The organism is Robertmurraya dakarensis, assembly GCF_900156875.1.
Classification (GTDB): Bacteria; Bacillota; Bacilli; order Bacillales; family Cytobacillaceae; genus Robertmurraya; species Robertmurraya dakarensis.
The window spans coordinates 3,422,777-3,480,447 of the sequence record NZ_LT707409.1; the positions used below are offsets into that span (position 1 = coordinate 3,422,777).

Sequence of the window (57,671 nt, forward strand, 5' to 3'; positions counted from 1 at the left end):
ATAAGTGCCTGCTTCGATTCGATCCGGAATGATCGTATGTCTGCAGCCATGGAGCTCGTCCACCCCTTCAATCCGGATGACATCCGTACCTGCTCCTTTAATCTTCGCACCCATATTCGTCAACAAGGTAGCTACGTCAATGATCTCCGGCTCTTTCGCCGCATTTTCAATAACGGTTCTTCCCTTTGCCCTTACGGCAGCAAGCATGATATTAATCGTTGCTCCAACACTGACCACATCAAGATAGATCCTCGCACCGACTAATTCATCTGCCCGCAAGTAGATGGCCCCTTGTTCGTTCGTCACTTTTGCTCCTAATGCTTCAAATCCCTTAATATGCTGATCAATCGGTCTTGGACCTAAGTGGCATCCGCCAGGTAATCCAATGACAGCTTTTTTAAAGCGCCCAAGCATCGCTCCCATTAAATAATAAGATGCACGAAGCTTTTTCACCTTGCCATTAGGCAATGGCATTGAAATCATAGCAGAGGGATCGACAGTCATATCATTATTCGTAAACTGAACAGTTCCGCCGATCTCCTCTAAAAGCCCTTTAAGTATCTCAACATCAGAAATATCTGGTAAACCTTCAATCGTGACAGGTGAATCAGCCAAAATAGTCGCTGGTATTAGTGCAACGGCACTATTTTTAGCACCACTTATCCGGACAGTTCCTTTTAAAGGATAGCCCCCTGCGATTTTGAGCTTTTCCATCTCTGACTCCCTTCTAAGCCTACCCTAGCATATCGACTATTGAACAAGTATGGTTATAGGCATACTCGATAAGTTAGGCTTATCATTTTTCGTTATGCTCAAAAATTCCACCTGTTTTCTAGCTGCTAGGAATCTTTTTCCAGTAAATACAGGCAAATTCCGACATTATTATCCTTATCCATATAGTTTACACGAAAAAACAATTTTCATGTATATTTATGAAAAAAAGTTTAATTTAAGAAATAATACCTATTTACGGAACGAGAAAATGGTTAGCTAAAAGGCAGAAGATAGTTACCCGCGGTTGTTCCAATCAGCTAGAAATGCTTCAATTCCCTTATCTGTAAGCGGGTGGTTAAATAGTTGCTTAATGACCTTGTATGGAATTGTTGCAATATGTGCTCCTCTTAATGCAGCATCCGTAACATGCTGTGGGTGGCGAATAGATGCAGCGATAATTTCTGTTTCAATTCCATGGATGGTGAAAATATCAGCAATTGTCGAAATTAAGTCTAAACCATTATGACCGATGTCATCTAATCTTCCTAAGAAAGGAGAGACATATGTCGCACCTGCACGAGCAGCCAAAAGTGCTTGATTAGCACTGAAAATCAGCGTCACATTCGTTTTAATTCCTTCTTTTGAAAAAGCAGATACTGCCTTTAATCCGTCTGGTGTCATCGGAACTTTAATCGTGATATTTGGAGCGATCGCCGCAAGCTCCTTTCCTTCTCTGATCATTCCTTCTGCATCAAGTGCAATAACTTCAGCACTTACAGATCCAGGCACTAATGCCGTGATTTCGCGCAAACGGTCCTCAAATGATACATTTTTTTCTTTTGCCACAAGAGATGGATTTGTCGTCACACCTGCCACAATTCCTAATGCATACGCTTCTTTAATTTCTTCCATGTTTGCTGTATCAATAAAAAACTTCATCTGTTATTCCCTCGCTTCTTTATGTTTTAATTATTCGCTTTGTTAGTAAGATTATCGCTATCACTCGCGCCGTGCTGAACCTCTCCATGTGCTGTTATTCTTTCAGAATAAAGGCACATTCCAAGGTCCAGCACTCTGCTTTAATTCCATCATCAATTTTAAAATTAGTTGAAATAAATCAAAACCGCCCTATTAAAAGGCGGTTTTTATGAAGATCATTCCGCATTAACAGGATCGATCTATCTACGTGAGCGTTATAGAAAACTTTTATGCTTTACCAGAAGAACCGAATTCGCGCATTTTTCCGATAACCGTTTCTTTAATAGCGTCACGTGCAGGTCCTAAGTATTTACGTGGATCATACATATCAGGATTTCCAGCTAGTACTTCGCGAACTTTTTTCGCTGAAGAAATTTGGTTCTCTGTATTAACATTGATTTTAGCTGTTCCAAAAGAAATCGCTTTTTGGATATCTTTTGTTGGGATCCCCGTTCCTCCATGAAGAACCAATGGCACACCAGTTGCTGCCCCGATCTCTTCCATTTCCTTAAAGCCTAGGTTTGGTTCTCCTTTATAAGGACCATGAACAGAGCCTAGAGCTGGAGCAAGGCAATCAATTCCAGTTCGCTTAACAAGCTCTTGACATTCCGCTGGATCAGCGTAAATTACGCCATCAGCAACAACATCGTCTTCTTGTCCGCCAACTGTTCCTAATTCCGCCTCAACGGAAACTCCTTTTGCATGTGCATATTCTACGACCTTAGTCGTTTTTTCAATATTCTCTTCAAATGGATCATGAGAAGCATCAATCATAACCGAAGTAAATCCAGCATCAATGGCTTCTTTACACTTTTCAAAGCTTGAACCATGGTCTAAATGGATAGCAACAGGCACTGTGATTTTGTAGTCTTCCATCAGTCCCTCAACCATTTTGACAACCGTTTTAAAGCCGCCCATATAACGTCCTGCTCCTTCGGAAACACCAAGAATAACTGGTGATTTTTCCGCTTCAGCAGCTTGAAGAATCGCTTGAGTAAACTCCAGATTATTTAAGTTAAACTGTCCAACTGCATAGCCTTCTTCTTTTGCTTTGATCAGCATTTCTTTCATAGAAACTAAAGGCATCGTTCTTCCTCCTTATAAATGATATCTACCATCATTTTTTAGCATAACGTGTCTTATAAAGTTTTACCGTTTGCTAACTTGAATATGTACTGTGTATCGATTGTCTGATGGATAACTATTCCAAACAATCCATTTGTATCATATCAAAATGGAAAAAGAATTGCTACGATTCATCTTTAATTTACAAACCGTTCACAAACGCATTATATGCTTAGTTTGCTTGTACCTTTATATATTTTTTCACAGCGGTACGAATATCATCAATATCAAAAGGTTTTGCAAAGTGAGTCAACGCTCCTAAATTCTTCGCCTCTTGAATCATGTCCAATTCGCCATAAGCAGTCATAATAATCACTTGAATATCCTGATCAATGACCCTCATTCTTTTTAATATTTCAATTCCATCCATTCCTGGAATCTTCATATCAAGCAAAACTAAATCTGGTGAATGCTTTTGAAGAATATCCAACGCTTGAACTCCATTTGCCGCCTGATAGGTCTCGTACCCTTCTTTTTGGAGAACCTCGTTCAACAAGATCCGAATTCCAAATTGATCATCAACAATCAATACCTTTCCTTGCATAACAAAACACCTCTTTCTCCCTAATATCGTTTCTATGTACGCACTTCACCCTTATTCTCTTCTCCTTTATTCTATTTTGCTCTTACTATTTCCTGCTTAATTTCCTTTTTTTACGAAAGTGATGACATTTTACCTTTTAGCAAACGTTTTTTATAATAAGAACTGTCCAAAGGAGGTCATGTTAAATTGCTTAAAATGTTTTCAACTCAGTTAACTGGGTTATTAAATACCCTTCATGAAAAAGAAAGCTTTGCGTTTGAAGATAGCGCAAGACTTCTCGCCCAAGCCGCCGTTGGCGAAGGGAATGTTTACCTATATGGAGAAAAAGAAATGGATGCTGTCATTTCAGAAGCACTCTGCAGCACCGAACCATTTCAATCCGCAAAAAAATGGGATGGCAAGGATCCCTCCCTTTCCTATCAAGATCGGGTTATTATTTTCACAAGATACACCCATGATGAACAAGCAGTTGCAGCAGCCAAATGGCTTTTAGAAAAAAACATTCCATTTGTGGCGGTTTCAACCGTACTTCCCGTTGATTCTGAGGCAGATAGCTTAGCAGATTTAGCAGATGTTCACATTGATCTGCGTTTAAAAAAAGGCTTGCTTCCTGATGAAGAAGGAAATCGCTTTGGATATCCAGCATCCATCGCCGCTTTATATGTTTATTATGGAATTAAATTAACTTTTGATGAAATTATTGCGGAATATTGAGTAAAGCCAACTAAAAAAGACGTTCAGAACAAATTCTGCACGTCTTTTTCAATTTATTATTGATTGCTTTTTATTGAAGCTTCCACAAAATCTCTGAATAACGGCTGCGGTCTGTTTGGTCTAGACGTAAATTCAGGATGGAATTGAGATGCAACGAACCATGGATGATCCTCGAGCTCGATCACTTCAACTAAACGTCCATCCGGGCTTGTTCCAGAGAAAATGAAACCGGCCTTTTCCATTTCTTGACGGTAATGATTGTTAAACTCATAGCGATGACGGTGACGTTCATAAACTACTTCATCGTTATAAGCAGCATAAGTCTTAGTACCTTCCATCAACTTACATGGATATAGACCAAGGCGAAGTGTTCCGCCTAAATCCTCAACATCCTTTTGTTCTGGAAGCAAGTCGATAATCGCATGCTGTGTATTTGGATCAATTTCAGATGAATGAGCATTTTTATAGCCCAATACATTGCGTGCAAATTCAATTGATGCTAGCTGCATTCCTAGACAGATACCAAGGAAAGGTACTTTTTGCTCGCGGGCAAACTGAATAGCATGTATCTTTCCATCAATTCCGCGATCACCAAACCCGCCCGGTACAAGAATACCATCCACATCACCTAATAATTCAGCGACATTTTCAGTTGTAACTTCCTCAGAATTGATCCACTTAATATCAATATCAGCGTCAAAAGCATAACCTGCGTGCTTTAATGACTCTACTACAGAAATATAAGCATCCTGCAGTTCAACATATTTCCCAACAAGCGCAATTCTTGTTGTTTTTGAAAGGTTTCTTACGCGCTCAACAAGAGCTTTCCAATCAGTCATATCTGCTTCCACACATTGCAGCTTTAGATGGTCGCAGACAATTTGGTCCATGTTTTGCTTTTGCAGAACGAGCGGAATAGAATATAAAACGTCTGCATCAGGACATTCAATAACCGCATGTTTATCAATGTCACAGAATAAAGCAATCTTGTCTTTCATATCTTCCGGCATATCCATTTCAGTACGCACGACAATAATGTTTGGCTGAATTCCCAAGCTTCTTAATTCTTTAACACTATGCTGTGTCGGCTTCGTCTTCATTTCTCCAGCAGCTTTAATGTAAGGAACAAGTGTACAGTGAATGTACATCACATTTTGCGGACCAATATCACTCTTGATCTGACGGATCGCTTCTAAGAATGGTAAAGATTCGATGTCCCCAACTGTTCCACCGATTTCTGTGATGACGACATCGGCATTTGTTTCACGGCCGGCACGGAAAACTCTTTCCTTAATTTCATTGGTGATATGTGGAATAACCTGTACTGTTCCTCCTAAATAATCACCGCGGCGTTCTTTTTGCAGCACTGTTGAATAGATTTTCCCAGTTGTCACATTGCTGAACTTCGTTACATTAATATCAATAAAACGTTCATAGTGACCTAAGTCCAAGTCTGTTTCCGCACCGTCATCTGTTACGAACACTTCACCATGCTGGTAAGGACTCATTGTTCCTGGGTCAACGTTTATATAAGGGTCAAATTTTTGAATCGTAACGCTTAAACCGCGATTTTTTAATAGTCGGCCAAGCGATGCTGCTGTTATCCCTTTTCCTAAAGACGAAACCACTCCGCCTGTTACAAAAATATACTTTGTCATTTGTTTTTCCCCCTCTTAATCAGTTTGTACATTATGGTGTTAGTTTAATGAATAAAATAGTGAAATAATTTGTGCTAGGGGAATACGATGTTTCTTTTGTTTATATTTAATATATCCTGACAAAATAAAAAAACGCCCCACTTACACTGCAGTAAGGGAGGCGTTAGTTGCTATAAATAAAATCGTTCCTTTTAAAAGGAGCCCAAAAATGATTCTACAAGCACATTCTTAAAAAGTCAACTATTAAAAATCATCCTCTTCATCTGAATCAGGGTCTTCGTCTTCTTCGTCCAGTTCTTCGAATTCCTCGTCTTCATCCAAGAGATCATCTTCATCTTCAAAATCATCTGCATCCTCGATATCGTCATCATCATCATCGTCATCGTCGTCTTCATCGATGTCATCAAAGTCATCTTCTGTTTCATCTATGTCGTCGAAGTCGACATCTTCTTCATCTAGTTCATCATAATCTTCTAAATCAAGATCGTCGTCTTCATCAACAACCTTCTTCTTCGCTTTCTTCTTCTTTGGTTTCGCTTGTGTTACCGTATCCTCCTCTGTCTGATCAACAGGATACCAAACACGTAAGCCCCAGCGGTTTTCGCCTAAAGCCATGAACCGGCCATCTATGTTTAAATCTGTATAAAATTGGGCAATTCTCTTTTTTACTTCCTCATCACTCAAATCAAGCGCTTTCGCAATTTCGTCTACTATTTCTTTAAAAGCAGCAGGTTGTTTATTACTATTGAGGACTTCAAAAGCGATTTCAATCCAAGACATCTCTTTTAATTGCTCTTGTGTATATTGATTTAGACTCAAAGTTATTGCACATCCTTTCACCATCTAGACACTTCAAAGGCATACTCGCTCTGATAGCATATTTTCCATTATAAACAAATTATTGGTCTTTATGCTACTTCTAGCATGTGATTATTATACTTTTTTAAGAGGAAGTATAATTATGCCTTTCCCTCTGCATCACCATAGGTTTCAAAACCCTTCATTTCCTCCTATGAGCTTGACCTCTACCTCGATGGTTTTTTAAATTTTTTAGTTGATTTGCTGGAAAACTCTTTTTTTGCTAAGGAAAAGAAAATAATCGATAGAATGAAAAACGAAATCGCACCAAGCTGATATTTATACAAATAGTACATCGCTGTTAAAAGCAACACCATACCGATAAATAAAGTAATTTTTTTCACTGCACTCACTTCCTGCGAAAAAGTAGCTTTCCTTTCCATATTGATTATATAGAAAAACAATTTAGTTTTGCTCTATATTTTTCTATAAATAACATTTTTTACATTATCGCAAAGAAAAAGGGCCTATAGCGTGAACTATAAGCCTTTCACCAACCATTACATATTGCGGCGGTATTGACCTCCTACTTCGTATAAAGCATGGGTGATTTGACCAAGGCTAGCCACCTTAACCGTCTCCATTAACTCAGCGAAAATATTTCCTCCGCTGACAGCTGTTGCTTTAAGGCGATTTAGCGCTTGTTCAGTTTGATCCCCATTCCTTTCCTGAAATTCTCTTAAGTTGTGAATTTGCAGCTCTTTTTCCTCTTTCGATGCACGAGCTAATTCCATTTTATCAATTTCCTCTTCTGACGGAGGATTCGGATTTAAATAGGTATTAACGCCGATAATCGGAAGCTCGCCTGTATGCTTCTTCATTTCATAATACATCGATTCATCCTGAATTTTTCCGCGTTGATACTGTGTCTCCATCGCTCCGAGCACACCGCCGCGGTCATCGATTCGTTCAAATTCCTGCAGAACCGCTTCCTCGACTAAATCCGTTAATTCTTCAACAATAAAGGAACCTTGAAGCGGATTTTCATTTTTCGTTAAGCCATGTTCCTTTGTAATGATCATCTGAATAGCCATCGCACGGCGCACCGATTCTTCTGTCGGTGTTGTAATTGCTTCGTCATACGCATTTGTATGAAGAGAGTTACAGTTATCATGCAGTGCCATCAATGCCTGAAGGGTGGTGCGAATATCATTAAAGTCTATTTCCTGAGCATGCAATGAACGGCCGGATGTTTGGACATGATACTTAAGCTTTTGGCTTCGCTCATTAGCACCATACTTTTCTCTCATAACGGTTGCCCAAATGCGGCGCGCAACACGGCCAATCACCGTATATTCCGGATCAAGTCCATTTGAGAAGAAGAATGAAAGATTCGGTGCAAAATCATCTATATGCATGCCTCTGCTTAAATAGTACTCCACATAAGTTAGGCCATTTGCCAATGTAAAAGCAAGCTGCGAAATTGGATTCGCCCCAGCTTCAGCTATATGATAACCAGAAATCGAGACAGAATAATAATTGCGGACTTTTTGATCAATAAAGTATTGCTGGATATCCCCCATCATTCTAAGCGCAAATTCGGTTGAGAAAATGCAGGTATTCTGGCCCTGATCTTCTTTTAAAATATCCGCTTGCACCGTTCCTCTAACCGTCTGCAATGTGCGCGCTTTAACTTCCTCAAGCTCTGCATCATTTAATGAACGCCCCAGCTCTTTTTCTTTCGCTTCAATCTGCTGCTGGATCGCCGTATTCATAAACATCGCTAATATGATCGGTGCCGGTCCATTTATCGTCATTGAGACCGAAGTAGATGGATGACATAAGTCAAAGCCCGCATAAAGCTTTTTCATATCATCAAGCGTACAAACGCTGACACCGCTTTCTCCTACTTTTCCATAAATATCTGGGCGGTAATCCGGATCTTCTCCGTAAAGGGTAACCGAATCAAATGCCGTACTTAACCGTTTTGCATCATCATCCTTTGATAAATAATGGAAGCGGCGGTTCGTTCTTTCCGGCGTTCCTTCCCCGGCAAACTGGCGCTTCGGATCTTCCCCTTCACGTTTGAATGGAAATACGCCCGCAGTATAAGGGAATTCACCCGGAACATTTTCTTTGTATACCCATTTGATAATCTCGCCATAATCGCGGTATTTCGGCAGGGCCACTTTTGGAATAGAAAGTCCTGATAAGCTCTTTGTCTTTAAAATGGTGACGATTTCTTTATCACGAATTCTTGTAACAAATTGATCACCAGCATACTTTTCTTTTTTCTCTTCCCAGCCTGCCAAGATATTCTTCGATTGCGGTGAAAGTTTTCCTTCCACATCCTCTTTTAAAACCTCTAATGCTTTTAGGACCTCGCTATTTCCATCTCCAGCCTTTACTGCTTCAATCGTTCCTTCAATTTGGAACAGCTTCCGGGCGAGTTCAGCCTGCTCTTCTGCTTTTTTATGATAAGTCCGTACCGTATCAGATATTTCCCGTAAATAATAGCGGCGGTCATTTGGTATAATGACACTTTGCTTTTCAACAACAGCATTCTTGCTAAAAGTTGTCGTCAACTTACTTCCTGTTTTTTCGTTTAGGACTTCAACTAGTGCAGCAAACAAGGCATTTGTTCCAGCATCATTAAACTGGCTGGCAATTGTCCCGTACACAGGCATTTCATCCAAGTCTTTTTCAAAAAGCATGCGGCTGCGCTGATACTGCTTTTGAACCTGACGCAGTGCATCTTCAGAGCCTTTTTTTTCAAATTTATTGATGACAATTAAGTCAGCGTAGTCAATCATATCGATTTTTTCCAGCTGTGAAGGTGCCCCAAACTCACTTGTCATCACATACATCGATACATCACAGATTTCTGTAATCTCGGCATCTCCTTGGCCAATTCCGCTTGTTTCCACCACAACCAAGTCATAGCCGGCTGCCTTTACGACCGAAATCGCATCCTGGATAGCTAAGGAAAGCTCCGATTTTGATTTACGTGTTGCCAAACTTCTCATGTAGACTCGTGGAGAGAATATTGCATTCATGCGGATTCTATCACCTAAAAGCGCGCCGCCTGTTTTTTGCTTCGTTGGGTCAACGGAAAGGATCGCGATCTTCTTTTCCGGAATTTCGTTAATAAAACGGCGGATTAACTCATCTGTCAGCGAGCTTTTTCCTGCCCCACCTGTCCCGGTAATTCCCAATACAGGAACTGTCTTTCCAATCGCCTTCACCTTTTCCATGACAGAATCGATTGCAGCAGCGCTTTCTTTCTCTACTCCATTTTGGTGCTCAGCCAGAGTGATCAATTTGGCCGTGGCAATGGTATCTCCTGTGGCCAGCTTCTCAATGAATTGAGTCATTTCAGGAGTAACAGTTGGAAAATCACATTCTTCAAGCATGATATTAATCATTCCCTGAAGGCCGTATTTGCGCCCATCTTCAGGTGAAAAAATCCACGCAATCCCGTAATCATGCAGTTCTTTAATTTCTCTTGGGATAATAACACCGCCGCCCCCGCCATAAATGCGGATGTGGTCAGCACCTCTTTCCTTTAATAGATCATACATGTATTTAAAATACTCAACATGGCCCCCTTGATAAGAAGATACTGCAATCCCTTGGACATCTTCCTGTATCGCAGCATTGACCACTTCTTCCACTGATCTGTTATGACCAAGATGAATAACCTCTGCACCGCTTGCCTGAATGATCCTGCGCATAATATTAATCGATGCATCATGACCATCAAAAAGACTCGAAGCCGTTACAAAACGCACATGATTTTTCGGCTTGTAAATTTCCTGTGTACTCATATCTCTCCCAACTCCTCCTAACTCATGATTTAGAACTTTGGCTAATCCCATCAAAAATCAAGCTAACTTGAATATCAATATAATCTTCAAGTGAACACATTTTTTGAATGGCCCATCTTCTAAAACCCCACATTTGCCCTTCAACGACAATATTGTGAGACAGTATTTTCATTTGCGCTTCTGTCAAAGAAAGCTCTCCATTTTCAACACAATGCTTGATAATTTCCTCCAAAAAAGCTGCCATTTCCGTTTCTTTTTTCAATACATATGGAAGGGCATCCTTTGAGAGAGACTTTGATTCTTGATACATAACGAGAAACTCATCCTGCATCTCATCAACGATTCGGAAATAAGTTGAAATCGCGAGCTTCAAACTGTCCAAAGTGCCCCTTTTCGAATCAATTTCCTTTCGAAGACGGGCATGCACTTCATCGTAGATGCTGTCGCAAACTAAATAGAGAACATCTTCCTTTGATCGAATATACTCATATAAGGTGCCGATACTAAAGCCGGCCTCTCTTGCAATTTCTCTCGTCGTGGTTCGATGAAACCCTTTTTCTTTAAAAAGCGCGACTGCCCCTTTAATCATTTGATTTCTTCTTTTTAACACAAGACGTTCATCTTTAACGGAAGCCTGTACTTCTACTTTTTTCATCTGTTCTCTCTCACCACCCTTTACCAGAACATACTATCTTAAGTTATCATCCAGCCTCTTAGACACTAACCTATTATTTTGTAATCATTCTTGAAATAACTAAGCGCTGAATCTCTTGCGTTCCCTCGTAAATTTGTGTAATCTTCGCATCGCGCATAAAGCGTTCAACTGGATATTCCTTTGTATAGCCGTAGCCGCCGAACACTTGAACCGCTTCTGTTGTAACCTTCATCGCTGTGTCGCCTGCAAAAAGCTTCGACATTGCGGATTCCTTTCCATATGGAAGACCTTCTGATTCAAGCCATGCAGCTTGATAAGTTAATAGTCTTGCTGCCTCTATATTCGTTGCCATATCCGCAAGCTTAAAGCCCACTCCTTGCTGTTCAGCGATTGGCTTCCCGAATTGCTCGCGCCCTTTTGCATATTCCACTGCGGCATCAAGTGCCCCTTGAGCAATTCCAACAGCCTGTGCAGCGATCCCGTTACGTCCGCCGTCTAACGTCATCATCGCAATCTTAAAGCCTTCGCCCACTTTTCCAAGTACATTCCCCACTGGAACTTTGCAGTCTTCAAAAATAAGTTCTGTCGTCGGTGATGAACGAATGCCGAGCTTATCTTCTTTCTTTCCAATTGAGAAACCAGGGAAATCTTTTTCAATTATGAAAGCTGTTGTCCCTCTCGTTTTCTGCGAAGGATCTGTTAAAGCAAAGACGACATAAATATCCGCTTCGCCGCCGTTTGTGATAAAGATTTTCGATCCATTTATAACGTAATGGTCTCCATCAAGCTTTGCTGTTGTTCTCATGCCGCCTGCATCAGAACCGCTTCCTGGTTCAGTTAATCCGTAGGCACCAATTTTTTCACCTTGCGCCATAGGACGTAAATACTTTTGCTTTTGCTCCTCTGTGCCAAATTTGTAAACCGGCCAGCCTGCAAGTGAAGTATGAGCAGATAGTGTAACACCGATTGACGCATCGACTCTTGATAATTCCTCGACCGCGATACAATAAGCTAAATAATCACTGCCAATGCCGCCATACTGTTCTGGCCATGGAATTCCTGTTAAGCCCAGCTCCGCCATTTTTGAAAAAATTCCCCGGTCAAAGCGCTGGCTTTCGTCTCTTTCTGCTGCTGTCGGCTCCACTTCGTTTTTTGCAAATTCTCGTACCATTTTTCTAATCATTTCATGTTCTTCTGTTAATTGAAATCTCATTTCTATTCCCCCGCTTTGGTTAAAATGAAATAATTTTATTGAAAACTGACTTAATAGTGAAACTCCGGTTTTTATTCGCGTTTATCGTTGTTTATTCTCGTTCAGGTGCGTGATATTCGCGAAAATGATCATTTATTCGCGAAAACCAGCATGATATTCTCGAAACGCGGTCTTACCGCTAAAAGCACCTAAAGCTGCTTACTGATGACAATTCTCTGAATCTCGCTCGTTCCTTCATAGATTTCCGTTACCTTCGCATCGCGAAAATATCGTTCCACAGGATATTCCTTTGTGTATCCGTAACCTCCGAATACTTGAATTGCATCTGTTGCGACTTCTACGGCAGTTTTAGAAGCGAACAGCTTTGCCATTGAGGCTTCTTTTCCACAAGGTAAGCCTTTTGCACGTAATTCAGCCGCTCTATACACTAAGAGCTTTGCGGCTTCAACATTTGTCGCCATGTCCGCCAGCTTGAAGCCAACACCTTGCTGCTCAGCAATTGGTTTCCCAAACTGAACGCGCTGCGCAGCGTATTTCGCAGCCGCTTCAAAAGCTGCCTCCGCGATACCTAAGGCTTGTGCGGCGATGCCGATCCTCCCGACATCGAGGTTGCCGAGGGCAATTTTAAAGCCTTCTCCTTCATTTCCAAGGAGGTTTTCTTTCGGTATTCTCATATCTTCGAAGATTAATTGCAGTGTTCTTGACCCATTAAGCCCCATTTTATGTTCATCCTTGCCGAACACTAAGCCTGGAGTTCCCTTCTCGACAATGAAAGCGGAAATGCCTCTGCTTTTTGCAGAAGGATCTGTGGAAGTAAAGACAATATAGACATCTGCTTCCCCGCCGTTTGTGATAAAAACCTTGGAGCCATTAATGACATAATGATCGCCATCTAAGACAGCTCTTGTCTTTAAGCTCGCTGCATCAGAACCCGCGCTTGGCTCGGTTAAGCAGAAAGCTCCTAAATACTCACCAGCTGCAAGCTTAGGTACATACTTTTGCTTTTGTTCCTCATTTCCATAGTAAAGAATTGGATTCGTACCGACTGATGTATGGACCGAGAGAATGACCCCAACCGTCGCGCTAACTCTTGAGAGTTCATGGATGGCGATGATATAAGATGTGAAATCCATTTCCGAGCCGCCATATGCTGCCGGAACTGGAATACCCATTAAGCCAAGTTCCCCCATTTTCTTTAAAACTTCACGCGGAAACTCTCCCTGCTCCATTTTTGGAATAAAAGGAGAAATTTCTGTTTCAGCGAAATTTCGAACCATTTTGCGCATCATTTCCTGTTCTTCTGTTAATCTAAGGTTCATTTGTCACCCTCCCGGTGCAGCGTCATTTTATATTTATAAGTTGCACAGTCATTCAGGAGCCATTTTTCATAGAAAAATAGATTTATCCGTAAGAATATTGTTTTATCCGTAAGAATTTCAATATATCCGTAAGATTTCTCGTTTATCCGTAAAAAAACGATTTTATCCGTAACTGTTTAAGCGTACTCGTAAAAGCCTTTTCCAGTTTTCTTCCCAAGCCAGCCAGCTTTCACATATTTTCTTAACAGCGGACATGGACGGTACTTGTCATCGCCGAAGCCTTCATGGAGCGTTTCCATTATATAAAGGCAAGTATCCAAGCCGATAAAATCAGCCAGCGTCAGCGGTCCCATCGGATGATTCATTCCAAGCTTCATGACCTCATCAATTGCCTCTTTCGTCGCTACTCCTTCATAAAGGGTATAAACTGCTTCATTGATCATCGGCATGAGAATGCGGTTCGAAACGAAGCCTGGGAAGTCATTCACTTCTACCGGTACCTTGCTTAATGTTTTCGTCATATCTTCAATCGTTTTATAGACCTCATCTGCCGTCGCCAGGCCGCGGATAATTTCAACAAGCTTCATCACCGGAACCGGGTTCATGAAGTGCATGCCTATTACCTTTTCCGGACGATTCGTCACAGCCGCGATTTCTGTAATCGGCAGCGATGATGTGTTGCTCGCAAGAATGGCATGAGCCGGCGCAATGCCATCTAAATTGCGGAAGATTTGCTGCTTCACATCCATATTTTCAACTGCCGCTTCGATTACCAAATCAACATCTGCTGCATCCTGCAAATCAGTAGAAGCCGTAATGTTGTGAAGGACAGCCTCCATTTGCTCTGATGTCATCTTTCCTTTTTCAACATTTCGAGAAAGGTTTTTGCTAATGACTCCTAAGCCTTTTTCTACAAATTCAGGTTTTAAGTCATTTAATAAAACGTTATAACCCGCTTGTGCACATACTTGCGCAATCCCAGAACCCATCTGACCTGCGCCAATTACCATCAATTTTTTTACACTCATGAGTACATCCCCCAGTCTATCTTTTTTTTAAAAAATCTCCCTTAACCCTTTGGCACTTCGATCATGATTGCATCTCCCTGACCGCCGCCGCTGCAAATGGCTGCGATTCCGACGCCGCCGCCCCTGCGCTTTAGCTCATTCATCAAGGTTAAAATAATTCTTGCACCGCTCGCGCCAATCGGATGGCCTAGAGCAACCGCACCACCATTGACATTGATCTTTTCTTTATCGAGATTTGCTAGTTTTTTGCTCGCTAAGGCAACGGCCGCAAACGCCTCATTGATTTCAAACAAATCAATCTCTTCAAGCGACTTTCCTGTCTTTTTCAATAATTCGTTGATCACAAGACCTGGTGTTTTCGGAAAATCCTTTGCTTCCACTGCAATCGCCGTATGGCCGATGATGTAAGCTTCAGGCTTTTTACCTTCGCGTTCTGCACGTTCCTCACTCATCAGCACAAGTGCAGCTGCACCATCATTTACCCCTGGAGCATTTCCGGCTGTAATACTGCCCGACTGATCAAAGACAGGTGAAAGCTTTGAAAGTCTTTCTAATGAGGTATCCTTTCTTGGCGCTTCATCCTTGTCAACAATCAGAGCTTCTCCTCTTTTCTGCGGAATTTCGACTGATACGACTTCCGCTGCCAGCTTCCCAGCTTCAATTGCCGCAATGGCGAGCTCATGGCTTCTAAGCGCCCACTTGTCCTGCTCTTCTCTCGTGATTTCCAATTCCTGCGCAACCTGGCTGCCATAGATGCCCATATGTACTCCGGTAAAACTGCAGGTCAATCCGTCATGGACCATCGCATCCTTTACAACAGAATCACCCATTCTAAGGCCCCAGCGCGCTTTTGGAAGATAATATGGTGCATTGCTCATTGATTCCATTCCGCCAGCAACAATCACCTCTTCATCCCCGGCTCTGATGATCACATCAGCTAACGTCACGCTTCTCATTCCAGAAGCACATACTTTGTTTATCGTTTCCGTCTTCACGTCCCATGGAAGTCCAGCCTTACGTGCTGCTTGTCTGGATGGAATTTGTCCTTGCCCTCCTTGAAGAACATTCCCTAAGATCACTTCACCTACATCCTCACCAGCAACGCCTGCACGATACAAAGCTTCTTTCACCGCAATGCCGCCAAGATCTGACGCACTAAAGCTGCTCAATTGACCGCCTGCTTTTCCAAAAGGTGTTCTTGCTCCGCTTAAAATGACTGTTCTTCCCATCGTGATCTCTCCCTTTCTTCTTTTAAAATCGAAACCGACTGAACGCTCGTTCAAAATGAGAACTAAAAAATTGGAATCACATTTTTACCCATGCAGATTCCCTTTGTTAGCTCTATGTAGTCACATCTATTTGTTGTAAGCGCTTTATCATTACCCTTATTTTACAGCATAACTAGCAAGTTTAACAATACTTTTTTTAAATATTCAAAATAGACAAAAATAAAACTCCATCCATATAATCTATGGATGGAGGAAATTTATTATGATACTAATGTTTGCGGTTCGCCGCAAACTGCTTTTTCTAGAAGTTCCGCAACATCGTAAGTAGACACTTGTTCTTCTACTTCTTTTGCTTTTGTTCCATCTGTAAGCATTGTTAAGCAGTATGGACAACCAGAACTGATGACGGTTGGATTAACAGAAAGTGCTTGCTCTGTACGGGCAACGTTGATACGGTTTCCTACTTTATCTTCCTTCCACATCATACCGCCGCCGGCTCCACAGCACATACCTGTATCGCGGTTTCTTTCCATCTCTACCAGCTTCACACCTGAAATAGCTTTCAAGATTTCGCGCGGTGGATCATAAACGTCATTATAGCGTCCTAAGTAACAAGAATCATGGAACGTAATCGTTTCATTAACAGCATACTGCGGCTTTAATCTTCCTTCTTTTACAAGCTCGTAAAGAAGTTCAGTATGGTGATATACTTCTGCTTCAAATCCGAAGTCAGGGTATTCAGTCTTAAAGCTGTTGTAAGCATGCGGATCGATCGTAACGATCTTTTTAATCTCATGCTTTTCAAATTCAGCGATATTATTTGTCGCTAATTCCTGGAACAAGAATTCGTTTCCAAGTCGACGGGCAGTATCACCTGAGTTTTTCTCTTTATCTCCTAAAATAGCAAACTTCACGCCTGCTTCATTCATCAATCTAGCAAATGCCAATGCGATCTTTTGGCTGCGGTTATCGTAAGATCCCATTGAACCAACCCAGAATAAGTATTCAAACTCTTCTCCAGCCTTCTTCAATTCTTTTACAGTTGGTACAACGACATCCTCACGAGCCTCGCGCCATTTCACGCGGTCTTTACGGTTTAATCCCCAAGGATTTCCTTGACGTTCAATATTTTGAATGGCACGCTGTGCGTCAGAATCCATCTTCCCTTCTGTTAGCACTAAGTAACGGCGAAGGTCGATAATTTTCTCAACATGTTCGTTCATAACAGGACATTGGTCTTCACAGTTACGGCAAGTCGTACAAGCCCAAATTTCTTCTTCTGTGATAACGTCCCCGATTAAGCTCGGGCTGTATGCAAGACCCGCAGCACTTTCCTGAGCACCTTGACCAGCAGCTGAAAGTGCCAGCTGATTTCCTTTTGTGTTAGCAAAAGCAAACGTTGGTACCCATGGCTGCTTTGAAGTAACAGAAGCACCATAATGTGTTAAATGGTCACGCAGTTTGGTCATTAAATCCATTGGTGAAAGCATTTTCCCTGTGCCTGTTGCAGGACACATATTCGTACAGCGTCCACATTCCACACAAGCATATAAATCAATTAATTGCATCTGTGTAAAGTCTTCAATTTTACCGACACCAAAGCTTTCTGCTTCTTCATCTTCAAAATTAATCTTCTTTAATCGGCTGCTGCCTGGCTCTTTTCTCTTAACAAAAACATTGACCATTGCAAGTATTTCGTGGAATTGCTTTGACTGCGGAACGAACACCATGAAAGAGAAAACAATCAACAAGTGCACCCACCAGAATACATAAAATAGTACTTGGCCAACTTCTGGTCCGACGCCTGCAAACAACGCGGCAACGATTCCAGAGAATGGAGCATAAACAAGATTTGGTTCATGACCGATCATAATATGTTCGAAACCTAGACCAAGCAGGATCGATGATGTATGAATCGTTAATGCAATATAAACAAATGCTGCTTTTCCATCTCGCTTCCATTGCAAGCGGTTTACTTTTTCAATATAACGGCGATAAAAAGCGTATATGATTGACAACATCATTAAAAATGTTGTCCACTCTTGCAAGAAACTGAAGTATTTATGTGCCGCTCCTAAAGGAAATTCGTACCCGGCAATAAATCCTTTTAAAATCAATTCAATAAGACCGAGTTGTACAATAAAAAATCCATAGAATAGAATGGTATGAAACACACCGCTCTTTTTATCTTTAAATAATTTTTTCTGGCCCAATACATTCACTAATATCGAATCGAGCCTTTCTTTCATGTTTAAATCAAACTCTGTCTTTTTCCCAAGACGAATGTACTGGATTCTTGTTGTAACCACGTATACAAACAAGCTGAGTGCGTATGCGATTACAAGTAATAGAGCAATTAAGTTAATCCATAAAAGACCGTTCATCAGTATCTCTACCCCTTTCTTCTTGTAAGTACCCCTTGTAGCTGAAAATTTTATATAGAAAATTTTCTGAAATTTACCCTTACCTCTATTATATTATGAATGAGCATTCAGTCAACAGATTTATTTGAATTTTTTAACGGTTATTCAATTTTTAATTTTTCCGAAAACTCTTGATCCATTACTGCCAAATGCAATTATTTCCTATATTCTACTCATATGATCGCGACTTCCCGGGAACAATATTGACTAACTAGTGATGACCTTTGAATAGTTGGATTACAAGAGATTGGCACTAAATTTACTTTTTTACCAGTAAAAATTTCCACCATTTAAGCCTTTCGATTTTTCTGAGGAGGTAAAAGCAATGAATGCTTTGATCATGATCCTTATCGCTATCTTTGTGATCGGACTATATGTAACAATTGACTTCATGCTTGGCAGAAAGCAGCATCTTAAATCCATGTACAGCCAGAAATACCCGGTTCGTGAAAGCAATCTAAAGATCATTGCCCACGGAAATGAGTTATTCAAAGAACTGTTTTCAGATTTAAAAAATGCCCGACATAATATTCATATTATTTTCTATATTTGCAAAAACGATGGCTTTAGTCAAGAGTTTCTTTCTATTTTAAAAGAAAAAGCGCAAGAAGGCATAGAAGTCAGACTCCTTCTCGACTGGGTCGGAAGCATAAAATTCAAACGTAAAACAATAAAGGAATTAAAAAGTTTTGGTGTGCAATTCGCCTTTTGCCACAAACCAAAACTGCCCTTCTTTTTTTACTCAACGCAAGTACGCAATCATCGAAAGATTACGGTTATTGATGGGGAAATTGGGTATATGGGAGGTTATAACGTTGGAAAAGAGTATATCGACTTAGACCCAAAACTCAGCCCATGGAGGGATTATCATTTAAAAATGACCGGTGAGGGCGTAAGCGATCTACAGATGCAATTTTTACGAGACTGGAGAGAGTCCTACAAGACAAATCTTTCGCAAAATCAAATTTATTTTCCCAAGCTTGAAAAAGGTTCATCCAAACATCAACTATTTTCATCAGAAGGTTTCTTACTAGAAGAAACCTTTTCTGACCTTATTAAGAATGCAAAGTCTTCGATTACAATTGGGTCTCCTTATTTTATTCCCAGCAAGAAGGTCCTTCAGTATTTACTAGAAGCACTTCAAAGAGGCGTGAACTTGACTGTCCTTGTTCCATATCAATCAGATCATATTCTCGTCAAGGAAGCTTCCTTCTGTTATTTTAGAAAGCTAATTAAAAAAGGAGCTCATGTCTATCAATATTCTAATGGTTTCTATCATGCAAAGGTGCTCATCATTGACGATTTTTGTGATCTAGGCACGGCCAACTTCGATAAAAGAAGCTTCTTTCTCAATCATGAAATTAATTGTTTTATCTATGACACAAGAGTGGTACAGGAGGTCAAGAATATTATTCAAGAGGATTTAATGCAGTCACAAAAGATGCGATTAGAGGACATCAACTCCCCCAATCTATTTCGATCCTTTAAGGAAAAAGTTGCGGGCAGTATATCATTTTTTTTATAAGAAAAAAAGCGGCAAGCTGGCGGCCGCTTTTTTATTTGAAAATACTATCAAACCATGGAGCAACTTGCTCGAATGCTTTAAAGCCAAGATAGATTCCAACAATCCCCGTTACCCCTGCCAGAGCCGGCGGTGCTGGAATGGGCAATTTGAAAATCGCAAAAACAAAGCCAACAATAAATCCAGTAACAATTGATAAAATAACAAGTCTCATGATGCCCTCCTTTATTTGTAATGTCCCCATTTTCATGGAGTTCATTACATTGGATTGCATTAAGACTTCACTACCTTTGTAAGCATCATTTTGTCAACAAAGTCTGCAATCTTCTTCGTTGCTTCAAGGACAGAGTCACTATTTACTTCAAGCTCCGTATGGATGGACTCATTAATTTTATTATCGTACCGAGGATCATAGTAATATACGATCAATAATTTAATCATTTCACGATAATTTTTTTCCTCTAAGCATGTCTCGAGGAGCTGCTGCACTTCTTGCGGTTTGACTCTTTTTAGAATTCTTTTTAAAGCAGAGCCAACTCTTTCATGAAACTCATTCTTGTCTTCAAAATCCTTTACATATTCTTCGTAAATTCTTTCCACTCTTGTTTCAAGACTTGAGACCACTCGAATATGAACACCTGTATTCTTTTTTTCAAAAAGCTCTGGCGGCTGAACAGCATGACCGATCCTCTTGCTTTCACCTTCCATGAAAAAGTAATCACTGCCCTCAATTCTCATTAAATCCTCATGCAGCATGGCATCAAAACGCTTTTGATTATGCGGGGGTTTATCCGCCATCGCACCAAAAACAGATCCTCTATGATTTGCATGCTTTTCCAAATCCAAAACTGGGTATCCCAGCCTTTTCAAATTGTGCAGAATCTCCGTTTTTCCTGTACCTGTCAATCCATAGAGAACGACGGCCTTTTCTGGAATGCTGAGAGGAATCCTTTCAATGATCGCCTCGCGGTATGCCCGGTATCCGCCAGAGATCCGAAGAATATCAAGGCCAGACATGGATGCAAAGAGCGTAACAGATTGGCTGCGCATCCCGCCGCGCCAGCAGTAAACAACCGGCTGCTGATCCTCCTCAATCATCTCTTTAATTTGTCCTAATATATTCGGAAGCTTTGGTGAAACAATTTCCATTGCCCGCCATTTCGCGTACTGACTCCCCTTCTGCTTGTAGAGCGTTCCTACTTCAGCTCTTTCTTCATTTGTAAAAAGAGGAATGTTGACTGCATTTGGAATATGACTGTCGTGATACTCACCCGGTGAACGAACATCGATTGGGATATACTCTTTCTTTTTATCTAAAAAATCATGGACAGAAAGGTCATGATTCATATTAAAATTGCCTCCCTTATTTAATGGCAAAAGGCCTCCCGTTAGGAGACCCTTCCTGTTTTACATTTTCTCAGGAGCAGAAACTCCAATTAATGATAAAGCATTTTTTAACGTCACTTGGACCGCTTTGATCAAGGCAAGACGTGCTTTTGTACGTTCAATATTTTCTAGGTCGAGCACTTTTTCTGCGTTATAAAAACTATGGAATGATGACGCAAGCTCGTAAATATAATTTGTAATGCGATGCGGCATCCGCTTCACAGCAGCTTCAGAAATCGAAAGCGGGAATTCGCCAAGCTTTTTCAACACTTCAATTTCTTTTTCTGCTCCTATTAAGGATACATCAACATTTTCATCAAAGCTCAAATTCTGCTCTTCACCTTGACGAAGAATGCTTGAAATCCTGGCATGCGCATATTGAGAATAGTAAACAGGATTTTCATTTGATTGAGAAACAGCTAAGTCTAAATCAAAGTCGAGGTGGGTATCAGCACTTCTCATTGCAAAAAAGTAACGCGTCGCATCAAGTCCAACTTCCTCCACAAGGTCGCGCATCGTCACAGCCTTCCCTGTCCGTTTACTCATTTTCATTTTTTCACCGTTTTTATATAAATGAACAAGCTGAATGATTTCAACTTCTAAAGCATCACGCTCATAGCCTAACGCTTCAATCGCTGCTTTCATTCTTGGGATATAGCCGTGATGGTCTGCACCCCAAATATTGATCAGCTTTTCAAAACCGCGTTCAAGCTTGTCCTTATGGTAAGCAATATCCGGAGTAAGGTATGTGTAAGAACCGTCCTGTTTGATTAACACACGGTCTTTGTCATCACCGAGTTCCGTTGATTTGAACCAAGTCGCTCCGTCTTTTTCATAGATATGACCGTTTTCTCTAAGCTTCGCTAGAGCTGTATCGATTTTTCCATTTTGATAAAGAGATGTTTCTGAGTACCATACATCAAAGCTGACACGGAAATCTTCTAAATCTCTTTTCAGCTTTTCCATCTCATATTTTAATCCATATTCGCGGAAAAACTCGAAACGATCCGATTCTTCTACAGTAACATATTTATCGCCGTATTCTTCTGCTAATTTCTTTCCAATCCCAATAATATCTTCCCCGTGATAGCCATCTTCCGGCATATCTTTTTCCAAACCAAGCGCTTGGAAATAGCGGGCTTCAACGGATAGTGCAAGATTATTAATTTGGTTGCCGGCATCATTAATATAATATTCGCGAGATACATCATAGCCAGCTTTTGCCATGATATTGCATAGTGAATCTCCAACCGCAGCACCACGGGCATGTCCTAAATGTAGATCTCCCGTTGGATTGGCAGAAACAAACTCTACTTGAACCTTCTCGTTATTGCCTGTGTTTGTTTCCCCATAGCTGTCTCCTGCTTTTAAAATGGCCGGAATAAGGTCTGTTAAATAGCTATTATTCATATAGAAATTAATAAACCCTGGACCAGCGATTTCAATTTTTTCGATCGATGCTTTAGAAGAATCAAAGTTCTTAACGATGTCTTCCGCAATCGCACGCGGAGCCTTTTTCGCCACTCTTGCCAGCTGCATCGCCATATTCGTAGAATAGTCCCCATGAGCTTTTTCCTTTGGCACTTCCAAGATTACGTCTGGAAGCTGATCTGCAGTTGCTAAGCCAGCTTCTAGAACAGCCGCTTTAATTTCGTCTTTTAATTTTTCCTGAACCTGCTCTAAAATGTTCATCCTTTCTCCTCCTCGAACACGAACTCTAAGTGATATGTACCCGCATGTGAGCCATGCATCGTTAAATCATATAATATATCAATATTCCCCTTTTTCTCGTCTGCGTTGACAGAAGAAACGAGTCTCTTTGTACGTGTGACGAGACCCATTGTTCCATAAGGGGTTTCATATCGTCCTTGCTGTTTTTTATTATGTTGAAACACCATTCTCATATTAATGGCGCCGCTTCTCAATAGTAATGCTTCTTGATCAGAAACCTTCATAGTCGACTTAATGGGCCCTTCCTCCATCGTTTCTTCATACTGAAGGAAAAAAGAATTCCCTTTTTTATAGTATCGTCCAAAAGTAGTCAATTCAAAAGTTTCTTTCTCACCATCATTAAAAATCGACGTATTTAACTTAATTTTTACCTGCTTCTGTTCCGCCGGATGACTAGACAACGGTCACACATCCCTCTCATTTCAATAATATAACTTTACTATTATAAAACAAAAACATCGAGAATGGTACTCCACGAACTGTCCACGACCGGTACCAGGTACCGCCCGTGGACAGTTCGTTCCATTTTGTCCGCTTGGAACGGACAAATACTTCCTTTACCTTAACAACCAAAAAGGCACCTATTACTTTAAAGGTGCCTTCTTTGATGTCATTTTATTTAATCCAGCCTAAGATCATTTCGCGAATGAGCTTACTTGCTGTGTTGGCTGTTTGTTCGCTTGGATCGTATATCGGTGCGACTTCCACTAAATCAGCTCCGATAACATTAACGTTTGACCGGGCAATTTCATGAATTGATGCTAACAGCTCTCTTGAAGTAATCCCGCCGGCATCAACTGTTCCTGTGCCAGGAGCATGCGCAGGGTCTAGCACATCAATATCAATCGTTACATAAACAGGTCTGCCGCTTAGCTTTGGCAGAATCTCCTTTAAAGGCTCTAATACCTCAAACTTGGAGATATGCATCCCGTTTTCCTTTGCCCATTGAAATTCTTCCTTCATGCCTGAACGAATTCCGAAAGAATACACATTCGACGGACCAATTAATTCAGCAATTTTTCGAATTGGCGTAGAATGCGATAATGGCTCACCTTCATAGTCCGTACGCAGGTCCGTATGGGCATCCATATGAATAATCGCCAAATCTGGGTACTTCTTATACACAGCCTTCATCACTGGCCAAGAAACAAGATGCTCGCCGCCCATTCCTAAAGGAAACTTGCCCTCATCTAGTAACTTATCGATGAACTCCTCAATTAAATCCAAACTTCTTTGTGCATTCCCGAAAGGCAATGGAATATCACCGGCATCAAAATACTTCACTTCTTCTAATTCACGGTCTAAGTAAGCACTATATTCTTCCAAACCGATTGATACTTCGCGAATACGTGCCGGACCAAAACGAGAACCCGGACGATAGCTGACTGTCCAATCCATCGGCATTCCGTATAAAACAGCCTGGCTTTCTTCATAGCTCGGATGGCTTTTAATAAAGACATTGCCAGAATAAGCTTCATCAAAACGCAATTTTTATTCCTCCTCATAAAAAGAGCTGAGCTCCCACTGCACCGCTTTAACGCTGTGGGGGTCAGGCCCCCTATACTTTACTTCACCAAATCCTGCACAAACTTCGGCAGAACAAACGCTGCTTTATGCAGTTCTTTTGTATAATACTTCGTTTCAATCTCGTGGAAGCGGTCTTCACTTACTTCCAGCGGATCATATTTTTTCGAACCGATCGTGAATGCCCACAGACCGCTTGGATACGTTGGAATATTCGCTGTGTACAGGCGTGTAATCGGGAAAATCTCCTTAACATCCTTTTGAACATTGCGAATTAAATCAGCTTTAAACCAAGGATTGTCTGACTGTGCGACAAAAATCCCGTCTTCTTTCAATGCCTTTGAAATTCCTGCATAAAACCCTTTTGTAAATAAATTCACCGCAGGACCAACTGGTTCTGTTGAATCAACCATGATGACATCATATTCATTTTCGCTTTGCGCAATATGCATGAAACCATCGTCAACACGAACATCCACACGAGGATCATCGAGCTTTCCTGCAATCTCAGGCAAATATTTCTTTGAGTATTCAATGACTTTTCCATCAATATCAACTAAAGTAGCCTTTTTCACACTTGGGTGCTTCAACACCTCACGAATAACACCGCCATCGCCGCCGCCAACAACCAAAACATTTTCCGGATTTGGATGCGTAAATAATGGCACATGAGCGACCATCTCATGATAGACGAATTCGTCCTTCACAGACGTCATCACCATTCCGTCCAATAGAAGCATATTGCCCCACTCTTCTGTTTCCACCATTTCAAGCATTTGAAAATCCGTTTGTTCCGTATGTAATGTTCGCTTTATTTTCATTGTAATTCCAAAATTATCCGTTTGTTTCTCAGTAAACCAAAGACCACCCATTACCTTCAATCCTTCCTCTTAAAAATAATCAAATACGCCTTCCGGACATGTTCCTAAGGCTATATTTGTTATTTTACCCAACATTTATACAAACATGAGAAAAAGTATAGATGAATCTAGCAAAATTGCAAGAAAAATATTTTTTAATAGATAGGTTTAAAATTCTCTCCGTTTTTTCATACTATTAATAGCTATTTTTGGAAATAATATGTAAGTCAAAGAAAAGTAAATACGCCCACGGCTAATGCCTGCAAACATTGGAGCTGAAGCTATACCGTTTTTACAACTCTTTTATAAAAAATACAGAGGTGAGGTGTCAATATGGAACTGATGACCGACCAGCGATTTAAAAAAACAATTAAATATTTAAGGGCCCTTCTCATCATCGGCATCATTGGCACTTTGCTTGCGATTATATGTTTTGCGGGCATCCTTGTTTATGCAAAAGTACTAGGCCCCCCGCCGCTTGCTGTTCCGCAATCTTCGCTTTATTACGCCGATGATGGAACGATCATTGGAGAGAGTCATAATGGACAGAAACGTTATTGGGTCCCGCTTGATGAAATTGCGCCCGAGCTGGTAGAAGCAACGATTGCGATCGAAGACAGAAGTTTTTACAATCATAATGGCTTTGATTTTAAAAGAATTGCAGGTGCTGCGCTGGCCGACTTAAAAGCGATGGCAAAGGTACAAGGCGCAAGCACCATCAGCCAGCAGTACGCGCGGAATTTATTTTTAGAGCATGAAAAGACCTGGAAAAGAAAATTATTAGAGGCCTTCTACACAATCCGCATTGAAATGAACTATACAAAGGACCAGATTCTTGAAGGCTATTTGAACACCATCTATTACGGTGAAGGAGCTTATGGTATTCAGGCAGCGAGTCAATTTTATTTTGGAAAAAATGCTGCCGACTTGAACCTTGCTGAAGCTTCTATGCTTGCGGGCATTCCTAAGGGGCCGAGTATTTATTCACCCCTCGCTTCCTTTGAAAAGGCAAAAAGCCGCCAGCAGGTTATTTTAGGAATGATGAAGGAAAATGGCTACATTACAGAACATGATATTGAAAAAGCCACCGCAACGGAAATTCAAGTAACCGGCGAGCACACTCATTCTAGAACAAAAGTTGGTCCGTATTTTCAAGATGCGGTTAAAAGTGCATTAAGAAATGTCCTCAATCTCGATGAACGAACAATCGAGCTTGGCGGCTTAAAAATTTATACAACCCTTAATGTAAAACAGCAGGAGGATGCAGAAAAAAATATTGACAGATTGATTGCAGACGACTCTGACATTCAAATCGGGCTGGTCGCCATGGACCCAAAGAATGGGCATGTTAAAGCAATGGTTGGGGGCAGAAATTACGAAGAAAGCCCGTTTAACCGTGCTACCCAGGCAGTAAGACAGCCTGGTTCGACCATGAAGCCGTTTCTTTATTACGCAGCGATCGAAAATGGATTTACTCCATCAACGACGATGCGGAGTGAATTGACCACCTTCCGATTTGATGAAGAAGGACGGCCGCCGTACACTCCACACAATTATAATAATATGTACGCTGAAGATGAAATCACACTTAGTCAGGCACTCGCCGTTTCTGACAATGTCTATGCTGTTAAAACGCATTTGTTTTTAGGAGAAGATACTTTAGTAGAGACGGCAAAAAGATTTGGAATTACCACACGCCTTGCTGAGGTTCCTTCTCTTGCTTTAGGAACATCAGGCGTGCGTGTCGTTGAGATGGCAAGTGCCTATAGCCATTTTGCCAACGGCGGTAAAAAAGTGTCTCCGGTTCTTATAACAAGAGTTGAGGATCATAAAGGTGATGTAATTTATGAACATGAGCAAGTAAAAGAAGAAGTGCTCGATCCAGATGCTGCTTTTGTTACCACCCATATGATGACTGGAATGTTTGACCGGAAATTAAATGGCTATGCAAGTGTTACGGGAAGTACAGTGATCAATGACATGACGAGGTTTTATGCAGGAAAGTCAGGATCAACCAACACCGATAACTGGATGGTCGGCTTTTCCCCGCAGCTTGTGACGGCTGTTTGGACCGGTTATGATCAAGGTACCCCTATTGAGCTTGTAGCAGATAAAACCTACGCAAAAAATATTTGGGTTCAATTTATGGAGGATGCTCTTGAAGATGAACCTGTAAAGGCCTTTAAGCCTACCAAGGGTTCCGTTGGCGTCTATGTTGACCCTAGTAACGGAAAATTAGCCACGGAAGACTGTGAGCTACGGCGCTTAACATACTTTGTTGCTGGAACAGAACCAACAGAGTACTGTACGGTCCATATTCATGAAGAGAATGAAGCAAAGAAAGAACATGACAAGAAAGAGAAAAAAGAAAAAATCCCATGGTACAAGAAAATCTTCCAATGGGGAAATTAGTCTAGATAATTGAAAAACCTCGGGTTATAAACCCGAGGTTTTTCGTGTCCTAGTTCTATAGCGTGTGTATACGCTGTCAATAGTTTACCTTTTATTAGCATATAAGGGCAAGTACTTAAATGAACAAATTCACAAAATCGACACATTTTTAATGAATTAGCACCATTTTATACCCATTTTTTTACATTTTATCGTTTTTCACGGCATAACGCAGTATTTAAGCGTTTAATCCATCCTTCAATTCCTGAGATGATCTCTCCCACATGTCTTCATTATGTTTTTTAAGAAAATCAGAAAGAATTTTCTTTGACTTATCATCCATATGGTCAACGATAATATGCCGTTTCATAGACTTATCCATTTTATTAACATGATCAGGCAATGATTTATAGCCGCGGCGAATGCTTCTGTCAACAGTCATTTCGCAAGCTGTTACCCCTGCATAATATGGACCTTCTTCCTGGCGGTCGATCGTAACCCATACAAGCCAATATGGTTTCCCGTTTGGAACATCTTCTTTATTTGGTAAAAATTTAATTCCTTTTTCGACCGCACTTCTTGCATGCATGGCTCCAATATCAACAACTGCTTCCTCTTCATCGACATCGATGATTACTGGAGAAATATTATCGAGGCTTAATACTCCCATGCCAAATCCTTTATGCCCGTCGGTAGGATCAGTTTTTTTGATAATATTAAAGCCCATTTTCTTCTTCTTTTTCTCTTCCATTAGTTTGCCTCCCTTACATGATTACGTTAATATTTGATAGAAAAATTCATTCAAGCCGCCAACAACCACTGGAAGCACCGTATTAAAGATTGGCTGAATGGTGTATTGATCTAAAGGCGTAATCACCAAAATGATAAAAATTAAAGCTCCATATTGTTCAAACTGTGTCATTTTTGGACGAATATGCTGCGGAACAAGATCTTCCACAATTCGATAGCCATCAAGCGGCGGAAATGGCAGCAAGTTAAAAACAAACAGGATGATGTTTAATTGAATAAAAATGTCGAGAAATTCAGCTACAGAGACCGGCAGACTTGATGCAATCCCTGCCCCGACAAGACTATACCAGATGATAAAGCCAAGCATGGCCATTAATAAATTGCTGATCGGACCCGCTACAGATACAAGAATCCCAGCGAGACGCGGCTTTTTAAAGAAAAACCGATTAACAGGCACTGGCCGAGCCCATCCAAAGCCCGCTATAAAAATTAAAATCGTACCTAATGGATCCAAATGCTTCATTGGATTAAGCGTTAACCGCCCTTGCTTTTGCGCTGTTGCGTCGCCAAATTTATAAGCGACAAAGGCATGTGCAAATTCATGAATGGTAAAGGCAACGATAAGCGTGATCGCCACGTAAGGAATTTCCCGCAATGAAAAAGCTAAAAATTGTTCCAACCGCAAATCTCCCCTATTGTTTAATCATATGTATTAATACCTTATGCCTGTCTTGCCTGTTTCATTTCTCTCTTCAAACTCCCTTTGTAAAAGTATACATGATTCCAAGGATAATGTGAAAAAAGAGACGGTGTAAGCGTTCTATTTCTTTCTTGCATATTCCCATAAAATATGAAAAACTAAAATCATTCTGATACATAAACAGCAAGGTTCTGCATATTTCAACCCAGTATGAGAATATCGGTTGGCACCCTTTCACTTCGCTGTTATTCCACAACCAGGAATAAAGGCTTGTTCAAGCATACCAACCGACAATATTTTTAAATAATAAGGAGGGCTCCCCATGCCATACGTAACAGTGAAAATGCTAGAAGGCCGTACAGATGAACAAAAGAAAGCATTAGTGGAAAAAGTAACTGCTGCAGTCAGTGAAACTGTAGGTGCACCAACTGCAAATGTCCACGTCATCATCGAAGAAATGAAAAAGAGCCACCTTGCAGTAGGCGGGAAATTAAAAAGCGAGCAATAAAAAACGCGGATCAACACATTTGGTTACGCATAAAGGAAACAGCTAAGCCTATCAATGCGGCTTAGCTTTTTCCTTTAAGGCTTCGATGTATTGATAAGCTTGGTCAATTTCTTCCTCCGTATAACGCTGTTTGCTTTTAAGTGTAAAGACCTTCTCCGTAACCTCTTCTTTTGAAAGGTTATCAAAATATAAGACCGTCGATACGAGTTCAAGAAATCTAGCATTTTGATCATTCATGTCCGTCATGCAATCATGAAGAAATGGCATATGAACTTCATTTAAACTCAAAAACTCCCGGCCCTCATCTGTCAACGTGTAGCGATACTGATAGTACCCGCCTTTTTTCTCTTTCACTTCGTTGAGAAAGCCCATATTGCAAAGTTCCTCAATACGTAAAGTCAGCTCTTCTGAGTATGGACCATAAAAATGAAATTGAAATTTTTCCTGAAACGGAAATGTTACCTTTTTCGCAATATATATCATCTTTTGGAGTTTCTTCCGGCCAATTATCTCACCAGAAACAGCAAAAGCCTGCATTAATTTAGCATGATCTTGTAACAACTTTAGGTCATCTCCTACCCTCGTAAAATTCTTCTACAAGTTACGTCTCGCGAACATTCATCTTTTTATGACTGAAATCTATCGATAATCTAATAATGTTCTAATCTGTTTTTTTATATTTCTCTTGGTGGAGTCATCTTGGAGAAAGTCTCCTGGAAAATAAAGCTTATGATCGGTTCTTCTTTTTCCAGAAATCGCATCCACAATTTCTGACTCTCTTGACAATTCACGATTTTCCCCATTCCTCATTAACAGATGAATCGGCAGTCTCTCTTCCTCTTCCCCCGGCCGATAAAAATCATACGGGAGATCCGAAGAGGAGTCTACGACCAAATAATAATCCGGGTCGATTCCAGCCTTCAAAAATAACACGGATAGCTCTGCAAGCTTTTTATATTCTTTTGCAGGATCAAACTCAACATATTTGAAGAGATTGCGGTTTACAAACCTTTTACATAAATCCTTCAATATCTCATCGTCTTCTTCCTGCCACATTTGAAAATAATAAAGAATAATCGCTTCATCCAGTTTTAAATAGTCTTCGACAACAAGTTCACTGTTAAAGATGGAAGTGAAATGAATAGGAAAATATTTAAAGGAATATGATTTCTGATATAATTCCTTCACCCTTTGAAGGATTTTGGTCAATATCACTTCAGCACTTCGTGTTACAGGATGAAAATATACCTGCCAGTACATTTGGTAGCGGCTCATAATATAATCTTCTACTGCATGCATTCCTGTCTGCTTGATGACGACCTGATCCTCCTGCGGACGCATTACGCGCAGAATTCTTTCCATGTCAAAATGACCGTAGCTCACACCAGTGAAATAGGCATCTCTCTGCAAGTAATCCATTCGATCTGCATCAATCTGACTTGAAATTAAGCTGATAACCAATTTATTATCGGACGTCTTCCCTATCACTTCTGCTACTTGTTTAGGAAAATCATGATCTACTTTTGATAAAATATCGTTAACTTCCGTATTGCCGAGAATGATTTCTTGTGTATACTGCTCATGATCGGTATCAAACACTTTTTCAAACGAATGAGAAAAAGGCCCGTGCCCTAAATCATGAAGCAATGCCGCACAAAGTGAAAGAAGACGGTCTTCTTTATTCCATTCAGGCCTGCCATTAAACACATCATCGACAATTCTCCGAATAATTTCATATACTCCTAGAGAATGATTGAACCGGCTATGCTCTGCCCCATGAAAAGTTAAATAGGTTGTTCCGAGCTGCTTAATTCTGCGCAATCTCTGGAATTCCTTTGTGCCAATCAAATCCCATATAACCTGGTCACGAACATGTACATAGCGATGAACAGGATCTTTAAAAACCTTCTCTTCACTTAGCTTTTGCTCAGCGTAACCCATTTTTCACCCTGCTTCCTTCATATATCCCTTGATGGAAATCGCATATGATCTTGTCCTTTATTATAGCTTAAATTCAATCCACAAATCACCATATACTCAGAAAAAACTTCCAATTATGACAAATTTCCCACAATCTGTTCAAAAAGAAAAATCACCTTCAAAAATAAGAAAAGGTGACTTTATTTCTTTAGCTTTTTATTGATTTTTTCCATCAGTTCGTCTTCACTTAGCGCAGCTAATGGGCGATTGTTTACAAACGCAAATGTTTTTTTACGCCCTGGGCCACAATAAGATTGACAGCCTATTTCTATTTTTGCTTCAGGATCGATTTCCTTTAGCTTCGGAATTAACGTCTTTAAGTTTACTGCCTGACAATCGTCGCAAACCCGAAATTCGTTTGCCATAGTTTACAGCCCTTTCTACATAAAACATCATTCTATAGTAAAAGTATTTACCTTCTTTATTATTTCTACACACTTCTTGTCTAAACGTCATTTTACATTTTCTCTTCTAGTAATGCAAGCTGCAATCATTAACAACATAGGGGTTTGTTGTCATCTTATTCATCGCATTGTTTTAATTTTTTCCAAACTGCTGTTTATTTATATAAAAAACTACTATCCTTTTAATCACTTTGTATAAACTTCCAAAAAAGTGGTCATATTAAGAGTAGAGCATGCTTATTCGCAGATCATATAGAAAGTTTAAGGAGTGAATAATATGATGAAAGTCCGACAAGACGCATGGACAGATGAAAATGATTTATTGCTAGCTGAAACCGTACTTAGACATGTTAGAGAAGGAAGCACACAATTAAATGCATTTGAAGAGGTTGGGGACAAGCTTAACCGCACTTCAGCTGCTTGTGGGTTCCGCTGGAATGCCGTTGTGAGACACCGCTATGAAAAGGCCCTCCAGTTAGCGAAGAAACAACGAAAGCAGCGTCAAAGAATACTAGGAAAAGATCAAGGCGGAAAGAAAAAGCTATTATATTCTCCACCAACACCGTCTATGGAAGAAATTGAGTTATTATCAACGCAAACACCACAGGTTGAAACAACAATAGGAAATGAGGAAATCTCGACGGAACTGCAGCCAAGTGTGTCAGTGCCATCAACAACAGCATCAACACCGACAGTAGCACCAGCACCGTCTACACCAACTTACTCATCAGTGCCTGCAGCTGGTAGAGAGCTTAGCCTTGAAATGGTGATTTCTTATTTGCAAAATCTAGGCAGTTCAAATTTACAGGTTGATATTTTAAGAAGTGAGAATGAAAGATTGAAGCGTGAAAATGCAGAGATGAAGAAGTTAAATCAAGAACTGGAAGAGAAGATTGGAAAGCTTGAACAAAATACGGAAACCATTCAGGAAGATTACGAGACATTGATGAAAATTATGAATCGTGCTAGAAAACTCGTTCTATTTGAAGAAGAAGAACGTCCAGCAACTACCTTTAAAATGGATCGAAATGGAAACCTTGAAAAAGTTGCAGAGTAGAATTTTTAAAATGTCTAAATAAAAATACATTAATAGACAACTATATTGGAGAAGAGATTGGTACCATCATCTTCGATTAAAAAGGCCGAAAACGAAAACAAATTGGTTCTCGGCCTTTTCGATTAGAAAAAATTCGGCTTAAATACCGTTAAAAAACTTTTCATTCCGTTCGACTACGCGCTGATGATATCCTTCAAAAACCGGCCATTCCTCTGCTATTAACGAACCGCTCTCTAACCGCTGGCTTCGCTCCTTTAAAGCCTTTAAAAAGCGCAGCATCGTCTCTTCAATGGAAAGGTCAATTCCTAAAAGCTCCGACAAAGATGCCATCACGCCTTCATCAATTTCCGGATAGGAAAACTTTGTTTCTTCATCCCTTTTAGCTAAGGAATAAAATTGTTTAATGAGCCCTGCCCTTTCGCTGCCACTTCCTGTCACACAAAGATAAATCTGCACAGCTACCCCTCGCCGCAAGCGGCGCTGAGAGATCCCCGCAAACTTTTTGCCGCCAATGCTAAGGTCATAGCTGCCAGGACAATAGGATCCAATAATTTCTCTTGCTTCTATTTCTACTTGGAAATCCGCAAACATTTCCTTTATTAATAAATACATTGCTTCATAGCCGCGGTTGATATCAATCCCTTTTTCTTTTTCCGGAAAAACAAGCGAGATATTCAAAACACCACGGTCAAGCACAACAGCTAACCCGCCTGAATTTCGGACAATGATTTGATAGCCTTCTTTTTGTAAAAAATCCAAGCCATCCTTCACATATGGCAGCTTTGTATCCTGGATTCCTAATACAATCGTTCGTTCATGCACCCATGTTCTCGCTGTAGCAGGTGATAACCCTGAACCAACCGAAGCACACAAAGTATCGTCCATTCCAAATGATTGGAGTGCGCTGGCATGCAAGCCGACTGCCGATTGATCGATTACTCTCCATACTTCCTGAATCAATAGATTTTGTGCTTCACTCATGCCGCCCGCCCCTTATTCAAATAGCATTAAAAATTAGTATAGTTGGTGTATCACTCCACGATGAACCCTTCCACGTGCTTTTTATTCAAAATAAAGGCACGCTTCAGGGACCATCGTTCCGTTAAATTTTCAATTACCAATAAAATATCAATTTATTATAGCATAATACTCTTAAAGTCCGTACCTTCTATAGCATAGTAAAAGCCAGCCTGAGTAAGGGCTGGCTCCATCACAATTATTGATTCAATGCCTGTGCAGCAGTAATTAATGAAAGTTTGTAGACATCTTCTTCATTACAGCCTCTTGATAGATCATTTACAGGGCGATTTAAGCCTTGCAGAATTGGCCCCACTGCCTCAAAGCTGCCAAGCCGCTGTGCAATCTTATAACCGATATTCCCTGCCTCTAGACTTGGGAATACAAACACATTAGCATCACCTTTAATAGCTGAATCTGGTGCTTTCTTTTCGGCTACAGAAGGTACGAATGCAGCATCAAACTGGAACTCGCCGTCTACTAAAAGACTGGAATCCATTTGCTTCGCAAGCTCCACAGCTTTTGAAACTTTTTCTGTTTCAGGTGACTTTGCTGACCCTTTTGTTGAGAAGCTTAGCATTGCTACTCTTGGATCGACATCAAACATCTTAGCGGTTTTTGCACTCTCAACAGCAATTTCAGCTAAATCCTGGCTGTCCGGAGCAATGTTAATCGCACAATCAGCAAATACATATTTTTCGTCTTCGCGAACCATGATGAACACGCCAGACGTTTTGCTGACCCCTTGTTTTGTTTTAATGATTTGCAGAGCAGGACGAACCGTATCAGCGGTAGAATGTGCAGCACCACTCACAAGTCCGTGTGCTTTATTTGTATGTATAAGCATCGTTCCAAAATAATTTTCATCTAGTAAAATCTTACGCGCATCTTCTTCCGTTGCTTTCCCTTTTCTTCTCTCCACAAAAGAAGCAACCAATTCATCCATTCCTTCATAAGAGTTTGGATCAAAGATTTCCATTCCTTCTAGCGATACATTTAACTGCTTTGCCTTCGCATCAATTTCATCTTTATTGCCAATCAGTATAGGCGTCAGGATATTTTCTGCAGACAATCTTCCTGCAGCTCCAATAATTCTTTCATCTAGTCCTTCCGGAAATACGATCTTTATATTTTGACCGCTGACTTTTTCCTTTAATCCAGTAAATAGGTCACTCATTCAAAATCCTCCTTTAATCCTTACCCTTTTAGAATACTCTTCCTATAAGGAATTTCAAGAAACCCCATCCATAGTAGCGCTTTCATTCCCTAAGTTTATATTTTCTGAATAATCCACCCTTAAGGCATACTTAATATTTACTTATACAGGCAAAATTATCAGCTATATAGGGAACTTTTTAAAAACAGAGATTCGGCAAAAATTGACAAAGTAAAGCGCTTCACTTTATGTAAACAACTGAAAATATGATATAGTAAGTCATGAGATTTCCAGAAAATATTTTAGGAGTGATCATAATGAGTGAAGCAGCACAAACACTTGATGGATGGTATTGTCTTCATGACTTTCGGGCAATTGATTGGACATCTTGGAAAATGCTAACAGAAGATGAACGCCAAACTGCGATTGCTGAATTTCTAAGCTTAGTTGAAAAATGGAATAAAACGCAAGAAGAGAAAAAGGGAAGCCATACCCTTTACACAATTGTTGGTCAAAAAGCAGATTTCATGATGATGATTTTAAGACCAACGATGGGAGAGCTTAATGAAATCGAAACGGAGTTCAATAAGACAAAGCTTGCTGAATATACAATTCCAGCCTTTTCTTATGTTTCAGTGGTAGAGCTAAGCAATTACTTGCCTGCAGGAGAGGATCCATACCAAAACCCTCAAATTCTAGCTCGTTTGTATCCTACTCTTCCAAAATCAAAATATATTTGCTTCTATCCAATGGACAAGCGTCGTCAAGGCGAGGATAACTGGTACATGCTTCCGATGGAAGACCGCCGCAATTTAATGCGCAGCCATGGAATGATTGGCCGTCAATACGCAGGAAAAGTAAAGCAAATCATTACAGGATCTGTTGGCTTTGATGATTACGAATGGGGCGTTACTTTATTCTCCGATGATGTCCTGCAATTTAAAAAGCTTGTCTATGAAATGCGCTTTGATGAAGTAAGTGCACGCTATGGAGAGTTTGGTACTTTCTTTGTCGGCAACCTGCTTGAAGAAAATCACGTTGAGACATTTTTACATGTGAATTAATCATGATCTTAAGGGAAATTGGCGGGCGCTAATTTCCTTTTTTCTATCCTTTTTAAACCTTCTTCTCCTCTAAAATATTGTCATAAAAAAAAGCTGCCCTACATAACCATTCAATAGTGAGTGATTTTTAAATGCAGCCGTAAAGTCCTTTATTTTATGATCATACATTTAGGAGGGGAATTCTTTGACTTATAATCAACAATATCCATATTGGCAGCAACAACAGCAATATCATGGAGCAAAGCCAGCTCAGATGCCTGCATATGGTGCACAGCCTAGCATGGGTCAGCCGACCATACCCACTCAGTCCGGAGGCATGTTTCCAGGAATGCCAGGAGTACCAGGAGTACCAAATGGAGGTGCTACACCACCGCCGCCACAGGTACCGGGGATGCTTCCATTAGAGCAATCTTATATTGAAAATATTCTGCGTCTGAATAAAGGAAAGCTTGCTCGTGTAGTGGCCATTTTTGATGGTGCTAACGGAGACGGGAATACTAGAACCTTTACCGGTATTATTGAAGCTGCCGGTCGTGATCACTTAATTATGAGCGAACCGGAAACAGGGAATCGGATTCTCCTGCCAATGGTGTACTTCGGTTATGCCACATTTGAAGAAGAATTAGAGTATGATTATCCATACGGGATGCCTGGTGCAACAACCTATCCTCCTAGGTAGGATTGCCACTAAAAGACAAGGGAGCTTTGATAGTATCAAAGCTCCCTTTCTCATTGTTATAACCATTTTACTGCTGCAATGACAACTAATACCCATGCAACCAAAAACGATACTCCCCCAAATGGAGTGACAGCACCTAGAATGGAAATTTTCGTTAGCGATAAAACATATAAGCTTCCTGAGAATAAAATAATCCCAATTAACATCAGCCATCCAGACCACGTAAGCAGCGCGCTGGCCGGGAATTTCCCAAGCAGGACACCAACAATCAATAGACCGACAGCATGAAACATTTGATACTGAACGCCGGTTTGCCATGTTTCCATGTATTTTTGTTCTACTTTGCCTTCTAGCCCATGTGCTCCAAAGGCTCCTAGTGCAACAGATAAGAACGCATTAATCGCCCCTAAAATAATGAGTACTTTCATAATCTACCTCTCCCCCTGTTCCATTCCTAAAAATCAAATAGTGAATCTCCATTCGCATCATCATCCATTTTCAGCCTTTGCGGCTGCCCTTGAACAGGAACGACCTGTTCTTTAGGTAAAGAAGTTACTACAGGTTTTTCAACAAGCTGGACGGTCTTTGAACGATCATCCAAAACAAGTTCACACAAAGCCTTGATCGCATGTATTCTTTCTCTTATTCGGGCTTCAGAACCACTAGCTTTTGCCTGTTTTAATTCATCTTCTATTTTTCCTAAAAGCTGTTCTACAGATATGTTCAATCCTAACACCTCTTACCCATTCTTCTCCATTATTTAGCACCATTCTATCAGTTTCTGTCTTAAGTATAAAGCACAGTCCCCATTAGCGGAGGTTCTTTTACACATCTCCCATCAGAACAGTCGCAGGAAGTCATCCTGTCCCACGTCTTTTTCAAAAAATCGATCCTATTTCTTCTCATACTTTAAACATGACTGACCAGAAGCCTTTAACACTTCCATCGATGGAAGACGTCTTGTTTTAAATCCAAATGCTTTACAGCCTTTTGGAAAGTTACGGTCCCAAGTCACGTAAAAATGACGGCATCCAAAACAATTAATCTTTTCCTCTTTCAAATCTATCATTTCCTTTTAATCCTAAGATTCGCCATAGGTAATCATATATTTACAATTTTAAAAATGTTTCACGTGAAACATGTATATTTTTATCGAAAAACAGTGAAACCTAGCTCTCTACAAATTGAATGCTGACATCATATCCGATTCTCTCGAAAAACTCTATCAATGTTTTCTTCGCATTCTCTTCTGCAATTTCTAGAAGTCCCTGCGCAATCGCTTCTTCTTTTACCAGCGCTTTTGCCTCAGAAGCCAGACCATACGCCTCTTCCCAATTTACATCATTTCGAAAAATACCCTCAACAGAGAAGGTTTGGACTTTGTCAAAATCTAGAGATGGATCTTGAATAATTTCCGCCCTAGGCAGAATGATCTCCATCCTCTTTTCTTCTTCATCTATTTTCACATCATTCAATTCAATATTTTGCAGATCTACCCCCGCTGTTACGGTTCCTGGTACGACGAGAAGCAGCTTCCTTTTGGTCCCAGGGATATTGGTGTTAATTTCTTTCCCAAAGAGCGCATTATCTTCCTTTTCAATAACGGCTTTCACAAATGCCTGTGAAGAAGCAAGTGAAGATAACTCTTGTATTTGTTCTATGAAACTACCCTTTTCCACTTGCTGAGTACTTCCTGCAAAATATCGAAAAGTTCCTATGCCAATGCCACAACCAATTAAAATCGTTATAATCAAAAAGATAACAACCTTAACCTTCCAATTTCTAAAACCTGCTTTTATAAAAGTCCCAAATGAAAGGGAACGATTTTCTGACCCAATCACTGCTGTTCCTGCAGTTTGGTTTTTACCTTCTCTTAATTCATGCCTGATCGCTTCAAGCTGCGCCAGGATTTCATCATCCTTTTTCGACATCTATCTTCCCCCTTCGCACTCGCTGTCCTACTATTATAAAATGAAAAGCCCGTGAGTGGTATTCTTTTAATTAGAAGGATTGTCGGTTTAAGTCGTTTTTAACGCAAAAAAAACTGGCCTGAAAACACTCAAGCCAGCTATGTATTAACCTAATATTCTTTGATAAATGGACCTAGCCTGTGATAAATCCTTTGTTCCATGAATGAGTGCTCTTCCATCTTGAAAAATAACAAGGCGGTTTTCCCCCGTCTCAACAGAGACAAGATAAGGATTTCCCTTAACCTCATATTCCAAGGTCTTTAAGTGTGAAGCTAGTTCATTTAAATTGATTTCTATCTTCTTGGGCGGACGAATCTGAACCGTGTCCCTGCCGCATAGGACGGACGTTTTCATCAGGTTTTCTTTATCGAGATAAGGATACGTTCTTTGTGTTCCACAAGATAAACAGCCCTCATCTTTTACCTTCGACATTTTAATACTGCTATACTGGTTTCTCCACAAATCAAAGCTGACAAAAGAGTTTCTTAACGCATCGTAATCTTCTACCAAGATTTTCAGCGCCTCTGCTGATTGATGGGCAATGACCATTTGTACGGTAGGCGCAATAATTCCAACCGTATCACAAGTCATCCCCTGGATAGGAATGGACTTCAACAAGCAATTGAGACAAGGTGTTTTCCCAGGAATGATTGTAAAACTCATCCCAAAGCTTCCCACACAAGCACCGTAAATCCACGGAACTTCATGCTTTTGCGCGATATCATTGATCGCCATTCTAGTTTCAAAATTATCGGTGGCATCAAGAATCAAATCAACATCCTGAACAAGTTCCTCTAACAGCTCCGGATTCGCATCGCCAACAACCGCTGCAATGTCAACATCAGAATTAATGGCCTTGAGTCTTTTCTCTGCAGCAATGGCTTTTGGAAGCTTCTGTGCGACATCCTCTTCCGTGTAGAGCTGCTGGCGTTGGAGATTGCTGGCTTCCACATAGTCACGGTCGACAATCGTCAGCTTTCCAATCCCTGCGCGCGTCAATATTTCCCCATTACTAGAACCGAGCGCACCAGCTCCAATCATCAACACATGCTTTTTCCTAATTTTCTCCTGCCCATCATGACCAATCGGTGTAAATAACATCTGACGAGAATAACGTTCAAACATTCTAAGCTGTACCTCCTTCGGTACCTGGTACCATAAAAAGACATTGTCCACCTTAGGTGGACATTTTTTTAAATACGTATGGTCATCCGCCGCTCACTGGCGGGATAAAGGCGATTTCGTCTCCTGCCTTGATGATTTCATCATCTGATGAGAATTCTTCGTTTACGGCCGTCATAACGGTATCAAACTTCTGAAACTGATACTTATCTGAAAGGTAAGACTTTACCTCGGCAACTGACTTCCCAGAGACATCAATTCTAATGGATTCTTCACCAACCGTGTCCTTCAAATGAGCAAAAAACAAGATCTTATTCATGTAAATCCTCCTCCTCTGGCTTTCCTGTTGGATAAGCTTTTTTCTCAAGCTGATCGCCAATCCATTCTTCTCCGTCTTCCCAATGTTCTTTCTTCCAAATCGGTACGATTTCTTTGATTCTTTCAATAGCATGACGATTGGCTTCATAAGCATCCGCACGGTGCGGTGTTGATACCGCAATCACAACGGCGACATCCGTAATGTCCAGACGGCCGACTCGGTGTGTAATTGCTACCTTAGCACCTTCCCAGCGTTCCTCTATTTCACGGCCGATTTGTTCTAATTTCTTCACGGCCATTGATTCATAAGCTTCATAGATTAAAAAAAGCGTTTTTTTTCCGTGCGTCAATTCCCGAACTGTCCCAATGAACGTTGTGATCGCGCCGGCTTCACGCTGGACCACTTTATCGATGACAGATTGTACATCAATGGGATCCTTTGATATTTCAAAATTCATGTTGTCACCTCATTAGAAAATGATAGGTTCTGGGTTAGAGACGACAGCATAACCGCCAATTGCCTCTACCCTTTTCTTAAATCCTTCGCTATGTATGATCTTCAGAAGCTTCTGGCCTTGATCACTCTCAAAGAAAGATTTGGTCATTAATAAATCATAATCCTCATCCGCTACAGGAATAAATTCAAGTCCCATTGCCTTCGCAGCTGGATAAATTCCCAGCCCGACTGCTTTTTCATCGCCCTTCACTTCAGCTGCCACACTTAAATGTGAGAACATCTCTCTTTCATAGCCGATGATTTCATCCGGGTTTATAGAATTCTCCTTTAACAATAAATCAAAAAGAATCCGCGTCCCTGCTCCTTTTTGACGATTCACATAAAGGGCCTTCTTTTTCGCAATATCCTCTACGTTCTCAATACCCAGCGGATTGCCCTTTGGAAGCAGCCAGCCTTGTTTTCTTTTTAAAAACGGATAAAGAACTACATCTTGTCCCGCTAAGAATCTATTCACATACGAGCGGTTATATTCCTTTGTCTCAGGATCAAGCAAGTGAATTCCCGCTACATGGGCTTCACCTTTTTTAATTGCCATGATGCCAGCCATGCTTCCGACATGGCTGGAGATGATTTTTGCATCCTTTTGTTCATTTTTCAAAAAAGAAGATAAAATATCGATGGTTAAGTCATGGCTGCCATTAAAGACAACCGCAGACTGAATTTCTTCTAATGGTTTATAGAGTTCTAACTCAACGTATTCACCTTGTTCATACCCAAGGGCATCAGGAGGCACAATTAGCAGCCCATCTGCCCGTGCGAGGGACATCGTCACACCGGCTGCTCTTGTTAACGGGTTAGCAATATATTCCCCATTGACATAACCAATATTCATTCTTAAAAAGTCCTCTGCCCCCATCGTGGAAACGATTCTGCGGCCAAGCTTGACTTTCAATACCGGCCGTTTCGGCTCTGGGATTTCTAAGTAATCACAAATTAATGGTCTGACAAACCATTCAAGGGCAAGATAAGCAGACACCGAATACCCAGGAATGCCGACGATCACCGTATCATTTATCTTTCCAAGTATCGCAGGTTTGCCAGGTCTTGTCGCTACCCCATGCGTAAATACTTCGCCTAATTCCTCAATAATATGAACGGTATAATCCTTCGAACCTGCAGAAGAGCCAGCATTAATGATCACGATATCAGAGGCGGCACTTGCTTCCAAAAGCGCATTTCTAATCTCCTCCGGCTCATCACGAACAATGCTATGTAATAAAGGCTTGCCTCCCCATTCCTCTATGTAGTTTGAGATGACTGTACCGTTAAACTCTATAATCTTGCCTGGCGCAGGATTGTCATCTGCAGATACAAGCTCATTACCAGTTGGAATCACGGTTACGATTGGCTCCTTAAAAACCTTTATTTTTGTCGTTTGCGATCCTAATAAAACACCTGTATCAACAGGGCGGATTTTGTGTCCCTGTCCAAAAAGCATCTCTTCTTGAACAATATCCTCGCCGATCGGGCGAATATGCTGCCAGGGAGATGCTGGTTCGATAATCTCTACAACATCCTCTGACAGTTCTTCCACATTTTCGATCATAATGACGGCATTATAAGGAGATGGTACAGCGTTCCCCGTATCAACATAGATAAAGTCTTCATTTCGTTTTAGCTGAATCGGATTTTGTTCATGGGCCGAGAACGTATTCTCCGCCTTTACGGCAATCCCATCCATCGCAGAGGCATGATAATGCGGCATGGAATTCAGCGCATAAACAGGCTCAGCTGTAATCCGTCCAAGAGCGCCACTGCTGTGGATCCACTCTGTTTTCTTAGTTGGTTTAAAGTGAGAAAGAAGCTCCTCTCTCGCCACTTTCCGTGGTTTATCCTGCAGATAAATTTTTCGTTTATATGCTCTTGCCATTTTTCCCACACACCCTATTGAAATAATATCACTGGTACTGAATCTCCCTTATGAACCCCTTCGCTTTCAGCAGAAATTTCAATCATTCCTTCGCTTTTCACAAGAGTTGAGATTAGACCAGATTTACCAAATATCGGTTCAGCCATCCACTCTCCATCCTCTTCAATAAGCCTCACGCGGACATAATCCGTTCGGCCGGGTGAAGATGGAATATTCTTCGTTACTTTTGCAAAAGCTAGCTTTGCTTGTTTCTGCTGTATGCCTTGCAGGCAATGAAGTACTTCTCTGCCAAATAAATGAAAAATAATCATAGCAGAAGCAGGATGTCCAGGCAGACCAATGACTGGCTTGCCGTTCGCCATTGAAAGGATGGTTGGCTTTCCCGGCTTAACCGATATTCCATGAACATAAACACCTGGTTCTCCCAATGATTCAATGACATCAACGGAGTAGTCCTTTGTACCAACAGAGCTTCCACCAGAAAGAATGAGGCAATCTACCTTCTCGAGCATTTCTCTCATTCTTCTTTCTAGTTCATTACGGTCGTCTTGGACAATGCCGCCGTAAATAAACTCAAGCCCCCAGCTGCTTACTTGAGAGCCGACCACAGCTCCGTTCATATCGCGCACTTCCCCAATGGATAGCTCCTTCGTTTCTAGCGGAACAATTTCATCACCGGAAGACAAGTAACCCACAATTGGTTTTCTAAACACCGTAACATTGGTAATTCCCTGTGAAGCTAATGCGCCAATTTCTTGGGAGCGCAGTCTTGTCCCTTTTGCTAAAAGGATTGTCCCTTCTTTTAGATCTTCTCCAATCGAAATGACATTTTCACCTGGGGCCACTTGCCGATATAGATTTAAAAGGCCGCTAATATCCTCAGCGTGCTCAATCATAATTACGGCATCGCTTCCCTCAGGCAGCATCCCGCCAGTTGGAACATACATGGCTTCTCCACTTTGAAGAGGACGATCCGGTTCTTTCCCCATTTTCACTTCACCGGTCAAGTTTAAAAAACCAGGCATACTTTCAGATGATCCGAACGTATCCTTTGCTTTGACTGCGTACCCATCAACCGTTGAACGCCGGAAGTTTGGTACGTTTTCACGAACAGTAATATCTTCAGCTAAAACGAAATGAAGCGCTTCAAAAAGTGGTTTCGTTATTTTTTCTGTTAATGGAGCAACTTTTTCATTAATTAATTGAAATGTTTCTTCTACCGATTTAACTTGAAAAAATTTCATGATTCACTCTCTCTTTACGACCCTTCGACATATTTTTTGCTTGATGGTATTCTTCTGGATGATTCATATTATAAAAATCAGTACTATTAAAATGATACCCGAGATTTTCCAATTGGGTTTCTGTTAGTATTTTAACATGAATCCTGTCAAAAAAGCTTCTGATACGAAGTTGTTCTCTCTTTAAAGCCTCTTCAATTTCCTCTTGAACATCCTTCCGGTAAGCCGCAAAAAGAGGGTGAAGCTGCCCTTCTATCTCAGGCACAACTGCCTGATATTCTGACAGTTCTTCTAACAGCAGTGTACCAAGTGCCGGTGAAACAAATGGCATATCACAAGCAACAATCAGGTTTCTTTCCGTATCCGATGCTGACAGACCCGCATGGATACCCGCTAAAGGCCCCATTCCTTTATATCGATCCTTTACCATCGGCAATTGTAAAAACTTATAATCCTCAAATGAGTTAGTCACAATGATCATGTTGTTAACATTGTGCCTTAGCTCATCTATAATTCTTTCAATGACCTTTTTGCCGTTTATATCCAACAAGGCTTTGTTGGTCCCCATTCTAGTCGATTTTCCCCCAGCTAGAATGATTCCTGTTGTTTGCATGGGATACACCTCTTTTAGTAGATTAGCTTAATGGACATCTTTTCCTTCTGAAACTCCGTATCCATGTTCCTGTGCAATATAATCAAGATGAATGAACTTGCTGTCTAATAATTGCGGGGCATCCTTTCTAATCAGCTTGCGGGTATCGATTACCTTTGTGTAGCCCTTGCATTCATGACAAACATGAACCTCTGCCCGATCATCTTTTTCAACCCTTAATATTTCAATTTTCCCTGGCTCCTCACAGCCGCAATGAGCACAGCTGATTTTCTTTTCTTCCCAAGAGTAAGAACAGCGCGGGCAAGTTATTTCTTTCTTTCCTGTTTTGCTAATCACCGCTAACCGAGATGGTTCCCCACAGGCAGGACAGCCATGGTGAGCTTTTGCTTCTTTCAGAATTTCATTTAATTCTGCTGCTGCTTTTTGTAAAAAAGGTCTTACCCCATGCTCTGCAGCAAACATAGGAAGCCAATCCTTCACATTTGCGTTTTTAGCAAACTCCTCAAAAAATAAATGATTAACAGCAATTCCTTCTTGGAACCATTGTCCCAATACGTCCATAGTTAATACTTCTTTTAGCTTTGCAATATCTCCTGCTAAACCTGGCTGATTTTCTTCTAAGAGTGTGAACAGCTCTAGAATAAATCCTTGATAGTCACTTAGATCAACTTGCAGCTGAATTTGAGGGATGATCGGAAAAACATCCACTTTTGAATACTCTTCCTCATTTGTTAATGTCTGATTCTCAAGAGTGTCTCTCCATTTCTCACTTAATGCTTGTATTTGCTCTTCTTGCTCTAAGTATTGTTTATTTAAAACTGACATTATGGTTCACCTCATCATTTTTAATTCATGTAAATAGAGGAAAAGCTACCCACGGGAGGCGGGGTAGCACTTTCCTTTTTTACTATAGTGTTTGTCAAAACGTAAGCCATTATCTTCTTATGCATGCTTTTTCTTGTTTTCTTCCTTCACTTCATCGTACCAGCGTCCATGATGGTCTTTCGCATACTCTTCTGTAACATCCCCTTTGAAAATCCCTCTTAATGAAGGCTTTGCAAGGGCAATCGACATATAGATATGACCAACAACAACAGCTGCAGCCAGACCAAGTCCAATGTTATGAATAGGATATGCCCACATCACGACCCCTTGACTGAAGTTTTGCGGAAACCACATAACTAGTCCTGAAAAGATCAGCATCAGTGTCGTAAAAATCATTAACCAAGAGTTTGCTTTTTCTCCAGCATTGAAGAAGTCCTGCTTCGGAACCTTTGCTTTACGTCCAAAAAACTCCTTTGGAAACTCTTTAAAGAATTGAATATCATGCTTTTTCCATGAAAAAATATTCTTCATCCAGTTCTTAAAGCCTTTTAAGTCTAAGAGAATCATAATTGGCAGCGGCAGCATGAAGGCAACTGCTGCAATTCGGTGGACGAGACGTGCACCTGCCGGACCTCCAAATACTGGATAAAGCCAATCAAAGAACTCCGTATACATTGGAAGGGCAGAAATATAAAGGACAAAAAATGCAGCGGCATTCACCCAGTGAGAAATAATAAAGCCTTTATTAAAACGTTTAATCGTTTTTTGCTTATTCTTATTACTCATGGTCTTGCCCTCCTTCATGGCCGCCTTTTTCCTTATTGATTGCTGTTGAAATCACCGCACCAACTACCGCCATTGTGGTAACACCAAATAATGCTTTTCCAAGTGGCTGTGCATAGTCTTTCCACACGATTTGTGATAATGGAACCTTTGGATTTTCTGGAAGTCCATATACAGATGGTTTGTCTGCTAATAGATAGACAGAAGTTGTTCCTTTGATTCCCTGCGGATTATAGATATTCGCATTCGGGAAACGTTCCTTAACGACAGCTAGGCGCTTTTCAGCTTCAGCTAATACTGTATCTTTTTCATCATAAATTAAGCAATCCGTATGACAAGCCGTTACACAAGCCGGCTTTAAGCCTTCCTCTAAACGACTTGTACATAAATCACATTTTTGTGCTTTTCGATATTCTTTCCCATATTTATCCTTATATGTTGCTAACTCAACAACATCAAAAGTACAGCCTTGAACGCAATATCCACAGCCCACACACTTATCAGCATCGATCACGACTGATCCAAACTTTGTATGGCTGATGGCATCCTCCGGACAAGCCTTTTCACAAGCCGCTTCGACACAGTGAAGGCAAGATTGATGTCTGAAAAGCCATTCAAAGTTACCATCAGATCTTTGATGTTCATTAAAAGTTAGAACATTCCACGTGTTCGCCGTAACCTTTTCATGTGATTGGTATGATCCAGAGAAATCTTGCGGCTCTTCTGGAAGGTCATTCCAGTTCTTACATGCTACCATACAAGCTCGACATCCATCACATTTGGTTACATCTACAAACTTAATATAATCTGCCATCTATTACGCCCTCCTTACATCGCATAGAAATGCTTTGTATTCTGGTATTGATGAGTTTGCATCTCCGATATGCGGTGTTAAGTGGTTGGCTGTTGCGCCTATTGCAATTCCTTTATAACCGAAATGCCATGGCATACCGATTTGATGAACGGTCTTATCCTTCAACTTATATGGTTTGAATCGTTTTGTAACCATAGCATATGCTTCAATTTCACCGCGTGCTGATGAAACGAAAATTTTATCTTTGTTTTTGATGCCTTTTTCTTTCGCTAACTCTTCACTAATCTCTACAAACATATGCGGCACTAGCTCTGCAAGTCCTGGAAGACTTCTCGTCATTGCTCCAGATTGCCAGTGTTCTGAAAGGCGGTAAGTCGTTGCGACAATCGGATACTTCGAAACATCCCCTTGAGGGTTCATTTCCTTTTCACCGAACTGAACAGCTGGATTGAACTGGACACTCGAGAACGAGTTCAACATCGGATTTTCAAATGGCTCATAATGTTCTGGAAGTGGTCCTTCATTTAATCCGGTAGAATAAATGGCACCCTTTCCTCCTGCAATCATGATAAAAGGATCTTTAAAGGTCGGGTCATCAGGTCCTTTTGTCACCACGAAGTCCGGAACATCATGTCCCATCCATTTGCCTTCTAGTGCATTCCATTCGATTCCAACACGATCCTTGCTCCATGCTTTACCATTTAAGTCAGCACTTGCACGGTTGTAAAGAATCCGGCGGTTTGCAGGCCATGCGTATGACCAATTCAAGAAATTGCTCATGCCTTCGTTCGTACTGTCACGACGTTTTGATAGATTGCCTTCTTCTGGATAAAAACCGCAATAAATCCAGTTTCCACTGCATGTTGAACCGTCATCCTTTAAATCTCCAAAGCCTTTAACCTGCTTTTTCGTCTTCATGTCGTAGCCATTAATTTCACGGCAGACAAGATCGATATCCGGATGATCATGTTCACCATAATCCCAAGTCATTGCCTTCATTGGAAGGTCTGCAGGGTTTGAACTATTTTTATAGTAATCTTTTAATTTACGTGCCAGCATATGAACAATCTCTAAGTCTGCTTTAGATTCCCCTTTTGGCTTAATAGCCTGCCAGCGATATTGCATCCAGCGTCCTGAGTTTGTAACGGACCCTTCTTTTTCAAAAGAAGCACATGCTGGAAGGAAAATAACTTCAGTCTGAATGGAGGCAGGATCAGCTCCCGCTTCTTTTTGCCAGAATGATGATGTTTCAGTTTCAAATAAATCTACTGCCACCATCCATTTTAAGTTGCTAAGTGACTCTTTTTCCTGACGCGCATTCGGACCGCCGACAGCAGGGTTTGATCCGAATAGAAGCAATCCTTCCAGCTCTCCGCGATACATAGCATCAAACAATCTCATAAACGAGTAGTTTTTGCCTGCAGAAAGCTTTGGAATGTAGTGATAGCCAAATTCATTTTCTTTTGTCGCGTTATCTCCATAGAACGACTTCAGCATGCTTGTATAGAACTTTGGTGTGTTTACCCAATATCCCGCTTTAGGGGTAATTCGATCAAGGAAACCTTGATAAGTTGAATCTACCTCTGTCGCTTCTGGCGTTTTCATATATCCAGTTACATTGTTGTACAGAAGTCCGAAGTCTGTTGAACCTTGTACGTTTGATTCTCCGCGAAGTGCGTTAACACCGCCGCCTTGGATTCCAATATTCCCTAAAAGTAATTGAAGAATAGCGTATGAACGAATGTTTTGCGTACCAACTGTATGCTGTGTGGTACCCATCGCATATAGAATCGTACCTGCTTTTCCTACTTCTCCTGTTGAACCGTATGTTTTACAGATATCTAAATACATTTTCTTATCTGTACCTGTTACACCTACAACCGTGTCAACGTCATAGCGGGAAAAATGCTTTTTCATTAGCTGGAATACACAATTTGGATCCTTTAATGTTGGGTCTGTTAGGACTTTTCCATCCTCATCCGTTTTGAAAGCCCACTTTGTTTTGTCATAGCTTCTTTTTCCCTCATCGTAGCCGCTGAACATTCCATCCTCAAATGAATAGGTATCAGTAACTAAATAAGCTGCGTTTGTATAATTTGCAACATACTCTTTGTGGTAAAGTTCATTCTCTAATACATAGTTGATCATCCCGCCGATGAACGCGATGTCGGTTCCAGAACGAAGCTGTCCGTACATATCAGCCATCTGAGATGTTCTTGTATAACGCGGGTCAACCGAAATCAATTTCCCGCCATTTTCTTTTGCTTTTGTAATCCATCTAAAACTAATCGGATGATTTTCAGCTGGGTTTGCACCAATTATCATTAAAACGTTGGCATGCTGAAGATCGTTCCAGTGATTTGTCATTGCTCCACGACCGAATGTTGGTGCCAGACCGGCAACCGTTGAACTGTGTCATATTCGGGCCTGGTGTTCTATATATGTTAATCCTAATCCTGCACGGAATAATTTCTGCAGCAGGTGGCATTCTTCATTATCAAGTGCTGCTCCGCCTAGATATGCAATTGAATCAGTGCGATTCACTGTAATTCCATTCTCTTTTTGGATAAAAGTCCGGTCTCTTGTTTCGATAATGTTTTTTGCCACTTTATCGAGTGCAAAGTCCCAATCGACTTCTTCCCATTTATCGCTTCCCGGAGCACGGTATCTTGGCTTTGTTACACGCTTTTCAGATGTATAAACCTGACGGACCGTTGTTCCTTTACTGCATAGCTTTCCTTCATTAATTGGATGATCTGGATCACCCTCTGTATAAACAACATCATCTTCTGTAGAATAAACTAAAATGCCGCAGCCTACTGCACAATATGGACAAATGGTCGGCGTTGGCTTTAGCTTCGCAATTTTAAAATCACTTGATTCCGCTCTAGCTTTTTTCTCATCAAAACCAAGCTCAACAACTGCTAATGTAGCTGCAACGGCACCAGATAGCTTCAAAAACTGTCTTCTGGTCACATTCATTTCCATTGCTCTTCCCCCTCATGCTAGTTTCTTAAACTATAAAAACTTTATTTGAAAATCCTAAAAAGTTAGGATGATCCCCCAATAACTCCTGCTCTTTCATCTAAGTCGTTAATGACGCGGCCAAATGAGGTATATTGTATTGCCATTTTCCCTCTCAAATAGCCAACGACTTCAATATTCAAATACTTTGCAAGTTGAATAGCTTGTTTAGTTGCGGCTGTTCTTGACCCAATGACAGCAAACCCAAATTTAGCAGCTTTCGAGAGCATCTCATAGGATATCCTCCCGGTTGTAATCAGTAATAAAGAACCCGGGTCAAGCTGATTTCGGACAGCATGTCCAATGATCTTATCAACTGCATTATGACGCCCAATATCCTCCCTAACGGTGATATCGCCTTTTTCGTTAACGATGCAAGCGCCATGCATTCCTCCTGTTTCCAGATAGAATGGAGAGTTTTTGGCAAACTCACTGCGTTTCTTCAACACATAACTTAATGGGTATACTTTTTTGCCTTTAACTTTATTAAAAGTCTTCACATCAGTCATCGAAAAGAAAGTAACACCTCTTCCGCATCCTGCTGTGTAGTGCTTCTTCTTAGAAAACATTTTCTCGCTGTCGAAATTGGCTAATTCCACTTGAATAACTCCAGAGTCTTCATTAATGAAAACCCTTTCAATATCATTAACCCCCGAGATCATTCCTTCAGAAAATAAATATCCATAAACCCAATCCTCTAAATCACTCTTTGTCAGCTGAAAAACAGCCACTTCAAAATCGTTCACTACAAGGGTGATTGGATATTCATCTGGACAGCCTTTTCTATTGTTCATTTCCCCACCTCATTTAGCAAACAATTATTCTGACCTTCCTATTTTAAGAAAGTTATCTATTATTCTCTGCGACAAAAATCACAAAATAAAAATTTCCGGTTCTTAAAAGGATGTAATTGTTTGCGTTTCACTAAATAAAGTACTTAAAAATGCTGAAATATATATTTTTCTTGAAAAGTAAACAATGACATAAACGTTCAAGATTATTGATTTTTAGATAACCCTATAGCTCATGCTATAACTTCCCTTTATTGCTGACTGTGATGTTTGTCACGAATCAATGCTGTTAAATTCGATTAAAGAAATATTGTAATAAAGTGTTCAAAATTCACTATTTTTCTTAATAACGGAAACAACTATATTAATTGACAAGTTAATTTATTTTCTTAATATAAATAAACTGACATGGTCAAATTAATAATAACTGACCTTTTACCAGGTCCACATTTTACTATAAAATGGAACCAAAACTTCTAGGGGGATTAAACTCTATGACAATGAAAAAAGTTCTAACCATCGCCGGTTCTGATACGAGTGGCGGAGCAGGCATCCAAGCTGACTTGAAAACATTCCAAGAGCTTGGTGTATACGGAATGACCGCTTTAACCGTAATTGCAACAATGGACCCTAAAAATAATTGGCATCATAATGTATTCCCTATTTCTCTTGAAGCGCTTGATGCACAATTAGAAACCATCCTCTCTGTTAACATTGATGCAATGAAAACAGGTATGCTGGGTTCTGTAGAAGTGATCGAGCGTGCGGCAAAAGTAATTGATGAAAACAACTTTGACCGAGTAGTAATTGACCCTGTTATGGTTTGTAAAGGAGAAGATGAGGTCCTTCATCCTGAAACAGCAGATGCTCTTCGCGAAGTGTTAACACCAAGAGCATTAGTGGTGACACCAAACCTTTTTGAAGCATCTCAACTTGGACAAACGGCTCCTATCCGCACAATCGATGATATGAAAGCAGCAGCTGAAAAAATTCATGCTAAAGGTGCTAAAAATGTATTGATTAAAGGCGGAAGCAAGCTTGATCATGAAAAAGCTGTGGATCTTTTATTTGATGGAAAAGAGTTCACACTTTTCGAAAGTGAGCGCATTGATACACCTTATGTTCACGGTGCAGGCTGCACATACTCTTCTGCCATTACAGCAGAATTAGCTAAAGGAAAGTCAGTTAAGGAAGCTGTAGAAACAGCGAAAGCGTTCGTAACAGCTGGAATTCGCCACGGCTTTAAATTGAATCAGTATGTTGGACCAACCATGCACGGTGCTTACAAATTATTCGGTGCAACAGAAGGTCAAACAGTAAAATAATAATTTCAGAAAAACAGAGTCTAGACAGGCTCTGTTTCTTTTTGAAGGAATTTTTACCTATATAGGAACAACCTTTTCGCTTTTTGCAGGTAATTTTAGTAAGATAAAAATATCTTTTTTAGTGTTTTTCAAATGTAAAAACAGAATAAGGAGGCATTGATTATGGAACCAGTAATACCAGAAAAGGTTCAAGCAGAGTTAGATCGATTTGCGAATCAAGATGTGTTCCTTCATCTCGAAACAACCAATGGAGCTTACGCCGCCCATAAGGATCAGTCTTTTTTCAATTCGGGTGCCTATATCCGCAACGCACTCATCCAATATGAGCTTGGGAAAGTTACAGGGATTGGACCTTACCGAATCGGTCTGAAATTAAATATTGGCTGGGTATATGCTGAAGGAATTACTCATTTTGAAGTAGATGACCAGGAACGGCTGCTTTTAGCAGGACATGACTACCAAGGAAAACTTGCTGTCGCCCTGCAAATTAGCAAAACTCCGTTTTAATTAAGAAAGGAGATGGACATAATGGAAAAAGAACGACAATTATTAGTTGTCTTCCCCCATCCCGATGATGAAGCTTTTGGTGTTTCAGGAACAATTGCGACACATATTAACAATGGGACACCCGTTACATATGCATGCCTGACATTAGGAGAAATGGGTCGAAACATGGGTGATCCCCCTTTCTGCAACAGGGAGACTCTTCCATTGATCCGCAAACAGGAGCTTCAAGATTCTGCAAATATTATTGGGATTAAAGACTTAAGAATGTTAGGTTATCGGGACAAAACGATCGAATTTGAAGATGAAGAAAAGTTAATCAATCATATGGGTTCCCTAATAGATGAGCTGAATCCGTCCCTCATCATTAGCTTTTACCCAGGTTACGCCGTTCACCCAGACCATGATGCAACTGGAAGAGCTGTCGTGAAAGCGGTAGAACGCCTTCCCAAGGAAAAACGCCCGAAACTCCATTTAGTGGCTTTTTCAAATAATTGCATTGATGAGCTCGGTGAACCTGATATCCGGCATGATGTTAGTGCTGTAATGGATACGAAAATTGCAGCAATTAAAGCACACCGTTCGCAAACACAGCTCATGGCAACAGAAATGGAAGAAAAGCTGAAAGTAAATGATCCAGATATGATTGCTTGGCTGCAAAATGAACGCTTTTGGACGTACAGTATTAAAAATTAGTAAAAAGGAGGAAGAACTTGAAAAAACAGATATTTCTTTTCATCATGATTTTAATGGTTCTTTCAATCATTACTGGTTGTTCACCAAAAGAAGCGTCAATTGAAAATGTTAGCAGAGAGAAAGCAAAGGAACTTATCGAAACAGAAGAAGTGGCGGTCATTGATGTCAGGACACAGGAAGAATACAACAATGGACATATTCCAGGGGCCCATCTGCTGCCTCTTGATCAATTGGAGTCACAGCTTGATGATTTAAACAAGGACCAGCCATACTTAATTGTATGCGAAACTGGAAATCGCTCCTTACAGGCAAGCAAGCAGCTTCTCGATAACGGCTTTAATCATATTTATAATATGGAAAACGGCATGAATGCCTGGAGTTATGAAATTGAAAGATAAGTACACAAGTAAGTCCACCTGTTTTAGCAGGCGGACTTTTTTTTATGAAAGAAGCTTTTCAAGGACTTGGGTTCACTTTTGAAGTGCAAGTGAAAAAGAAGGTTAAATCTCTTACGAAAAGTCCGGTGATTTTTATAGAAAAATAGGCGGAGAATTTCCCGCTAATGATTAGAGGAGAGGCTGAATTAGCAGATATAAGCGGAAAAATTTCCCTTTATCCGCTCTCATTAAGGCAAAATACAAAGATTTGGCTCTTATAAAGGGAAAAACTCCCCTTATAATTTAGGAAATATGGGTATTTCCCAACATAAGTGGAATTTTTCCCTTTATTTTTTTAAACACCCGATACACTTGTTTGCACCATTAAAAAGAAACCCCATTTCAGGAGTTCTAAATTTTTTTATGGGTTACGCCGCAAAATCGGCACCAATCTAATATGATAATATGCTTTTCCTTGATCTCGATAAGACCATCTTTTTTTAATTTTGAAAATACCCTGCTGACACTTTCTCTCGAAGTTCCAACCAGTGTAGAAAATTCTTGTACAGTGAGCGGGAGTTCAATAAACATTTGATTACAGCGGTTGGCCCCAAACCTTTCTGCCAATCTTTCTAGTGTCTTCATCGTCTTAGTATAGACATCTAATAAAGCAATATCTCTCATAATGGAAGTCATATCTCTAAGAGAATCGCTCATATAGCGGATCATTTGCACGGCTAATTCTGGAGAAAGCAAAAGCTCTTGTTCAAGATCGGCTGTGTTTAAAAAGTAGACCTCCCCTTCCTTAATCATCGTGCCTGTTGCAGGATAGGTTTCTCCATTATTAAACAAACAAGCCTCAGCAAAAATTTCGCCTTTCTTTTTAATGCATACAATTAACTCATTTCCATGTTCATCCTGTTTTGTCAACTTTACAATTCCTGAGTGAACAAAGAATACTCCTTTTGCCATTTCGAATTCAGACATAATTTTTTCACTTTTTCTAAAGCTCATTTTTCGGATCCGTTTATCAATGAGTTGAATCGACTGTCGAGGCAAATTCCGAAAAACTTCAATCTTTCCCAAAAACTCTTCAATATGTGCTTGAGAACCGTCAAAATTTGATTCAGCCATTTCCATTCCCAATTCCCCACCTCCGTTTTTGACAGACTTATGTCTAACTTCATTTTATCGAAGCGCTTTCGTTTAGAATGTGACTTACCTCACATTTCTGCCAACTCCTTCGCTCAAAAGCGACCTAAATAACTCTGACTTCACAAAACCTTCAAAATAACCCTCTTTTTTTGTGAAAAAGATCACACTGTTAATCCCTTTTAAAAGTTAGCATGTAAATGTACTAACAAACGTGAACCATTTAGGAGGGAAAACAGTTTTGAAAAAGCCAATTATTCAATTCATTATTAGTGCTGTAATTGGTCTTGGAATCGGTTACTTGGCATTTGACGTCATTGCGGCGGGCAATAGCAGCGAAACTGAAGTTGCTTCGACTAGTAACCAAACAACCGAAACAACTGCTGACACAAATAAAGAAGAACAACCTGCAGAGGCAGCTGAAACTGCTACCGCATCTGGTGAAGAAAGCATTCTTCAATCTAAAGGATGTATCGGCTGCCACTCTGTCGAAGGGTTAAACCTCACTGGCGGAGCAACAGGTCCAGATTTATCACAAGCTTTCAATAACGTAGAAGGAAAACACGGCAAGCCTTTAGATGCATTCTTAAAGGAACCAACATCTGCTGTTATGTCAACAGTTATTAGCGGAAGCCCGCTGACTGATGACGAAATCACTCAAATCGTGGACGAGTTAAAAAAGGCTTCGGAATAAGAAATGCGGAAACGCCTTGTCCACCCCCGACAAGCACAAGACGATCCTCACGGAAAGGCGTTCTTTCCTTTCTGGGAGGAACAGCTTGTGACCTCGAGGGGGTAGGCGTTGGAGCTAGACAGCTTTCCAGCTTCCAAGCTGTCCTCTATAAATTTAATTATCTAAGGATGGTGTTAACTTATGAAAAAATGGGTACCTGCAGTATCTGGTTTGGCTGCTGGAGTGTTAGCAGCAACCGTCTTCTTTGCTGATTTTTCACCAGGTCCAAAAAGTGAAGCAGCAAATGAAGTAAATTCAAATAAAACAAATGCTGAAAAGGTCTATGTACCTTTTGGCGAAAAAGACGAATACTATTTGATGGCATCTGGCGGACACTCTGGACAAATGTTCATTTACGGAGTTCCATCGATGCGCCATATCCGTACTGTTCCAGTTTTCTCTCCAGATTCAGCAACAGGATATGGATTTGATGAACATACAAAAGAACTAATGGGTAAGTATAACTGGGGAGATCTTCATCACCCAGCCCTTTCAGAGACAAACGGTGACTATGACGGTAAATACCTATTCGCAACAGACGTAGGTAACAGCCGTGCAGCAGTTATGAACTTAGAAACATTTACAACAAGAGATATTATTGATGTACCTAATACGAGCGGCCCTCACTGTGCTGCCTTTGTTACAGAAAATACAGAGTACATGTTCTTGCCGACGCGCTTCGCTGTACCAATCGGCAGTGAATACGCTTCCTTAGATGAATATAGCGAAACATATCGTGGAGTTATGTCAGCTGTTACATTTGACGAAGAAAATGAAAAGTTAAATATTGCTTACCAAGTAGCATTACCACCATGGTCTTATGACCTTTCAGATGCAGGTAAGAAGATGTCTGCTGATTGGGCTGTTATGACAACTTACAATACCGAAGAAGCAACAACTAACTTAGAAATCAATGCTTCTCAAGCAGACCGTGATTATATTGTTCTTTTCAACTGGAAAGAACTTGAGCAAAAAATTGCCGATGGTGATTATGATGAAGTCACTGGACAAAAAATGATCTTCCCTGAAAAGCATAAAGGCGGAATTTATTTAGTACCAGTAGCAAAATCTCCACACGGTGTTGACGTAACTCCAGATGGAGAACACTTTATTGCATCAGGTAAGCTTGCTCCAGCAATGACTGTGTTCTCATTTGAAAAAGCATTCGCAGCTATCGAAGCTGGTGAATTTGAAGGCGAACGCAACGGGATTCCAATCCTTAACTATGAATCTGTAATGGAAAGAGAAGTTAACCCTGAAAATGCCCTTGGACCACTTCACACCCAATTTGATGACAAAGGAATGGCTTACACTACAATGTTCATTTCTTCTGAAATCGTAAAATGGGATCCAAGCACTGGTGAAACATTAGATCGTGTTCCTGTTCAATATTCTCCTGGACACTCAGTTGCAGCTGAAGGAGATACAGTAGCACCAGACGGAAAATATATTATTGCACTTAACAAAATTGCAAAAGACAGCTATTTATCTGTAGGACCTTCTCATCCAGAGTCAATGCAGTTAATTGATTTAACAGGTGAGAAAATGGAAGTTATCCAATCTGCTCCTGTTAACCCAGAACCACACTATGCACAAATGATTAAAGCGGATAAGATTAACACTATTTCAATTTATGACAAAGACGAAAGCAATCCTTATGCTGTTTACAGCCAAGATCAAACAAGAATCGAACGTAACGGAAATGAAGTTCATGTTTACGGAATTGCAATGCGTTCAAAATTCATTTTTGATGCTAAGGCTGAAAGACCAGATGTAATCGAAGTCAATGAAGGTGATAAAGTATTCTTGCACTTGACTAACATCGACTTTGACCAAGACATCACTCACGGATTTGCTATTAACCAATACGACTTAAATATTGAAGTGCAGCCAGGACAAACAAACACAATTGAATTTACAGCTGATAAAGCCGGTACCTTCCCGCTTTACTGTACAAACTTCTGTTCAGCACTTCACCAAGAAATGACAGGATACTTCTTAGTTAAGCCAAAACAATAATTAAATAAGGGAAAGGGTATCAT

At 40.5% G+C, this 57,671-nt stretch carries 56 protein-coding genes and 1 pseudogene (1 of these 57 cut by a window edge); 13 read left to right on the top strand and 44 right to left on the bottom strand.

Annotation, left to right across the window (positions count from 1 at the left end; all coding sequences use genetic code 11):
* The 4 genes from CZ487_RS25075 to CZ487_RS25090 form a co-directional block, all read right to left on the bottom strand.
* Window positions 1-714: the 5' portion of a UDP-N-acetylglucosamine 1-carboxyvinyltransferase gene (locus tag CZ487_RS25075; RefSeq protein ID WP_077215085.1), read on the bottom strand. Its footprint begins 573 nt before the window's first position; 714 of the gene's 1,287 nt are visible here — the first part of the coding sequence; its start codon is at window positions 712-714; the stop codon falls past the left edge of the window.
* 294 nt (window positions 715-1,008) lie between these two features.
* Complete coding sequence (fsa, locus tag CZ487_RS25080) at window positions 1,009-1,653, bottom strand: fructose-6-phosphate aldolase (protein WP_077215086.1); 645 nt, start codon at window positions 1,651-1,653, stop codon at window positions 1,009-1,011.
* Window positions 1,654-1,920: 267 nt separating this feature from the next.
* On the bottom strand, window positions 1,921-2,778 hold the full coding sequence (locus CZ487_RS25085) for a class II fructose-bisphosphate aldolase (protein ID WP_077215087.1): 858 nt from the start codon (window positions 2,776-2,778) through the stop codon (window positions 1,921-1,923).
* A gap of 211 nt (window positions 2,779-2,989) precedes the next feature.
* The gene (locus CZ487_RS25090; RefSeq protein ID WP_077215088.1) at window positions 2,990-3,361 is read right to left on the bottom strand and encodes a response regulator; all 372 of its coding nucleotides are present in this window, start codon (window positions 3,359-3,361) and stop codon (window positions 2,990-2,992) included.
* Window positions 3,362-3,547: 186 nt separating this feature from the next.
* On the opposite strand from CZ487_RS25090, the gene CZ487_RS25095 reads away from it, so the two are divergent.
* Window positions 3,548-4,075, top strand: a complete 528-nt coding sequence (locus tag CZ487_RS25095) for a DUF2529 domain-containing protein (RefSeq protein ID WP_077215089.1) — start codon at window positions 3,548-3,550, stop codon at window positions 4,073-4,075.
* 56 nt (window positions 4,076-4,131) lie between these two features.
* Here CZ487_RS25095 and CZ487_RS25100 read toward each other — a convergent pair whose 3' ends face one another.
* The 10 genes from CZ487_RS25100 to CZ487_RS25140 all read right to left on the bottom strand — a co-directional run bounded on the left by CZ487_RS25100 (window position 4,132) and on the right by CZ487_RS25140 (window position 18,186).
* Window positions 4,132-5,733 carry a CTP synthase gene (locus tag CZ487_RS25100; RefSeq protein ID WP_077215090.1) on the bottom strand — a complete coding sequence of 534 codons (1,602 nt, stop codon included), beginning with the start codon at window positions 5,731-5,733 and terminating at the stop codon, window positions 4,132-4,134.
* A gap of 243 nt (window positions 5,734-5,976) precedes the next feature.
* A complete protein-coding gene (rpoE, locus tag CZ487_RS25105; RefSeq protein ID WP_077215091.1) occupies window positions 5,977-6,552 on the bottom strand; it encodes a DNA-directed RNA polymerase subunit delta in 576 nt (191 codons plus the stop codon).
* A 206-nt stretch (window positions 6,553-6,758) separates the two neighbouring features.
* Entirely contained in the window at window positions 6,759-6,935 is a 177-nt protein-coding gene (locus tag CZ487_RS27360) for a hypothetical protein (RefSeq protein WP_154676064.1), read from the bottom strand.
* A gap of 156 nt (window positions 6,936-7,091) precedes the next feature.
* Window positions 7,092-10,358, bottom strand: a complete 3,267-nt coding sequence (gene icmF, locus CZ487_RS25110; RefSeq protein ID WP_077215092.1) for a fused isobutyryl-CoA mutase/GTPase IcmF — start codon at window positions 10,356-10,358, stop codon at window positions 7,092-7,094.
* Between the two features lie 22 nt (window positions 10,359-10,380).
* The gene (locus tag CZ487_RS25115) at window positions 10,381-11,013 is read right to left on the bottom strand and encodes a TetR/AcrR family transcriptional regulator (protein WP_077215093.1); all 633 of its coding nucleotides are present in this window, start codon (window positions 11,011-11,013) and stop codon (window positions 10,381-10,383) included.
* A 73-nt stretch (window positions 11,014-11,086) separates the two neighbouring features.
* Window positions 11,087-12,226, bottom strand: a complete 1,140-nt coding sequence (locus tag CZ487_RS25120) for an acyl-CoA dehydrogenase (protein WP_077215094.1) — start codon at window positions 12,224-12,226, stop codon at window positions 11,087-11,089.
* A 188-nt stretch (window positions 12,227-12,414) separates the two neighbouring features.
* Window positions 12,415-13,545 (bottom strand): acyl-CoA dehydrogenase, encoded by a 1,131-nt coding sequence (locus tag CZ487_RS25125; protein WP_077215095.1) that lies wholly within the window; start codon window positions 13,543-13,545, stop codon window positions 12,415-12,417.
* Between the two features lie 176 nt (window positions 13,546-13,721).
* Window positions 13,722-14,573 carry a 3-hydroxybutyryl-CoA dehydrogenase gene (locus tag CZ487_RS25130; protein WP_077215096.1) on the bottom strand — a complete coding sequence of 284 codons (852 nt, stop codon included), beginning with the start codon at window positions 14,571-14,573 and terminating at the stop codon, window positions 13,722-13,724.
* A gap of 41 nt (window positions 14,574-14,614) precedes the next feature.
* Window positions 14,615-15,802, bottom strand: a complete 1,188-nt coding sequence (locus CZ487_RS25135) for an acetyl-CoA C-acetyltransferase (RefSeq protein ID WP_077215097.1) — start codon at window positions 15,800-15,802, stop codon at window positions 14,615-14,617.
* A 260-nt stretch (window positions 15,803-16,062) separates the two neighbouring features.
* Entirely contained in the window at window positions 16,063-18,186 is a 2,124-nt protein-coding gene (locus CZ487_RS25140; RefSeq protein WP_077215098.1) for a (Fe-S)-binding protein, read from the bottom strand.
* Window positions 18,187-18,550: 364 nt separating this feature from the next.
* Here CZ487_RS25140 and cls point away from each other — a divergent pair, with 364 nt between their 5' ends.
* Window positions 18,551-19,750 carry a cardiolipin synthase gene (gene cls, locus CZ487_RS25145; protein ID WP_077215099.1) on the top strand — a complete coding sequence of 400 codons (1,200 nt, stop codon included), beginning with the start codon at window positions 18,551-18,553 and terminating at the stop codon, window positions 19,748-19,750.
* Window positions 19,751-19,781: 31 nt separating this feature from the next.
* Here the strand turns inward: cls and CZ487_RS25150 are convergent, their stop codons facing one another.
* The 6 genes from CZ487_RS25150 to speE form a co-directional block, all read right to left on the bottom strand.
* Entirely contained in the window at window positions 19,782-19,961 is a 180-nt protein-coding gene (locus tag CZ487_RS25150) for a XapX domain-containing protein (RefSeq protein ID WP_077215458.1), read from the bottom strand.
* Window positions 19,962-20,020: 59 nt separating this feature from the next.
* Complete coding sequence (gene mnmH / locus CZ487_RS25155) at window positions 20,021-21,094, bottom strand: tRNA 2-selenouridine(34) synthase MnmH (RefSeq protein ID WP_077215100.1); 1,074 nt, start codon at window positions 21,092-21,094, stop codon at window positions 20,021-20,023.
* A gap of 60 nt (window positions 21,095-21,154) precedes the next feature.
* Entirely contained in the window at window positions 21,155-22,825 is a 1,671-nt protein-coding gene (gene argS, locus CZ487_RS25160; RefSeq protein ID WP_077215101.1) for an arginine--tRNA ligase, read from the bottom strand.
* Complete coding sequence (locus tag CZ487_RS25165) at window positions 22,822-23,265, bottom strand: YwiB family protein (RefSeq protein ID WP_077215102.1); 444 nt, start codon at window positions 23,263-23,265, stop codon at window positions 22,822-22,824. Before CZ487_RS25165 ends, argS begins: the two co-directional genes overlap by 4 nt.
* A 214-nt stretch (window positions 23,266-23,479) precedes the next feature.
* Window positions 23,480-24,352, bottom strand: coding sequence for an agmatinase (gene speB, locus CZ487_RS25170; protein ID WP_077215103.1), 873 nt, complete (start codon window positions 24,350-24,352; stop codon window positions 23,480-23,482).
* Between the two features lie 77 nt (window positions 24,353-24,429).
* Window positions 24,430-25,260, bottom strand: a complete 831-nt coding sequence (gene speE / locus CZ487_RS25175; RefSeq protein ID WP_077215104.1) for a spermidine synthase — start codon at window positions 25,258-25,260, stop codon at window positions 24,430-24,432.
* 321 nt (window positions 25,261-25,581) lie between these two features.
* On the opposite strand from speE, the gene CZ487_RS25180 reads away from it, so the two are divergent.
* Window positions 25,582-27,660 carry a transglycosylase domain-containing protein gene (locus tag CZ487_RS25180; protein WP_077215105.1) on the top strand — a complete coding sequence of 693 codons (2,079 nt, stop codon included), beginning with the start codon at window positions 25,582-25,584 and terminating at the stop codon, window positions 27,658-27,660.
* A 217-nt stretch (window positions 27,661-27,877) separates the two neighbouring features.
* Here the strand turns inward: CZ487_RS25180 and CZ487_RS25185 are convergent, their stop codons facing one another.
* Window positions 27,878-28,390: a YwhD family protein gene (locus tag CZ487_RS25185; protein ID WP_077215106.1), complete on the bottom strand. Its 513-nt coding sequence runs from the start codon at window positions 28,388-28,390 to the stop codon at window positions 27,878-27,880.
* A 21-nt stretch (window positions 28,391-28,411) separates the two neighbouring features.
* Entirely contained in the window at window positions 28,412-29,068 is a 657-nt protein-coding gene (locus tag CZ487_RS25190; RefSeq protein WP_077215107.1) for a site-2 protease family protein, read from the bottom strand.
* 343 nt (window positions 29,069-29,411) lie between these two features.
* Between CZ487_RS25190 and CZ487_RS25195 the strand changes: the two genes are divergently transcribed.
* Entirely contained in the window at window positions 29,412-29,597 is a 186-nt protein-coding gene (locus CZ487_RS25195) for a 2-hydroxymuconate tautomerase (protein ID WP_077215108.1), read from the top strand.
* Window positions 29,598-29,648: 51 nt separating this feature from the next.
* Here the strand turns inward: CZ487_RS25195 and CZ487_RS25200 are convergent, their stop codons facing one another.
* The 3 genes from CZ487_RS25200 to CZ487_RS25210 all read right to left on the bottom strand — a co-directional run bounded on the left by CZ487_RS25200 (window position 29,649) and on the right by CZ487_RS25210 (window position 31,942).
* Window positions 29,649-30,158, bottom strand: coding sequence for a YwgA family protein (locus tag CZ487_RS25200; protein ID WP_077215109.1), 510 nt, complete (start codon window positions 30,156-30,158; stop codon window positions 29,649-29,651).
* Between the two features lie 78 nt (window positions 30,159-30,236).
* Window positions 30,237-31,538, bottom strand: coding sequence for an HD domain-containing protein (locus tag CZ487_RS25205; protein ID WP_077215110.1), 1,302 nt, complete (start codon window positions 31,536-31,538; stop codon window positions 30,237-30,239).
* Between the two features lie 179 nt (window positions 31,539-31,717).
* Window positions 31,718-31,942, bottom strand: a complete 225-nt coding sequence (locus tag CZ487_RS25210) for a YuzB family protein (RefSeq protein ID WP_077215111.1) — start codon at window positions 31,940-31,942, stop codon at window positions 31,718-31,720.
* Between the two features lie 319 nt (window positions 31,943-32,261).
* Between CZ487_RS25210 and CZ487_RS25215 the strand changes: the two genes are divergently transcribed.
* Window positions 32,262-33,038, top strand: coding sequence for an RsfA family transcriptional regulator (locus CZ487_RS25215; protein ID WP_077215459.1), 777 nt, complete (start codon window positions 32,262-32,264; stop codon window positions 33,036-33,038).
* Between the two features lie 138 nt (window positions 33,039-33,176).
* Here the strand turns inward: CZ487_RS25215 and lipL are convergent, their stop codons facing one another.
* Both lipL and pta read right to left on the bottom strand, forming a co-directional pair.
* Window positions 33,177-34,019, bottom strand: a complete 843-nt coding sequence (lipL, locus tag CZ487_RS25220) for an octanoyl-[GcvH]:protein N-octanoyltransferase (protein WP_077215112.1) — start codon at window positions 34,017-34,019, stop codon at window positions 33,177-33,179.
* A gap of 235 nt (window positions 34,020-34,254) precedes the next feature.
* On the bottom strand, window positions 34,255-35,232 hold the full coding sequence (pta, locus tag CZ487_RS25225) for a phosphate acetyltransferase (protein WP_077215113.1): 978 nt from the start codon (window positions 35,230-35,232) through the stop codon (window positions 34,255-34,257).
* Window positions 35,233-35,528: 296 nt separating this feature from the next.
* Here pta and hemQ point away from each other — a divergent pair, with 296 nt between their 5' ends.
* Window positions 35,529-36,275, top strand: coding sequence for a hydrogen peroxide-dependent heme synthase (hemQ, locus tag CZ487_RS25230; protein ID WP_077215114.1), 747 nt, complete (start codon window positions 35,529-35,531; stop codon window positions 36,273-36,275).
* A gap of 184 nt (window positions 36,276-36,459) precedes the next feature.
* Window positions 36,460-36,954, top strand: coding sequence for a spore coat protein GerQ (gene gerQ / locus CZ487_RS25235; protein WP_077215115.1), 495 nt, complete (start codon window positions 36,460-36,462; stop codon window positions 36,952-36,954).
* A 56-nt stretch (window positions 36,955-37,010) separates the two neighbouring features.
* Here the strand turns inward: gerQ and CZ487_RS25240 are convergent, their stop codons facing one another.
* The 16 genes and pseudogenes from CZ487_RS25240 to fdhD all read right to left on the bottom strand — a co-directional run bounded on the left by CZ487_RS25240 (window position 37,011) and on the right by fdhD (window position 50,845).
* On the bottom strand, window positions 37,011-37,382 hold the full coding sequence (locus tag CZ487_RS25240) for a DUF423 domain-containing protein (RefSeq protein ID WP_077215116.1): 372 nt from the start codon (window positions 37,380-37,382) through the stop codon (window positions 37,011-37,013).
* 26 nt (window positions 37,383-37,408) lie between these two features.
* Window positions 37,409-37,681 carry a YwdI family protein gene (locus CZ487_RS25245; RefSeq protein WP_077215117.1) on the bottom strand — a complete coding sequence of 91 codons (273 nt, stop codon included), beginning with the start codon at window positions 37,679-37,681 and terminating at the stop codon, window positions 37,409-37,411.
* Window positions 37,682-37,846: 165 nt separating this feature from the next.
* Window positions 37,847-38,023, bottom strand: a complete 177-nt coding sequence (locus CZ487_RS25250; RefSeq protein ID WP_077215118.1) for a uracil-DNA glycosylase — start codon at window positions 38,021-38,023, stop codon at window positions 37,847-37,849.
* Between the two features lie 100 nt (window positions 38,024-38,123).
* A complete protein-coding gene (locus tag CZ487_RS25255; protein WP_077215119.1) occupies window positions 38,124-38,885 on the bottom strand; it encodes a DUF4230 domain-containing protein in 762 nt (253 codons plus the stop codon).
* Between the two features lie 144 nt (window positions 38,886-39,029).
* On the bottom strand, window positions 39,030-40,049 hold the full coding sequence (locus CZ487_RS25260) for a thiazole biosynthesis adenylyltransferase ThiF (protein WP_077215120.1): 1,020 nt from the start codon (window positions 40,047-40,049) through the stop codon (window positions 39,030-39,032).
* Between the two features lie 82 nt (window positions 40,050-40,131).
* A complete protein-coding gene (gene moaD, locus CZ487_RS25265) occupies window positions 40,132-40,365 on the bottom strand; it encodes a molybdopterin converting factor subunit 1 (protein WP_077215121.1) in 234 nt (77 codons plus the stop codon).
* Window positions 40,358-40,822, bottom strand: a complete 465-nt coding sequence (locus CZ487_RS25270) for a molybdenum cofactor biosynthesis protein MoaE (RefSeq protein ID WP_077215122.1) — start codon at window positions 40,820-40,822, stop codon at window positions 40,358-40,360. Before CZ487_RS25270 ends, moaD begins: the two co-directional genes overlap by 8 nt.
* A 12-nt stretch (window positions 40,823-40,834) precedes the next feature.
* Entirely contained in the window at window positions 40,835-42,751 is a 1,917-nt protein-coding gene (locus tag CZ487_RS25275) for a molybdopterin biosynthesis protein (RefSeq protein WP_077215123.1), read from the bottom strand.
* A 14-nt stretch (window positions 42,752-42,765) separates the two neighbouring features.
* A complete protein-coding gene (locus CZ487_RS25280; protein WP_077215124.1) occupies window positions 42,766-43,995 on the bottom strand; it encodes a molybdopterin molybdotransferase MoeA in 1,230 nt (409 codons plus the stop codon).
* Window positions 43,976-44,605 (bottom strand): molybdenum cofactor guanylyltransferase, encoded by a 630-nt coding sequence (gene mobA, locus CZ487_RS25285; RefSeq protein WP_077215125.1) that lies wholly within the window; start codon window positions 44,603-44,605, stop codon window positions 43,976-43,978. The genes CZ487_RS25280 and mobA overlap by 20 nt, the downstream gene beginning before the upstream one ends.
* Window positions 44,606-44,632: 27 nt before the next feature.
* On the bottom strand, window positions 44,633-45,430 hold the full coding sequence (locus tag CZ487_RS25290; RefSeq protein WP_077215126.1) for a formate dehydrogenase accessory protein FdhE: 798 nt from the start codon (window positions 45,428-45,430) through the stop codon (window positions 44,633-44,635).
* Between the two features lie 117 nt (window positions 45,431-45,547).
* Window positions 45,548-46,216: a formate dehydrogenase subunit gamma gene (locus CZ487_RS25295; protein WP_077215127.1), complete on the bottom strand. Its 669-nt coding sequence runs from the start codon at window positions 46,214-46,216 to the stop codon at window positions 45,548-45,550.
* Entirely contained in the window at window positions 46,209-47,027 is an 819-nt protein-coding gene (locus CZ487_RS25300; protein ID WP_077215128.1) for a 4Fe-4S dicluster domain-containing protein, read from the bottom strand. The genes CZ487_RS25295 and CZ487_RS25300 overlap by 8 nt, the downstream gene beginning before the upstream one ends.
* A gap of 3 nt (window positions 47,028-47,030) precedes the next feature.
* Window positions 47,031-49,430: pseudogene (gene fdnG, locus CZ487_RS25305) on the bottom strand (formate dehydrogenase-N subunit alpha); the annotation flags it as partial.
* Window positions 49,431-49,442: 12 nt separating this feature from the next.
* Window positions 49,443-50,015: a twin-arginine translocation signal domain-containing protein gene (locus CZ487_RS28245; RefSeq protein WP_202617874.1), complete on the bottom strand. Its 573-nt coding sequence runs from the start codon at window positions 50,013-50,015 to the stop codon at window positions 49,443-49,445.
* 62 nt (window positions 50,016-50,077) lie between these two features.
* Entirely contained in the window at window positions 50,078-50,845 is a 768-nt protein-coding gene (gene fdhD / locus CZ487_RS25310; RefSeq protein WP_077215129.1) for a formate dehydrogenase accessory sulfurtransferase FdhD, read from the bottom strand.
* 491 nt (window positions 50,846-51,336) lie between these two features.
* Between fdhD and pdxK the strand changes: the two genes are divergently transcribed.
* The 4 genes from pdxK (at window position 51,337) to CZ487_RS25330 (ending at window position 53,765) form a co-directional block, all read left to right on the top strand.
* Window positions 51,337-52,167, top strand: a complete 831-nt coding sequence (gene pdxK / locus CZ487_RS25315) for a pyridoxine/pyridoxal/pyridoxamine kinase (protein ID WP_077215130.1) — start codon at window positions 51,337-51,339, stop codon at window positions 52,165-52,167.
* A gap of 162 nt (window positions 52,168-52,329) precedes the next feature.
* Complete coding sequence (locus CZ487_RS25320) at window positions 52,330-52,674, top strand: YojF family protein (RefSeq protein ID WP_077215131.1); 345 nt, start codon at window positions 52,330-52,332, stop codon at window positions 52,672-52,674.
* Window positions 52,675-52,695: 21 nt separating this feature from the next.
* A complete protein-coding gene (bshB2, locus tag CZ487_RS25325; protein ID WP_077215132.1) occupies window positions 52,696-53,367 on the top strand; it encodes a bacillithiol biosynthesis deacetylase BshB2 in 672 nt (223 codons plus the stop codon).
* A gap of 17 nt (window positions 53,368-53,384) precedes the next feature.
* Complete coding sequence (locus tag CZ487_RS25330; RefSeq protein WP_237562945.1) at window positions 53,385-53,765, top strand: rhodanese-like domain-containing protein; 381 nt, start codon at window positions 53,385-53,387, stop codon at window positions 53,763-53,765.
* 390 nt (window positions 53,766-54,155) lie between these two features.
* Here the strand turns inward: CZ487_RS25330 and CZ487_RS25335 are convergent, their stop codons facing one another.
* Window positions 54,156-54,884, bottom strand: coding sequence for a Crp/Fnr family transcriptional regulator (locus tag CZ487_RS25335; protein WP_237562982.1), 729 nt, complete (start codon window positions 54,882-54,884; stop codon window positions 54,156-54,158).
* Between the two features lie 253 nt (window positions 54,885-55,137).
* On the opposite strand from CZ487_RS25335, the gene CZ487_RS25340 reads away from it, so the two are divergent.
* Entirely contained in the window at window positions 55,138-55,590 is a 453-nt protein-coding gene (locus tag CZ487_RS25340) for a cytochrome c family protein (protein ID WP_077215133.1), read from the top strand.
* Between the two features lie 180 nt (window positions 55,591-55,770).
* Window positions 55,771-57,648, top strand: coding sequence for a Sec-dependent nitrous-oxide reductase (gene nosZ / locus CZ487_RS25345; RefSeq protein WP_077215134.1), 1,878 nt, complete (start codon window positions 55,771-55,773; stop codon window positions 57,646-57,648).
* The last annotated feature ends 23 nt before the right edge of the window (window positions 57,649-57,671 follow it).

Coding starts and splice junctions, on each gene's coding strand:
- fsa (WP_077215086.1), bottom strand. CDS start 1,653: ATGAAGTTTTTTATTGATACAGCAAACATGGAAGAAATTAAAGAAGCG.
- CZ487_RS25085 (WP_077215087.1), bottom strand. CDS start 2,778: ATGCCTTTAGTTTCTATGAAAGAAATGCTGATCAAAGCAAAAGAAGAA.
- CZ487_RS25090 (WP_077215088.1), bottom strand. CDS start 3,361: ATGCAAGGAAAGGTATTGATTGTTGATGATCAATTTGGAATTCGGATC.
- CZ487_RS25100 (WP_077215090.1), bottom strand. CDS start 5,733: ATGACAAAGTATATTTTTGTAACAGGCGGAGTGGTTTCGTCTTTAGGA.
- icmF (WP_077215092.1), bottom strand. CDS start 10,358: ATGAGTACACAGGAAATTTACAAGCCGAAAAATCATGTGCGTTTTGTA.
- CZ487_RS25115 (WP_077215093.1), bottom strand. CDS start 11,013: ATGAAAAAAGTAGAAGTACAGGCTTCCGTTAAAGATGAACGTCTTGTG.
- CZ487_RS25120 (WP_077215094.1), bottom strand. CDS start 12,226: ATGAGATTTCAATTAACAGAAGAACATGAAATGATTAGAAAAATGGTA.
- CZ487_RS25125 (WP_077215095.1), bottom strand. CDS start 13,545: ATGAACCTTAGATTAACAGAAGAACAGGAAATGATGCGCAAAATGGTT.
- CZ487_RS25130 (WP_077215096.1), bottom strand. CDS start 14,573: ATGAGTGTAAAAAAATTGATGGTAATTGGCGCAGGTCAGATGGGTTCT.
- CZ487_RS25135 (WP_077215097.1), bottom strand. CDS start 15,802: ATGGGAAGAACAGTCATTTTAAGCGGAGCAAGAACACCTTTTGGAAAA.
- CZ487_RS25140 (WP_077215098.1), bottom strand. CDS start 18,186: ATGAACGGTCTTTTATGGATTAACTTAATTGCTCTATTACTTGTAATC.
- cls (WP_077215099.1), top strand. CDS start 18,551: ATGAATGCTTTGATCATGATCCTTATCGCTATCTTTGTGATCGGACTA.
- CZ487_RS25150 (WP_077215458.1), bottom strand. CDS start 19,961: ATGAGACTTGTTATTTTATCAATTGTTACTGGATTTATTGTTGGCTTT.
- mnmH (WP_077215100.1), bottom strand. CDS start 21,094: ATGAATCATGACCTTTCTGTCCATGATTTTTTAGATAAAAAGAAAGAG.
- argS (WP_077215101.1), bottom strand. CDS start 22,825: ATGAACATTTTAGAGCAGGTTCAGGAAAAATTAAAAGACGAAATTAAA.
- speE (WP_077215104.1), bottom strand. CDS start 25,260: ATGGGTGGTCTTTGGTTTACTGAGAAACAAACGGATAATTTTGGAATT.
- CZ487_RS25180 (WP_077215105.1), top strand. CDS start 25,582: ATGGAACTGATGACCGACCAGCGATTTAAAAAAACAATTAAATATTTA.
- CZ487_RS25185 (WP_077215106.1), bottom strand. CDS start 28,390: ATGGAAGAGAAAAAGAAGAAGAAAATGGGCTTTAATATTATCAAAAAA.
- CZ487_RS25195 (WP_077215108.1), top strand. CDS start 29,412: ATGCCATACGTAACAGTGAAAATGCTAGAAGGCCGTACAGATGAACAA.
- CZ487_RS25205 (WP_077215110.1), bottom strand. CDS start 31,538: ATGGGTTACGCTGAGCAAAAGCTAAGTGAAGAGAAGGTTTTTAAAGAT.
- CZ487_RS25210 (WP_077215111.1), bottom strand. CDS start 31,942: ATGGCAAACGAATTTCGGGTTTGCGACGATTGTCAGGCAGTAAACTTA.
- CZ487_RS25215 (WP_077215459.1), top strand. CDS start 32,262: ATGAAAGTCCGACAAGACGCATGGACAGATGAAAATGATTTATTGCTA.
- lipL (WP_077215112.1), bottom strand. CDS start 34,019: ATGAGTGAAGCACAAAATCTATTGATTCAGGAAGTATGGAGAGTAATC.
- pta (WP_077215113.1), bottom strand. CDS start 35,232: ATGAGTGACCTATTTACTGGATTAAAGGAAAAAGTCAGCGGTCAAAAT.
- hemQ (WP_077215114.1), top strand. CDS start 35,529: ATGAGTGAAGCAGCACAAACACTTGATGGATGGTATTGTCTTCATGAC.
- CZ487_RS25240 (WP_077215116.1), bottom strand. CDS start 37,382: ATGAAAGTACTCATTATTTTAGGGGCGATTAATGCGTTCTTATCTGTT.
- CZ487_RS25250 (WP_077215118.1), bottom strand. CDS start 38,023: ATGATAGATTTGAAAGAGGAAAAGATTAATTGTTTTGGATGCCGTCAT.
- CZ487_RS25255 (WP_077215119.1), bottom strand. CDS start 38,885: ATGTCGAAAAAGGATGATGAAATCCTGGCGCAGCTTGAAGCGATCAGG.
- CZ487_RS25260 (WP_077215120.1), bottom strand. CDS start 40,049: ATGTTTGAACGTTATTCTCGTCAGATGTTATTTACACCGATTGGTCAT.
- moaD (WP_077215121.1), bottom strand. CDS start 40,365: ATGAATAAGATCTTGTTTTTTGCTCATTTGAAGGACACGGTTGGTGAA.
- CZ487_RS25270 (WP_077215122.1), bottom strand. CDS start 40,822: ATGAATTTTGAAATATCAAAGGATCCCATTGATGTACAATCTGTCATC.
- CZ487_RS25275 (WP_077215123.1), bottom strand. CDS start 42,751: ATGGCAAGAGCATATAAACGAAAAATTTATCTGCAGGATAAACCACGG.
- CZ487_RS25280 (WP_077215124.1), bottom strand. CDS start 43,995: ATGAAATTTTTTCAAGTTAAATCGGTAGAAGAAACATTTCAATTAATT.
- mobA (WP_077215125.1), bottom strand. CDS start 44,605: ATGCAAACAACAGGAATCATTCTAGCTGGGGGAAAATCGACTAGAATG.
- CZ487_RS25290 (WP_077215126.1), bottom strand. CDS start 45,430: ATGTCAGTTTTAAATAAACAATACTTAGAGCAAGAAGAGCAAATACAA.
- CZ487_RS25295 (WP_077215127.1), bottom strand. CDS start 46,216: ATGAGTAATAAGAATAAGCAAAAAACGATTAAACGTTTTAATAAAGGC.
- CZ487_RS25300 (WP_077215128.1), bottom strand. CDS start 47,027: ATGGCAGATTATATTAAGTTTGTAGATGTAACCAAATGTGATGGATGT.
- CZ487_RS28245 (WP_202617874.1), bottom strand. CDS start 50,015: ATGGAAATGAATGTGACCAGAAGACAGTTTTTGAAGCTATCTGGTGCC.
- fdhD (WP_077215129.1), bottom strand. CDS start 50,845: ATGAACAATAGAAAAGGCTGTCCAGATGAATATCCAATCACCCTTGTA.
- pdxK (WP_077215130.1), top strand. CDS start 51,337: ATGACAATGAAAAAAGTTCTAACCATCGCCGGTTCTGATACGAGTGGC.
- CZ487_RS25320 (WP_077215131.1), top strand. CDS start 52,330: ATGGAACCAGTAATACCAGAAAAGGTTCAAGCAGAGTTAGATCGATTT.
- bshB2 (WP_077215132.1), top strand. CDS start 52,696: ATGGAAAAAGAACGACAATTATTAGTTGTCTTCCCCCATCCCGATGAT.
- CZ487_RS25335 (WP_237562982.1), bottom strand. CDS start 54,884: ATGGAAATGGCTGAATCAAATTTTGACGGTTCTCAAGCACATATTGAA.
- nosZ (WP_077215134.1), top strand. CDS start 55,771: ATGAAAAAATGGGTACCTGCAGTATCTGGTTTGGCTGCTGGAGTGTTA.